General features: G+C 71.3%; 44 protein-coding genes and 4 pseudogenes. 27 read left to right on the top strand and 21 right to left on the bottom strand.

Annotated elements, in window-relative coordinates:
- Positions 1–237, bottom strand: a pseudogene (locus ACZ3I3_RS39920) (ABC transporter substrate-binding protein); the annotation flags it as partial.
- Between the two features lie 412 nt (positions 238–649).
- On the opposite strand from ACZ3I3_RS39920, the gene ACZ3I3_RS39915 reads away from it, so the two are divergent.
- The 4 genes and pseudogenes from ACZ3I3_RS39915 to ACZ3I3_RS39900 all read left to right on the top strand — a co-directional run.
- Positions 650–1,948 carry an NAD(P)/FAD-dependent oxidoreductase gene (locus tag ACZ3I3_RS39915; protein ID WP_467372708.1) on the top strand — a complete coding sequence of 433 codons (1,299 nt, stop codon included), beginning with the start codon at positions 650–652 and terminating at the stop codon, positions 1,946–1,948.
- Positions 1,949–2,067: 119 nt separating this feature from the next.
- Positions 2,068–2,781: a GntR family transcriptional regulator gene (locus tag ACZ3I3_RS39910; RefSeq protein WP_467372707.1), complete on the top strand. Its 714-nt coding sequence runs from the start codon at positions 2,068–2,070 to the stop codon at positions 2,779–2,781.
- A gap of 268 nt (positions 2,782–3,049) precedes the next feature.
- Positions 3,050–3,229, top strand: a complete 180-nt coding sequence (locus tag ACZ3I3_RS39905) for a hypothetical protein (protein WP_467372706.1) — start codon at positions 3,050–3,052, stop codon at positions 3,227–3,229.
- A gap of 26 nt (positions 3,230–3,255) precedes the next feature.
- Positions 3,256–3,686 (top strand): annotated as a pseudogene (locus ACZ3I3_RS39900) (DUF475 domain-containing protein); the annotation flags it as partial.
- Positions 3,687–3,694: 8 nt separating this feature from the next.
- Here the strand turns inward: ACZ3I3_RS39900 and ACZ3I3_RS39895 are convergent.
- Positions 3,695–5,995, bottom strand: a complete 2,301-nt coding sequence (locus tag ACZ3I3_RS39895) for an FdhF/YdeP family oxidoreductase (RefSeq protein ID WP_467372705.1) — start codon at positions 5,993–5,995, stop codon at positions 3,695–3,697.
- A gap of 781 nt (positions 5,996–6,776) precedes the next feature.
- Here ACZ3I3_RS39895 and ACZ3I3_RS39890 point away from each other — a divergent pair.
- Positions 6,777–7,385: a hypothetical protein gene (locus tag ACZ3I3_RS39890; protein WP_467372704.1), complete on the top strand. Its 609-nt coding sequence runs from the start codon at positions 6,777–6,779 to the stop codon at positions 7,383–7,385.
- Between the two features lie 81 nt (positions 7,386–7,466).
- Here the strand turns inward: ACZ3I3_RS39890 and ACZ3I3_RS39885 are convergent, their stop codons facing one another.
- From ACZ3I3_RS39885 to ACZ3I3_RS39865, 5 genes and pseudogenes are all read right to left on the bottom strand, one after another.
- Positions 7,467–7,898, bottom strand: a complete 432-nt coding sequence (locus ACZ3I3_RS39885; protein ID WP_467372702.1) for a hypothetical protein — start codon at positions 7,896–7,898, stop codon at positions 7,467–7,469.
- Positions 7,899–8,070: 172 nt separating this feature from the next.
- A pseudogene (locus tag ACZ3I3_RS39880) lies at positions 8,071–8,283 on the bottom strand (IS110 family transposase); the annotation flags it as partial.
- 44 nt (positions 8,284–8,327) lie between these two features.
- On the bottom strand, positions 8,328–9,062 hold the full coding sequence (locus tag ACZ3I3_RS39875) for an SDR family NAD(P)-dependent oxidoreductase (RefSeq protein ID WP_467372701.1): 735 nt from the start codon (positions 9,060–9,062) through the stop codon (positions 8,328–8,330).
- A 59-nt stretch (positions 9,063–9,121) separates the two neighbouring features.
- Positions 9,122–10,228 (bottom strand): alanine racemase, encoded by a 1,107-nt coding sequence (locus tag ACZ3I3_RS39870; protein WP_467372700.1) that lies wholly within the window; start codon positions 10,226–10,228, stop codon positions 9,122–9,124.
- A 15-nt stretch (positions 10,229–10,243) separates the two neighbouring features.
- On the bottom strand, positions 10,244–10,774 hold the full coding sequence (locus ACZ3I3_RS39865; protein ID WP_467372699.1) for a RidA family protein: 531 nt from the start codon (positions 10,772–10,774) through the stop codon (positions 10,244–10,246).
- A gap of 163 nt (positions 10,775–10,937) precedes the next feature.
- On the opposite strand from ACZ3I3_RS39865, the gene ACZ3I3_RS39860 reads away from it, so the two are divergent.
- Positions 10,938–11,618: a haloacid dehalogenase type II gene (locus ACZ3I3_RS39860; protein ID WP_467372698.1), complete on the top strand. Its 681-nt coding sequence runs from the start codon at positions 10,938–10,940 to the stop codon at positions 11,616–11,618.
- A gap of 66 nt (positions 11,619–11,684) precedes the next feature.
- Here the strand turns inward: ACZ3I3_RS39860 and ACZ3I3_RS39855 are convergent, their stop codons facing one another.
- Positions 11,685–12,362, bottom strand: a complete 678-nt coding sequence (locus ACZ3I3_RS39855; protein WP_467372696.1) for a response regulator — start codon at positions 12,360–12,362, stop codon at positions 11,685–11,687.
- Positions 12,363–13,544, bottom strand: a complete 1,182-nt coding sequence (locus tag ACZ3I3_RS39850) for a sensor histidine kinase (protein WP_467372710.1) — start codon at positions 13,542–13,544, stop codon at positions 12,363–12,365.
- A gap of 291 nt (positions 13,545–13,835) precedes the next feature.
- Here ACZ3I3_RS39850 and ACZ3I3_RS39845 point away from each other — a divergent pair, with 291 nt between their 5' ends.
- Both ACZ3I3_RS39845 and ACZ3I3_RS39840 read left to right on the top strand, forming a co-directional pair.
- Complete coding sequence (locus ACZ3I3_RS39845; RefSeq protein ID WP_467372694.1) at positions 13,836–15,323, top strand: alpha/beta hydrolase; 1,488 nt, start codon at positions 13,836–13,838, stop codon at positions 15,321–15,323.
- A gap of 13 nt (positions 15,324–15,336) precedes the next feature.
- Positions 15,337–15,990 (top strand): hypothetical protein, encoded by a 654-nt coding sequence (locus ACZ3I3_RS39840; RefSeq protein WP_467372693.1) that lies wholly within the window; start codon positions 15,337–15,339, stop codon positions 15,988–15,990.
- An 18-nt stretch (positions 15,991–16,008) separates the two neighbouring features.
- Here ACZ3I3_RS39840 and ACZ3I3_RS39835 read toward each other — a convergent pair whose 3' ends face one another.
- Positions 16,009–17,913, bottom strand: coding sequence for a TerD family protein (locus tag ACZ3I3_RS39835; protein WP_467372692.1), 1,905 nt, complete (start codon positions 17,911–17,913; stop codon positions 16,009–16,011).
- A 207-nt stretch (positions 17,914–18,120) separates the two neighbouring features.
- On the opposite strand from ACZ3I3_RS39835, the gene ACZ3I3_RS39830 reads away from it, so the two are divergent.
- Positions 18,121–19,035 (top strand): HipA family kinase, encoded by a 915-nt coding sequence (locus ACZ3I3_RS39830; RefSeq protein WP_467372691.1) that lies wholly within the window; start codon positions 18,121–18,123, stop codon positions 19,033–19,035.
- A complete protein-coding gene (locus ACZ3I3_RS39825; protein WP_020271934.1) occupies positions 19,032–19,325 on the top strand; it encodes an Rdx family protein in 294 nt (97 codons plus the stop codon). Before ACZ3I3_RS39830 ends, ACZ3I3_RS39825 begins: the two co-directional genes overlap by 4 nt.
- A 4-nt stretch (positions 19,326–19,329) precedes the next feature.
- Here the strand turns inward: ACZ3I3_RS39825 and aceB are convergent, their stop codons facing one another.
- Positions 19,330–20,955 carry a malate synthase A gene (gene aceB / locus ACZ3I3_RS39820; RefSeq protein ID WP_467372689.1) on the bottom strand — a complete coding sequence of 542 codons (1,626 nt, stop codon included), beginning with the start codon at positions 20,953–20,955 and terminating at the stop codon, positions 19,330–19,332.
- 208 nt (positions 20,956–21,163) lie between these two features.
- Positions 21,164–21,778, bottom strand: a complete 615-nt coding sequence (locus ACZ3I3_RS39815) for a nucleotidyltransferase family protein (protein WP_467372688.1) — start codon at positions 21,776–21,778, stop codon at positions 21,164–21,166.
- Positions 21,779–22,009: 231 nt separating this feature from the next.
- Between ACZ3I3_RS39815 and ACZ3I3_RS39810 the strand changes: the two genes are divergently transcribed.
- Both ACZ3I3_RS39810 and ACZ3I3_RS39805 read left to right on the top strand, forming a co-directional pair.
- Entirely contained in the window at positions 22,010–22,303 is a 294-nt protein-coding gene (locus ACZ3I3_RS39810) for a DUF5955 family protein (RefSeq protein WP_467372709.1), read from the top strand.
- 134 nt (positions 22,304–22,437) lie between these two features.
- Positions 22,438–23,400: an IS481 family transposase gene (locus tag ACZ3I3_RS39805; RefSeq protein ID WP_467372687.1), complete on the top strand. Its 963-nt coding sequence runs from the start codon at positions 22,438–22,440 to the stop codon at positions 23,398–23,400.
- Between the two features lie 142 nt (positions 23,401–23,542).
- Here ACZ3I3_RS39805 and ACZ3I3_RS39800 read toward each other — a convergent pair whose 3' ends face one another.
- Positions 23,543–24,340, bottom strand: coding sequence for an IclR family transcriptional regulator (locus ACZ3I3_RS39800; RefSeq protein WP_086564176.1), 798 nt, complete (start codon positions 24,338–24,340; stop codon positions 23,543–23,545).
- A 266-nt stretch (positions 24,341–24,606) separates the two neighbouring features.
- Here ACZ3I3_RS39800 and allB point away from each other — a divergent pair, with 266 nt between their 5' ends.
- Positions 24,607–25,947: an allantoinase AllB gene (allB, locus tag ACZ3I3_RS39795; RefSeq protein ID WP_467372686.1), complete on the top strand. Its 1,341-nt coding sequence runs from the start codon at positions 24,607–24,609 to the stop codon at positions 25,945–25,947.
- Between the two features lie 36 nt (positions 25,948–25,983).
- Positions 25,984–27,099, top strand: coding sequence for an allantoicase (alc, locus tag ACZ3I3_RS39790; protein WP_467372685.1), 1,116 nt, complete (start codon positions 25,984–25,986; stop codon positions 27,097–27,099).
- A gap of 282 nt (positions 27,100–27,381) precedes the next feature.
- Here alc and ACZ3I3_RS39785 read toward each other — a convergent pair whose 3' ends face one another.
- Positions 27,382–28,146 carry an SDR family oxidoreductase gene (locus tag ACZ3I3_RS39785; RefSeq protein WP_467372683.1) on the bottom strand — a complete coding sequence of 255 codons (765 nt, stop codon included), beginning with the start codon at positions 28,144–28,146 and terminating at the stop codon, positions 27,382–27,384.
- A 172-nt stretch (positions 28,147–28,318) separates the two neighbouring features.
- On the opposite strand from ACZ3I3_RS39785, the gene ACZ3I3_RS39780 reads away from it, so the two are divergent.
- Both ACZ3I3_RS39780 and ACZ3I3_RS39775 read left to right on the top strand, forming a co-directional pair.
- Entirely contained in the window at positions 28,319–28,945 is a 627-nt protein-coding gene (locus ACZ3I3_RS39780; RefSeq protein WP_467372681.1) for a dihydrofolate reductase family protein, read from the top strand.
- 705 nt (positions 28,946–29,650) lie between these two features.
- The gene (locus tag ACZ3I3_RS39775; protein ID WP_467372680.1) at positions 29,651–30,544 is read left to right on the top strand and encodes an alpha/beta hydrolase; all 894 of its coding nucleotides are present in this window, start codon (positions 29,651–29,653) and stop codon (positions 30,542–30,544) included.
- Between the two features lie 562 nt (positions 30,545–31,106).
- On the opposite strand, the gene ACZ3I3_RS39770 is transcribed toward ACZ3I3_RS39775, so the two are convergent.
- Together ACZ3I3_RS39770 and ACZ3I3_RS39765 are read right to left on the bottom strand one after the other, a co-directional pair.
- On the bottom strand, positions 31,107–31,493 hold the full coding sequence (locus ACZ3I3_RS39770; RefSeq protein ID WP_467372678.1) for a guanyl-specific ribonuclease: 387 nt from the start codon (positions 31,491–31,493) through the stop codon (positions 31,107–31,109).
- Between the two features lie 158 nt (positions 31,494–31,651).
- On the bottom strand, positions 31,652–31,852 hold the full coding sequence (locus ACZ3I3_RS39765) for a hypothetical protein (protein WP_467372676.1): 201 nt from the start codon (positions 31,850–31,852) through the stop codon (positions 31,652–31,654).
- Positions 31,853–32,031: 179 nt separating this feature from the next.
- Between ACZ3I3_RS39765 and ACZ3I3_RS39760 the strand changes: the two genes are divergently transcribed.
- The 3 genes from ACZ3I3_RS39760 (at position 32,032) to ACZ3I3_RS39750 (ending at position 35,280) form a co-directional block, all read left to right on the top strand.
- Positions 32,032–33,306, top strand: coding sequence for a histidine kinase (locus ACZ3I3_RS39760; RefSeq protein ID WP_467372675.1), 1,275 nt, complete (start codon positions 32,032–32,034; stop codon positions 33,304–33,306).
- Between the two features lie 362 nt (positions 33,307–33,668).
- Positions 33,669–34,502, top strand: a complete 834-nt coding sequence (locus tag ACZ3I3_RS39755; RefSeq protein ID WP_467372674.1) for a hypothetical protein — start codon at positions 33,669–33,671, stop codon at positions 34,500–34,502.
- Positions 34,503–34,602: 100 nt separating this feature from the next.
- Positions 34,603–35,280 carry a response regulator gene (locus tag ACZ3I3_RS39750; protein WP_467372673.1) on the top strand — a complete coding sequence of 226 codons (678 nt, stop codon included), beginning with the start codon at positions 34,603–34,605 and terminating at the stop codon, positions 35,278–35,280.
- Between the two features lie 43 nt (positions 35,281–35,323).
- Here the strand turns inward: ACZ3I3_RS39750 and ACZ3I3_RS39745 are convergent, their stop codons facing one another.
- Positions 35,324–36,346 carry a Gfo/Idh/MocA family protein gene (locus ACZ3I3_RS39745; RefSeq protein ID WP_467372672.1) on the bottom strand — a complete coding sequence of 341 codons (1,023 nt, stop codon included), beginning with the start codon at positions 36,344–36,346 and terminating at the stop codon, positions 35,324–35,326.
- A gap of 128 nt (positions 36,347–36,474) precedes the next feature.
- On the opposite strand from ACZ3I3_RS39745, the gene ACZ3I3_RS39740 reads away from it, so the two are divergent.
- From ACZ3I3_RS39740 to ACZ3I3_RS39720, 5 genes are all read left to right on the top strand, one after another.
- Positions 36,475–37,212 carry a GntR family transcriptional regulator gene (locus tag ACZ3I3_RS39740; RefSeq protein WP_399406595.1) on the top strand — a complete coding sequence of 246 codons (738 nt, stop codon included), beginning with the start codon at positions 36,475–36,477 and terminating at the stop codon, positions 37,210–37,212.
- Between the two features lie 123 nt (positions 37,213–37,335).
- A complete protein-coding gene (locus ACZ3I3_RS39735; RefSeq protein ID WP_086562791.1) occupies positions 37,336–38,484 on the top strand; it encodes an ROK family glucokinase in 1,149 nt (382 codons plus the stop codon).
- Positions 38,481–39,068, top strand: coding sequence for a sugar kinase (locus ACZ3I3_RS39730; RefSeq protein WP_467372670.1), 588 nt, complete (start codon positions 38,481–38,483; stop codon positions 39,066–39,068). The genes ACZ3I3_RS39735 and ACZ3I3_RS39730 overlap by 4 nt, the downstream gene beginning before the upstream one ends.
- Positions 39,069–39,174: 106 nt before the next feature.
- A complete protein-coding gene (locus tag ACZ3I3_RS39725; protein WP_467372668.1) occupies positions 39,175–42,003 on the top strand; it encodes an SNF2-related protein in 2,829 nt (942 codons plus the stop codon).
- The gene (locus ACZ3I3_RS39720) at positions 42,000–44,120 is read left to right on the top strand and encodes an SWIM zinc finger family protein (protein ID WP_467372667.1); all 2,121 of its coding nucleotides are present in this window, start codon (positions 42,000–42,002) and stop codon (positions 44,118–44,120) included. The genes ACZ3I3_RS39725 and ACZ3I3_RS39720 overlap by 4 nt, the downstream gene beginning before the upstream one ends.
- Positions 44,121–44,316: 196 nt before the next feature.
- Here the strand turns inward: ACZ3I3_RS39720 and ACZ3I3_RS39715 are convergent, their stop codons facing one another.
- The gene (locus ACZ3I3_RS39715; RefSeq protein ID WP_356925472.1) at positions 44,317–44,577 is read right to left on the bottom strand and encodes a GlsB/YeaQ/YmgE family stress response membrane protein; all 261 of its coding nucleotides are present in this window, start codon (positions 44,575–44,577) and stop codon (positions 44,317–44,319) included.
- Between the two features lie 258 nt (positions 44,578–44,835).
- Here ACZ3I3_RS39715 and ACZ3I3_RS39710 point away from each other — a divergent pair, with 258 nt between their 5' ends.
- Positions 44,836–45,399, top strand: a complete 564-nt coding sequence (locus tag ACZ3I3_RS39710) for a hemerythrin domain-containing protein (protein ID WP_467372665.1) — start codon at positions 44,836–44,838, stop codon at positions 45,397–45,399.
- Positions 45,400–45,638: 239 nt separating this feature from the next.
- Positions 45,639–46,673 carry a DNA topoisomerase IB gene (locus tag ACZ3I3_RS39705; protein ID WP_467372663.1) on the top strand — a complete coding sequence of 345 codons (1,035 nt, stop codon included), beginning with the start codon at positions 45,639–45,641 and terminating at the stop codon, positions 46,671–46,673.
- Positions 46,674–46,690: 17 nt separating this feature from the next.
- Here the strand turns inward: ACZ3I3_RS39705 and ACZ3I3_RS39700 are convergent, their stop codons facing one another.
- Positions 46,691–48,040 (bottom strand): cytochrome P450, encoded by a 1,350-nt coding sequence (locus tag ACZ3I3_RS39700; RefSeq protein WP_467372662.1) that lies wholly within the window; start codon positions 48,038–48,040, stop codon positions 46,691–46,693.
- A gap of 129 nt (positions 48,041–48,169) precedes the next feature.
- Between ACZ3I3_RS39700 and ACZ3I3_RS39695 the strand changes: the two genes are divergently transcribed.
- Positions 48,170–48,715 carry a phosphatase PAP2 family protein gene (locus ACZ3I3_RS39695; RefSeq protein WP_467372660.1) on the top strand — a complete coding sequence of 182 codons (546 nt, stop codon included), beginning with the start codon at positions 48,170–48,172 and terminating at the stop codon, positions 48,713–48,715.
- A 14-nt stretch (positions 48,716–48,729) separates the two neighbouring features.
- Here ACZ3I3_RS39695 and ACZ3I3_RS39690 read toward each other — a convergent pair.
- Together ACZ3I3_RS39690 and ACZ3I3_RS39685 are read right to left on the bottom strand one after the other, a co-directional pair.
- Positions 48,730–48,885: pseudogene (locus ACZ3I3_RS39690) on the bottom strand (ZIP family zinc transporter); the annotation flags it as partial.
- Between the two features lie 29 nt (positions 48,886–48,914).
- Positions 48,915–49,325: DNA-directed RNA polymerase subunit alpha C-terminal domain-containing protein (locus ACZ3I3_RS39685; RefSeq protein WP_467372658.1), on the bottom strand; the 411-nt coding region annotated here is incomplete at its 5' end.

The following is a 49,325-nucleotide window of genomic DNA, read 5'->3' as shown; positions in this document are numbered from 1 at the left end:
CTTGACCTGGATGCCGGTCTCCTGCGTGAACGGCGTGTAGATCGCCTTCTGAAGCGCCGCACCGTAGGAACCGCCGCTGTCGCGGACGACCACCGACTTGCCGCCGCCCTTGGCGCTGCCGGACGAGGTCCGGCTGGTGCCGGTGCCGCAAGCCGCGAGGGAGGGCACGGCGGTGAGGGCGGCCAGGCCGCCGACTCCGCGCAGGAGCGCTCTCCGGCCGATCTGGGGATCACTCATGGCAAAACTCCTCGTCTAGGGACGCGTGGGACTGACTGAGCGGGGATGGGCTGAGAGGGATGCCCTGCGGCTGCGCAAGGGCGACGGGCCCCGTGCCGGGGGTGACGGTGAGCCCGTGTGTATCCGGGGAGATCGCCCGGCGGTGTTGGTGTGACCTCGAACCCGAGGGACGGCGATCACTGTCCGGAGGGGGACTTCGGACCGCGTTCAGCGCTATTTCGGGAAACGTCGCGCTAAAAGTGGCAAGAGAATGACACCGGGACTTGGGGGAGTCAAGGGGTGCATGCCGCCGTCGTGATCAGCCTCCGGCACATCAAGAAAGGTCACCCTAACCCCCCTTCTGCTAACTGTTGACAGCTGACAGAGTGCCATCTACGGTCGTGTCGAACAACCCCCGAGAAGGGACCCATCGATGAGCGACCTGAGATTCAGGCCGGCCGACGTCTCCTACTGGCTGGACACCGCCCCGCAAGGGCCTGACCGTTCCGGGACCGAGGTGAGCGGGCACGTCGACGTGGCGGTGGTCGGGGCAGGCCTGACCGGGCTCTCCGCGGCCCTCCATCTCGCCCGCAAGGGAGCGAAGGTCGCGGTCCTGGAGAAGGACACCGTGGCCTTCGGTGCGTCGGGCCGCAACGGCGGCATGGCCACCACGGGGCTGTCGATCGGCACCCGCGACGCGATCGCCCGCTACGGTTTCGAGACCGCGCGCCGGTACCTCGAGACCTACCACGACGCGGTCGACACCATCGAGAAGCTGGTCACCGACGAGAGCATCGACTGCGACTTCGCCCGTTCGGGCAAGCTGGTCCTGGCCTCCAAGCCGGCTCACTTCGAGGGCCTGCGCAAGACCCACGAGCTGTCCGACCGGATCGGGCTCGACAAGACCCGCCTGGTACCCAGGAGCGAGATCCACTCGGAGATCGGCTCCGACCTCTACCACGGCGCGATGGTCGACACCAAGAGCGCCGGACTGCACGTCGGCAAGTACACCCGTGGCCTGGGCGAGGCCGCGGCCCGGGCGGGCGCTCAGATCCACGAGCAGGCACCGGTCGAGCAGGTCCGACGGCTGGGCGGCACCCAGCACGAGGTGGTCACCGCGCGCGGGACCGTCCGGGCCGACCAGGTCCTCGTCGCGACCAGCGGCTACACCGGCCGTCCGTTCCGCTGGCTGCAGCGGAGGATCGCACCCGTCGGCAGCTTCATCATCGTGACCGAGCCGCTGGGCCAGGACCTCTGCGACCAGATCATGCCGACCCGGCGGATGGCGTCGACGTCCATGAACCTCCTGAACTACTTCCGGATCACCCCGGACCAGCGGTTGCTGTTCGGCGGCCGCGCCCGGTTCGCCATGTCCGGCCCGCAGTCGGACGCGAAGAGCGGCCGCATCCTGCACAAGGCGATGACCGAGGTCTTCCCGCAGCTCTCGCGCACCCGCGTCGACTACTGCTGGGGCGGCCTCGTCGACATGACCATGGACCGGATGGTGCACGCCGGCGAGCAGGACGGGCTGTTCTACTCGGTCGGCTACTCCGGCCACGGCGTCCAGATGGCCACGTACATGGGCAAGCAGATGGCGCAGTACATGGACGGGACGACGGACGCCAACCCCTGGCGCGACCTGTCCTTCCCGCGGATACCCGGCCACTTCGGCCCGCCGTGGTTCCTGCCCTTCGCAGGTGCCTACTACAAGTTCAAGGACCTCATCGCATAAGGACCCCATCCCCGGCATTACCATGATCGGACAGGGCCTGGATGTGAAGAAGAGCGGACGCAAGCGCGCAGCGTTCAGGGCGCTGCGCAGCGGACCGTGACCGACGAGAGGGAAGCCCTGTGAGTGAAGAGCCTGCACGGCCCGTCCGCCTGCCTCGCGAGACGTTCGCCTCGATGGTGCTCGAACGCCTCCGGGAGGACATCATCGACGGCACCCTCGCCGCCGGCACACAGCTGAGCGAGGTGGAGCTGGCCAAGAGCTTCGGGGTCAGCCGTGGGCCGATCCGTGAGGCGCTGCAGCGGCTGATCCAGGAGGGGCTGCTCCGCGGCGAGCCGCACCGGAGGGTCTCCGTCCCGGTCCTCACCAAGGAAGACATCACCGACATCTACCTGGCTCGTACGGCCCTGGAGTCCGCCGCGGTCCAGTCCATCATCGCCTCCGGCAAGGCGGAGGAGACGTACAAGGAACTGGACAGGAACGTCAGGGCGGAGGCCGCCGCCGAGGCGGCCGGCGACTGGCAAACGGCGGAGAAGTACGACCTGGAGTTCCACACCATCTTGGTCGCCGCCTCCGGCAGCCAGCGACTCCAGCGCATGTTCAGCACGCTGATCTCCGAGACCCGCCTGTGCATGGGCGCCCTCACCGCGGAGGGCGCCCGGCACGATCCGAAGGCCCCCAACCCGGGCGAGGTCACTCACCGCCACATCAGCGAGCTGATCCGCGACGGCGACAGCGCGGGCGCCCTGGCAGCGCTGAAGAAGCACTTCGACGACTCGGTGGTAACCCTCGCCGGCCGGGGCGGCGAGGCCGAGCAGGCGCCGCCTGCGAAGTAGGAATGCGGGGAGCCCGCGCGCACCGGGAGCAGGTGCGCGAGCGGGATGTCCCAGTTGTGCTCGGATATGCATCGGATCCGCTTGGGGATCTCCGCCTCGTTCGGCATCGAGTCCGCAGAGTAGAGGTATGAACGGTTCGCCATGGATGGCGACGCTAGCACCGGGGGCCGACAACGCCGGCGCCCTCGGAATCCTCCATTCCGGTCAGAGCGCGCGGGAGGATCGCGGCCCGGGTCCGCCCCGGGTCCGGGCGTAGTTCAACAGGTAATTGGAGCAGTCCAAGCTGTTCTGCTGCATCCGGGTGGACCCTCGCGCCGGCCCCAACCGGCTGATCTGGCGGATGACGGTGCGCACGCCGAAGCTGCGGGAGTTCGTGAGCCTGGGCTATACGGTCGTCGTGGTCGGGTCGGAGCTGGACGGCGGCGATGGTGCCCCCGACTGGTTGTGACCGGTGTAGCGAGCGGTCAAGCAGAGGGCAGGCAGGTCCCGGCGGTCGCCCTCGCCGACAAGGCGGCGTTCTTCCTCTTCCTCCACCTGGAGGTCCTCGACGCGTCCTTCTCCTTCGACGGCGTGATCGGCGCCTTCGCCTCACCAATCACATCTTCTGGATGGCCCTCGGCCTTGGCATCGGCGCCATGTACGTCCGCTCGCTCACGGTCTACCTGGTCCGTCAGGGCACCCTCGACGACTACGTCTACCTGGGGCACGGCGCCCACTACGCGATCGGCGCGTTGGCCGTGATCCTGCTGATCACCATCCGGCACCAGATCAGCGAGATCATCACCGGCCTGGTCGGGGTGTTCCTGATCGCGGCCTCGTTCCTCTCATCGGTCCGCCGCAACAAGGCGCTCGCGGCCGCCGGGACCGAGGACCCGACCTCACAGCAGGGTGAGTCCCGCCTCTGACCTGACCGTCACACCGAAGCTCCCCCGTCGGAGGGTTCGATGCGGATCACGATGGATTTGGTCACCGGCGTGTTACTGGTCTCGGCCGTGGAGTCCAGGGAGACCAGCACGTTCGTCTCCGGGTAGTAGGCGGCGGCGCAGCCGCGCGGCGTCGGATAGCGGACGGCGCGGAAGCCTGGGGCGCGGCGTTCACCGTCCGGGTTGACGCTGATCAGATCGACCAGGTCGCCGTCGTGGAGGTGGAGGTCGCGGAGGTCCTTCCGGTTGAGGAAGACGACCCGCCGTCCTCCCTTGATGCCGCGGTAACGGTCGTCGAGGCCGTAGACGGTGGTGTTGAACTGGTCGTGCGACCGTACCGTCGTCAGCAGCAGGTGTCCCGGCGGAACTTCGGGCGCGGTCGGTGGGTTGACCGTGAACTGCGCCTTGCCGGTCGACGTGGGGAAGGTGCGGGAGTCGCGCGGTGCCCGGGGGAGCATGAAGCCGCCGGGCTGCCGGACGCGCTCCTCGTATGCGTGGAATCCGGGGCAGACGTGCTCGATGTGGCGGCGGATCACGGCGTAGTCGTCGCGCATGCCGCGCCAGCCGAGGTCGTCGCCGAAGAGAGCGTGCCCGAGGTCGGCGACGATCGCGACCTCGCTGCGCAGGTGCGGTGATCCCGGAAGGAGCCGTCCGTGCGACGAGTGCACCATGGCCATCGTGTCCTCGACCGTCACGAACTGCTCACCGGAGGCCTGCCGGTCGCGCTCGGTGCGGCCGAGGCAGGGCAGCAGCAACGCCTCGGTGCCGTGGCACAGATGGGACCGGTTCAGCTTGGTCGCGACGTGGACGGTGAGGGCGCAGTTGGCCAGCGCGGTCTCCGTGACCTGCGTGTCCGGCGTGGCCGCGGCGAAGTTGCCGCCGAGGCCCATGAACACGTCGACCTCACCGTCGCGCATGGCCTTGATCGAGCCGACGGTGTCCAGGCCGTGGGCACGGGGCGGGTCGAACCCGAACTCGTCGCGGAGCCTGTCCAGGAACGGTTGCGGCATCCTCTCCCAGATCCCCATGCTGCGGTCGCCCTGGACGTTGCTGTGCCCGCGGATCGGGGCGGGCCCGGCACCAGGGCGCCCGATATTGCCGCGCAACAGGAGAAAGTTGACGATCTCGCGGATGGTTGCCACGGCGTTGCGGTGCTGGGTGAGGCCCATCGCCCAGCAGACGATGACGCTGTCCGCGGCGAGCACGTCGGCCGCGCAGTCCTCGATCAGGCGGCGGGGCAGGCCGGCCATCGTCTCGATCTGCGACCAGTCCAGGGCACGCCATGCCGTTGCGGCCGCTTCGAAGCCGTCGCAGTACCGGTCGATGAAGTGGTGGTCGAGCACGGAGCCCGGCTGGGAGTCCTCCCGGTCGACCAGGGTGCGGTTCAGGCCCGCGAAAAGGGCCAGATCGCCGTTGATGCGCACCGGGAGCCAGCGGTCGGCGAGCTGCGTGCCCGGGCCGACCAGGCCGCGCGCGGTCTGTGGGTTGTGATAGCGGCCGAACCCGGCTTCGGGGAGCGGGTTGGCTGCGATGATGCGGGCGCCGCGCCGCTTGGCCTGTTCGAGCGCGCTGAGCATGCGGGGGTGGCAGGTGCCGGGGTTCTGGCCCACGATGATGATCAAGTCCGCGTAATCGGTGATGTCGGAGATCGTGATGAGACCTTTTCCGACGCCGATGGTCGCGCTCAGGGCCTCGCCGCTCGACTCGTGGCACATGTTCGAGCAGTCGGGCAGATTGTTCGTGCCGAGCCTGCGCGCCAGCAACTGGTAGAGGAAGGCGGCCTCGTTGCTCGTCCGGCCGCTGGTGTAGAAGACGGCACGGTTCGGATCGGCGAGGCCGAGCAGGCGATCGGCGGTGAGCGCGAGCGCGTTCTCCCACGAGATGGGCGCGTAGTGCGTCGCGCCGGGGGCGAGGTGCATCGGCTGGGCCAGCCGGCCCTGCGACTCCAGCCAGTGACCGTCCCGCTCCCGCAGGTCAGCGACGGAGTGCTCGGCGAAGAACGCCGCGTCGACGCGTTTGCGTGTGGCCTCCCAGGCGACGGCCTTCGCGCCGTTCTCACAGAACTCCGCGATCTTCCGGTGGTCGGGATCGGGGTCGCCCCACGCACAGCTCGGACAGTCGAAGCCGTCGACGTGGTTCACCTTCAACAGCGTCTGCAGACTCCGCTTCGGCCCCATTTCGGCCATGGAATACCGCGCGGATTCGGTGATGCCGTGAATTCCGACGCTGGCCTTCTCGGGTCCTGAGGAGGTCACATCCGATACGGACGGTTTGATCGGTTTCTCAGCCATGACTGCCTCTTTGCCCTATACAGGGACTATCGTATGCGAGAGCAAAGTCGACCGCAGCCGTCGCCTCACTCCGAGCAATTCCCGGCCGTCAGAACAGCCAGTCTTCTGCCGTGGACGGGCGGGCCTGGTCGGAACCGCCGTGGTGCTTCACGTCGTGGACCCGGTCTCCGACGAGACCTCGCCGACACCGTCACCGCCATGACTGGCATGACTCCCCAGCTGCAGCCAGCCGACCTGAGACTCCTGCTCGACGACGTCCCCGACCCCAAGTTGTCCACGTCCTACCTGCTCAACGCGCAGTCCGACGTCCTGCCGCTGGCCGGCATGACGGCCCAGCTCGACGCCCTCGAAGCGTGGTGCCGTACAAGCCGCCCCACCGACGTCACCGGGCCCCGGCCCGGCAACCCCACGGCCCGCGGATGGACCGGCGGTTTCCTCGCCGTCGACTACGCGGAGACCCGCCGCGATCAGGTCGACCAGGTCCTCGAGTCCTCGCCTCTCGCCACACCAGCGCCCCCGTGCGCGTCCTGCTGCCGGCCCGTGGCCGCGACAACTGGTGGCCCTCACTACGCCGTGTCCGGCGGGGCTCCATTCTCGGGTTCTCTGCGGTCTCTGCGACTCGAGCCGCCCCGCAGGCCAACGCCCGGCTCCACGCTCGGGACAATCAGTTTCACAACGCGGTCCCGGCCGTGGCGGCGTATCCCTGGCCCACCGGTTCTACGCGGGACTCCCTCCCGGCCCGCTGTGCTGCAATGAGCATCCGGAGGTCGAGGAGCTGATCATGGACGAGGGCGCACGTTCCCGGGCACTGGTTGACGCGTTCGTCCGGTACTTGGACGCGGCAGGGCCCCAGCAGCTCAATTCGCGTGCCCGTGGTCTGGCGCGCGACCTCGCGCGGGCCTACGGGGTGGCCTCCGGCGATGCCCGTTTCCTTGCCCTCGCCGAAGTCCGCGACACAGCCCGGAGCCTGCGCTCCGATTTTCGACGGGGGCAGAAGCGGCGGGGCAAGGCCCACTCGCGTGCCCGCAGGAGCTCGGGCGGCCATAGTGATGGAGCGGCGTACATCAGCATCTACACCGAAAGGGAGTATGACCTCTATTCGGTCGCCCGTTCCCATATTCACGGGATCATACGCAGCATCACCCGCGACCTGGCACGTGAGGCGGCCGCTGCTCGTGCGCAGGGTGTGTCCCGGGTGACCGCCGTCTCGCGTCGCCTGGTCGAGTTGGCCGTACGGCCAGCCGTCGGGACACCGTCGCAGCGCCGGAGGCGGTTCTGGTCGGACCTCGACGAACTGGCACGAGGTGCCCACCCGCGTAGCGCCCAACTGTCCTACGCCGTCGGGGCGTTGCTTCTGCGACTGAGAGAGTCCGTGCGGCCCGGCTCGTGATCCGGCAGCTGACTGAGATGCCCGCCGCAACGGCTGCAAGGCGTGCCGGTCATCCCCTGTGCGAGCGCGCCGAGCCCTACATCAGTAATCGCTCAGGTCAATGAGAACGTTGGCGTGCGGGTCATCGGACGGGCGATGAAGGTGGGGATTGTTCAGGTACCCCGGAGACTGAATAGCCCCCAGCAAGCGGCCCAGTTCGAAGTTGGTGCGCACCGTGTCTTCCAGCGCCCAGGCATCGGAGAGGCGGTCGACGAGTACCTCGGTGTCCGGCTCGTCCTGGAACGCTGGCGGGCCGAACCCATCGTTCCTCCGTACTGCAGGAAGCCAGTGCGGCACCTGGACGGCGGCAAACGGTGGATGAAAGAACCGGCCGCCATGGCGGCGGCCGCTGAGCGTATCGCCCAGGCCGTCGGCGAGGACCCGGCCCGGGCGGTACGCCTGCTGGCCGAGACCGAGGCCACCGGCCAGTCCTGCACCCTCACCCCTGCCGATCTCGGGCTCGGGCGTCCTCACTTCCCCGAACCCTCCGTCGTGGGCGCCGGCCCCGAGCAAGGGCACGCCACACGACCTGACCTCAACAGGGCTACCGGACACAGGGAGTTCACAACATCCACGTGATCCCCTCTGGCTTGATCAGGATTGAACCTGACTCAAATATGCGTTCGAGTAGCCGTCTTCCAGACCCTCATGGCCTGGTCGGCGCGAGAGGTGCGAAGGCTCGGTTGTCGCGCAGGAGGGCCCACAGGACACTGGTGCGCCAGCGGGCGAGCGCGATAACGGCCCCGCTTCTTGGAGTAGAAGTCAGGTTGCCGGTGCGACGCCCCGAGTCCCTCGGAGCTGGCACCAGCTCCGCTGCGGAGGCCAGATGGCCAGCGTCCGGGTAAGTCGACAGGTCACCGGGCAACGATTCGATGATCAGCACCGCTGCCGAAGCAGGTGTTGTCAGAAGGCGGTGTAGCCGCCGTCCACGGGGAGGACCGCTCCGGTGACGTAGGACGACTCGGGCGAGGCGAGGAACAGGACCGCGTTTGCGATCTCCTCCGGGGTGGCGAGGCGCTGGAGCGGTATCTGGGCCTCGCGCTGACGTCGGTAGGCCTCGGGGTCGGCCCGGCGCTGGAACGACGCCTCGATGACGGGTGTGACGGTCAGGCCCGGAGCGACGACATTGACCCGGATGTTGCGCGGAGCCCATTCGATGGCCGCGCCCTTGGCCAGCATGATGAGGCCTCCCTTGGCGGCCGAGTACAGCACTTCGTCGGGCTTGCCCACCATGCCGAGCCGTGAGCCGACACAGACGAACGAGCCGCCCGCTTCGGGCATGAGCGGCGCGAAGTGCTTCATCACCAGGAACGCGCTGAGCAGGTTGCTGTGGAGCACGTTCTTCGCGTCCTCGTACGCCATGTCGGTGAGCGGGCCGCTGACCTGCAGGCCGTGGTTGAGGACGACGACGTCGACGGTTCCGACGGTGTCGGCGGCCCGCTGGGCCAGGCTCGCGACGAACGCCTCGTCGTTGAGGTCACCGGGGACGTACAGGTCGTCGGGCCGGGCGGTGTCCAGTTGTTCCCTGCGGCCGGTGAGGAGCAGCCGTGCGCCCTCGCCGCGGAAGCGGGAGCTCACCGCCTCCCCGATTCCGCTGCCGGCTCCGGTCACCAGCGCCGTGAGCTTGTCGAGTCTCATCCTCAGTCACTCTTTTCTGTGTCGGGCAACAAGGGGGGAGGGCAGTGCTGTGAGGCCGCTCAGCTGAGGAGCCCCCGGGCCGCGACCGGCCACCTCCGCGGCATCGTGCCCTGCGAGTCGGTCACGAGCAGGTCTTCGAAGTTGTTCACGACCGGGCACACGTGGTTGGGCACCACCGGGAGCACGGTTCCGACGCCGGGCCGCTGCTCCCCGGGGGGCACGGCGAGAAAGCCGTGGTACTCGTTGAGCTTGGACAGCACGGCCTTCGTGCCGGCGATCTGGCCGTACCCGCGCTGCGGGTCGCCGTCCCGGCCGAGGGCCTTGGTGCCGACGTCGAGGATGACCTGGCCCGGAACCCGGTCGCTGACGACCGTGGCCGCGACGAACAACGCGATCTGGTCCTCGTCACAGGCGCCGAGCCGGGTGTTGTCCATGTCGCAGAAGACGTACTCGCCCGGACGGATCTCGGTGATCAGGCTGCTGGTGGAGAACGCGACCGTGGGCGTGGAGCCCGCACTCACCACCTCGGCGCTCACCCCGACGCCGGCGAAGCTGCGCACAGCGGTGGCCAGTGCGATCTCCTGGTCCCGCGCGGCGAGCGCGCGAGCGGCCGGGCCGGAGCTTCCGTGACCCGGGTAGGTGTAGACGCCCACGGGTACCAGCCCACGCTTCCGGGCGGCGAGGGCGAGATCCCCCGCGGCCTCGGGCGGCGCACCCGACCGGCCGGCTCCGCAGTCGACCTCGACCACGATCTCGAGCCGTTCCGGCTCGTCGCCCATCGCGTCGGCGAGGGCCTCGATGGCCGCGACGTTGTCGGCCCCCACCCGCAGCCGGGTGGTCGCGGCGAGCGAGCGGATCCGCTCACCCTTGGTTCCCGCAGGCCAGACCGGATAGGCGAGGAAGATGTCGTCGAAGCCCGCGTCGGCGAAGACCTTCGCCTCACCGATGGTGCCCGCGGTGATCCCGACGGCCCCCGCCTCGATCTGGAGCCTCCCGATCTCCACGCACTTGTGCGTCTTGACGTGAGGCCTGACCCGCACGTCGTGCTGGGCGGCGAATCCCTGCATCCGGTCGATGTTCCGCTGCATGACGTCGATCAGCACGATGGGAGCGGGTGTGTCCACGCGCTCGACCAGTGCGTCGAGTGCTCGTTGAAGCCGGTGCACGCTGCGCTCCTGAGATCAAGGGTGGGAAAGGGAAGAGAAGGCGCGCGTCCCGCCGTCCTCGGACGAACGAGTCGCTCCCGTCGTGCAGACCATCTGGATCTCGACAGGACTGTTGCGCGGCAGTCCGGCGACACCGATCGCGGTACGGGCGTGCCGCCCGTTCTCGCCGAGCACCTCGACGAGCAGGTCACTCGCCGCGTCGGCGACCCGTGACTGTTCACCGAACTCCGGCGTACTGGCGACGAAGACCAGCATCTGCACGATCCGGACCCGGTCCAGGCCGCCCACCGCGTCCGCGGCGGTGGCAAGGCAGTTCACCACCGCTTGACGCGCCAGGCCCCGCGCCGTCTCCGTCTCGACGTCCCGGCCGACGATGCCCTGCCCCAGCAGCACACCGTTCTTGTACGGCAGTTGCCCCGACACGTGCACGCTGGAGCCGGCCGAGCGGTGGTTCACATACGTCGTGTCACTGCCGACACGAGGAAGCGTGAAGCCGAGGGACTCTAGGCGCTCCGAAGCCGAACCGGATGGCGTGCTGGTTTCCACTGGTCCTCCTGTGCGTCCAGGCGCCCCACACGAGGCAGCCGGGGAGAGCGACACTAGGACCAGCTTTGATAACTGTCAACAGTTTGCTGTTTACAGTCCCTGGCCGTATGGTCGACCATCGACAGCCGGGTGGCTGCGCCCGTGACCGATCACTGGAGGAACCGTGAGATTCGAGAGCAAGCCGAAGTTCGTCGCGTTCGACATGAACGGGACGCTGATCCACTTCCGCATCAACGAGGTGATCCGCCGGGTCCTGGGCGACCGGCTCCCGGCCGAGATCGCCGACGACTTCCTGAAGACCGGCAACCAGTACCGGATCGACGAGTGCCTGGGCGCGTACCAGCCGTTCCACCAGGTCGTCGCCCACTCGCTGGAGCGGACCATGCGCAGATTCGGCCTGGAGTACCGCGAGGGCGACGGTCAGGCGGTGTACGAGGAGATCCCCACGTGGGGCCCGTACCCCGGTGTCAGCGAGGCGCTGCGGCGCCTGGCCGAGGAGTACCCGCTGGTGATCGTGACGAACTCCGACGACGTGCATGCGAAGCGCCTCGTGGAGAACCTCCAGGCCCCGTTCGAGGTCGTGATCACCGCCGAGGAGATGGGCGTCTACAAGCCACGGCTCCGTGCGTTCGAGTACACGCTGGACAAGCTCGGCGTGGCACCCGACGAGATCGTGTGGGTCTCTGCGAGCCCGAAGTACGACCTCCGCACCGCGGCCACCATAGGCATCAAGAACAAGGTGTACATGGACCGCGGCTTCGAGCACGACGAGCACTGGCTCGACTACAAGCGGATCACCGACATCGCCGACCTGCCCGTCCTTCTCGGCCTGCCCCGCCCTTGACGTAGTTCGATGTGGCACATGGAGTCCGGCGAGCGCGCCGCCTGGCTCGTGCCGGCTGCAGGCTGGTCATTCCTCCGCGTCGCGGACCAGGAGTGCGATCTGTACCCGGTTCTCGACCGCCAGCTTGGCGAACAGGTTGCCTGTGTGTGCCTTGACGGTCGCGATGCTGATGCGCAGCCGCTGGGCGATCTCCGGGTTGCCCAGTCCGTCCGCGATGGCCCGAGCGGTTTCGAGTTCTCGTTCGGTCAGTGTGGACAGCTGTTTCCGTGCGGCTTCGCGGGATGAGCTGCGAGCGTGAGCGGACTGCGGGCCGGTGGCTGCGGCGATCACCCGTGCCGTGGCCGCTGGAGACAGCACGGGGTTGCCGTCCGCGACGGTCCGCACCGCGTCGAGAATCTGCGGCGGTTGGGTGTCTTTGAGGACGAAGCCGAGGGCTCCGGCGCGCAGTGCGCCGAGCACCAGATCATCGGAGTCGAATGTGGTCAGCATGAGCACCCGCGGCGGTGCCGGCCGGGTGAGGAGTTCCCGGGTCGCGCTGAGACCGTCACGGCCGGGCATGCGTACGTCCATCAGTACGACGTCCGGCCGCTGCTCGTCCACCACGGTGATCGCGGCGTCCCCGTCGGCCGCCTCCGCGACCACGGTCAGGTCCGGTTCGCCGTCGATGACGAGCCGCAGCGCCATGCGCACCAGCTGTTCGTCGTCGACGATGACGACGCGCAACGGCTCCTGCTCGCTGTCCACTCAGGTTCTCTTTTCGTGGGTGGGGTCCGGCCAGGGTAGTTGTGCGGTGACGAGGTATCCGTTGTCGGGTGTGGGGTGGTGGTTGAGTTCTCCGCCGGCGAGGTTGATTCGTTCGATGAGGCCGAGCAGACCGAATCCCGATGCCGGTGGTTGTGCGTTCCTTGTGGTCGCCGGGGAGTTGCGGACGCTGACGTTGAGTTTGTCGCCGGCTTTTCCTTCGAGGGTGATGTGTACGTGTGCGCCTGGGGCGTGTTTGGCGGCGTTGGTGAGTCCTTCCTGGACGATCCGGTAGCAGGTGCGTCCGACGACGTCGGACGGTCTTCCCGTCACGGTGGTGGTGAGCGTGACGTCCAGTCCGGATGTGCGGGCGTCGGCCACCAGGTCGGGGATGCAGTTGAGGGAAGGCTGGGGTGGTTCCGGGCGGCCCGGGTCGGCCCGGAGCACACCGAGGACATCCCGTAGTTCTTCCAAGGCCTGGTGGGAGCCATCGGCGATGCCACGGACCAGCACGCGGTTTTCCTCTGCTGCGAGGTCGCTGCGGTGGTTCAGCACTCCGGCCTGCATGGCGACAAGGGAGATCCGGTGCGCGAGCACGTCGTGCATCTCGCGGGCGATCCGGTTCCGTTCCAAGGCCCGTGCCTGCGCCGCTCGTGCGGTCTGTTCCCGCTCCGCGCTCTCCGCCCGGTCTCGCAAGGACCGCACTTCGGCACGCCGCGCGCCGATGGCCATGCCCACGGCCACCGCGATGCCCGCGGTCAGTGCCGGGAACGCGAGCTGGAACCACAACGAGCCGGGCGGCATCTGGACCGGATAGAGCCCGACGGCGATCTGTGACGCGGTCACGTAGGCCAGCCCGACGACCCCGATCTCCACCGGACGGCGACGGGTGGAGATCGAGGCCAGCGCCAGAAGCGCGGCGCCGGTGGCGAGTCCCGACACGGTGGAGGCGATCGCGACCGTCATGGCGGCGGCGAGCGGGAACCGCCGTCTCCACAGCAGCACCGTCAGGCAGCCGAGAGCCACCAGCGGATCACCGATGAGGAACCAGGAGCCCGCTTCGGCCCCCTGCTGGTGCAGCAGCACACCGGTGGAGAGCCAGACCGGTACGCCCAGTGCCGCGGCCGCCGCCAGCCGCCCGGTCTGCTGCCACCCCCCGAGCCGTGGCGCGACGTCTGTATTCACCTGGCCATTGTCGCGACACCGTACGGCCGGTGAGTCAGACCTGGGGCTGATGTGCCCTTGGACCAGAGTCGAATCACCGTCTCGACTCTGGTCGAAGGTGATGCGAGCCGCCGGGCCGATGTGCCGGCGGCGCCGCACGGACAGACTCATCGAGGCGGTCGGGATGGTGATCACAGCCCTGCCCGCCCCAGCGGTGCCCGGCGGGGCCGCCCCAAGCACGCCCGTTTCGGCGCCCCCATGCGTCCCCATGCGTCCCCATGCACCCCCATGCACCCCTCAGGAGGACATCAGATGCACCGAGCTTTGTCCCTCGCCGTCGCCGCCACCGCGGTGGCGGCGACCACGATTCCGGGAGTGCCGGTGGCGGCGACGCCAACGCCGGACACCGTGCGATGGGGCCCGTGCCAGGAGAAGGCCGCCTCAGAGAAGACCGCCTCAGAGAAGGCCGCCTTGCCCCGTCTGGAGTGCTCGACGCTCGAAGTCCCCTTGGACTACCGGGATCCGGACGGCCGGCAGATCGAGATCGCGATCTCCCGGCTGGCGAGCAAGGAACCCTCGCAGCGCCGCGGCGTCCTGCTGACCAGTCCGGGCGGCCCCGGCATCACGGGACTCGGCTACCCGGCCGTCCTCGCCGCAGTCGGGCTGCCGCAGGAGGTGCTGGACTCCTACGACCTGATCGGCTTCGACCCGCGTGGCGTCGGCCGCAGCACGCCGGTGACCTGTGATCTGACGCCGGAGCAGCAGGCACGCGGCAACGTCCCGCCGTACGCACACACCGCGGCCGATGTCGCGCGCGAGGCGCCGAACGCGCGGGCCATCGCCGAGCAGTGCGCCACCTCACGGACGGCGTGGATGCTGCCGCACACCACCACCGCGAACACCGCGCGCGACATGGACCGGATCCGGGCGGCGCTGGGCGAGCCGAAGCTCTCGTACCTCGGTGCCTCCTACGGCAGCTACCTCGGCGCGGTGTACACGACGATGTTCCCGAAGCGCAGCGACCGGGTCGTGCTCGACAGCAACCTGGGCCCCGGCGGTTACGACGTCACGGCCATGCGGTTGCTCGCCCGTGGAATGGAGGACCGGTTCCCGGACTTCGCGGCGTACGCGGCCGCGCACCCCGAGTACGGTCTGGGCACCACGCCGGAGCAGGTGAGGGCGAAGTTCTTCGATCTCGCGGAGCGGCTGGAGGCGGAACCGGTCCAGGGCTTCGACGCGACGTCGTTCCGCGGGGTGACGTTCGACCGCCTCTACAGCGATGCGGACATGCCCCTGGTGGCCAAGACCTGGCAGGCCCTCGACACGGACCAGCCGCCGCCGACGACCCCGTCGTTTCCGAACATGGAGAACTTCATGTCCGCGCGCTTTTCGGTGATATGCGGCGATACACGCTGGCCGGAGACGGTCCGGGAGTATCAGCGCAACGTCGCGGTCGACCGGCTGAAATACCCGATGCTGGGCGGGTCCACGGCCAGCATCGGACCGTGCGCGTTCTGGCCGGACGAGCGGGTCGAGCCGCCGGTGCGCATCGGTGACCGGGGCCCGTCGAACGTACTCATGGCGCAGAACGAACGCGACCCGGGGACGCCGCTGGTCGGCGCCCAAGAGCTGCGGCGGGCGTTCGGGAAGCGGGCCACGATGGTGACGGCCGACCAGGGCGGGCACGGTGTCTACCCGTTCGGGCCCAACACGTGCGCGAACGACGCGGTGACCGCGTTCCTGACCACCGGGAAGCGCCCGTCACAGGACCTCGCCTGCGCAGCGGAACCCAGCAAGTAACAGGAGGAGAGGCATGCTCAAGGAGTGGCGGCATCGTCGGGCTGTGCAGCGGGTCAAGCCCGGGGACGGGCGACCGTTGAAGCGTTTCCGCTGGTGGCAGATGCTTACCCGCGCACTCTTCCATCTTCGGCTGATGAACGACGACGGCCGGCAGACGGACTACGCCGTCGACGTCAAGCATCAGAATCAGTCGGAGGGCTACGTCAAGGCCCACCTGTACCTCGATGGCAGGCATCACGCCGAGTCCAAAGTGCCTGCCGCCTTCCCCGTTCAGGGCGGCACCATCGAAGTGAGGACGAGCGCCTTCGGGCTCAAGCGCTGCCACTACGTCACCGCCGAGGGGGCCGAGCACCAGCTCATCCCGGACCCCGCCTCCGCCGAAGGGCGCCGCGCGCGCCTCGACCGCGCGCACCCCGCACTGAGCCGCTGGATGGGTTTCCTCTCGTCGGTCGTGCTCGTCATCGGCCTGGTTCTCCTGATCCTTCAGCTCGCCGAACAGGTCACCCGGTCGCCGGAGGGCGTCGCCCAGTACGTCGGGACCTTCACCTCGCCCATCGATCTGTCGGCATGGGGCAACGTCGTGGTCGGGCTCGTAACTGTGGCGGCCAGCACGGAGCGGGCGCTGCGGCTGCGCTACAACTGGCTGCTCGACGGCGGGGCGGGCTGACCTTCTGCGGCACGTCGTTCAGCCGGCGATGTCGACCCCGTATCCGCGTGCGAGGGCGTCGAGACCGTGGTCGTAGCCCTGGCCGACGGCGCGTAGGCGCCACGCCGGGCCTCTGCGGTAGATCTCCGCGAGCAGCATGGTGCGTTCGGTGGTGGCGGCGTCCAGGGTGGCCCGGGCGAGCGGTGCCCCACTGCTGCCGGGGGCGGCACCGATCTGGATCGCACCGACCGTCCCGAAGGTGGCGGTGCCGTCGATGGCGGCAGCGACGACGACCTTGCGCGTCGCGGGCGGCAGGGAGGCCAGGTTGAGGGCGATGGTCTGTTCGGCGGGGCCGCCGGTGAGCAGTCGCACGGTTCCGGCGGGGCTCTCGGGAGCGCCGTAGAAGATGAAGTCCTCGTCGAAGGTGACCTGTTCGTCCTCGTCGAGGAGGAAGGCGACGACGTCGATTTCGTAGTCGGTCTGCGGGGCCCAGCCGGCGGTGACGTACCACTCCGGCGCGGGGCTGCCGTGCGGCATGGGCAGGTCGATGACACCGCCTCTCGGCATCACGTGCGGCTCCTGAGTCCGGGGCGCGGCCGGGGCGGTGGCGGTCGGAGCGGTGAGCCAGTGGAGGTCGCGCACGGGGAGTTCGAGGGCTGTGATGCGGCTCATGCGCCGGTCGCCCTGCCCTCCCTCCAGGAGTACGACGTCGGTGACACTGGCGGACAGGTTGATCGCCGCGGACCCGCCCAGCTCGACGATACGGGTGCGAGCCGCAGCGGCATCGGCATGTACACCACCGAGCACCAGCACGCGACGCCCGGCCAGCGGCTTGTCCAAGGTGCCGACGCAGGAAACCGGTTGGCGCGGAGCGGGTACTGGCACACCGGGGGCGGCCGTGGGGAGGGCTGGGGCTTCCGGGACGGGTGCCACAGAGGTCGTGACGGGCGCCAACTCCACGGGTCCGACGACTGGTTCTGCTTCCGGCTCGGCCTCCGGCGCGACAGTGGCGGCTGTCGCCTCATGTGCTGTCCCCGGCCGTACGTCGGCCAACAGCCGCAGGAAGGCGTGCTCGTCGATAACCGGCACGCCCTCGGCAACCGCGCGTCGGGCCTTTGCCGAACCGGACGCCGGTTCATTGGTGACCAGCACGCTGGTGTGCCGGCTGACGGACGTCATCATGTTCAGCCCGGCGGCGACCGCCCGCCCGACCAGTTCCGCCCGGGCATGGGCGGTCTCACCGGTGATCGCGACCTTCATCCCCTGCTGGAGGGGCCCGCCGGGAGTCAGCCGTCCCGGATTGCGGTAGGCGCAGGGTGTCTTCGGTGGATTCGGCGTGAACTGCGACTCCGCCCGGGGCGGGCAGGTCACCAGCGGTAAGGGCAGATCGAGCCGCGCTGCCTCGCGCAGCGATGCCCGCAGGATCCCGGCCAGCACACGGGTGTCGTCCAGCGCATCGTGCGCACGCTGCTGGGGGACGCCGTAATGGGCGGCGAGGGTGCCGAGCTTCATGTCGTCCGTCGGCGGATCCACCTGGCGATTCAGAGCCAGGGTGCACAGCCGCTGCGACACCGGCAGCCACATCCGCGCACGGGCGAACTCGTAGGCCAGGAAGTCGTAGTCGAACTGGGCGTTGTGGGCGACCAGGACCCGGTCCTGGAGCATCGCCCCGATCCGCCCGGCGACCTGGTCGAACGTCGGCGCACCCCGCAGTCGCTCGACGGTCAGCCCGTGCACCTCCACCGGTCCCGGATCACACCCCGGATTGAGCAGTGTCGAGAACTCCCCGGTCTGCTCGCCGTCCGGGCCGATCGTGATCACCGCGACGGACAGCACGCGATCTCGCCGGGCTATGAGACCCGACGTCTCCACATCGACCAAGGCCCAGTCACAGGCGTAGTCGCCCAGCGCGGGCACATCGAAGGAGGTGGAGACGAGACTCATGGCGGCAAGGATGATCTGATATCCAGCCCTCCTTCAACCGGTATGCCGATTTGCCATGGTTTGGGGCGCTGCAGCGAGGTGGTCCCAGAGAGTCCGTCGTGACCGTGGCGCGGTGGCTCGGACACTCCTCCCCAGCGATCACCCTCGGTTACTATGCTCACTTCATGCCGGAGGCCGGACGGAGTAAGGGGCAGGTGACCTGAGGGCATGCTGAGAGAGGTCACGGCGACCCGCTACGTGGCACCCCTGACGTCCGGCGGCTCCGTGCCCGGCATCGTCGAGGCCGACGACCTGGGCACGTACGTCGTGAAGTTCACCGGCTCCGCGCAGGGCCGCAAGGCGCTGGTCGCCGAGGTGATCGTGGGGGAGCTGGCCCGCGCCCTCGGTCTGCGCTTCCCCGAGCTGGTGCTGGTGCACTTCGACCCGGTGATAGCCGGGGACGAGCCGCATCAGGAGGTGCGGGACCTGCACGCGGCCAGCGCGGGCGTGAACCTCGGCATGGACTACCTCCCGGGCGCCCGGGACTTCACGCCGGAGATCGCGCAGGTCTTCCCCGTCGATCCCCTGGAGGCGGGGCGGATCGTCTGGCTCGACGCCCTGACCGTGAACGTGGACCGCACGGTGCACAGCTCCAACCTGATGGTCTGGCCCACCCTGGGCGTCGCGCCCCCGCGCCTGTGGCTGATCGACCACGGTGCCGCGCTCGTCTTCCACCACCGCTGGGACGGCACCGACCCCGCCAAGGCCTACGACTTCCGGCACCACGCCCTCGGCCACTACGGGCCCGACGTGCGGGCCGCCGACGCCGAGCTCGCTCCCCGGGTGACCGAGGATCTGCTGCGCCGGATCCTCGCGGAGGTCCCGGACGCCTGGCTCGCGGACGAGCCGGGCTTCACCGGCCTGCAGGAGGCACGCGAGGCGTACGTGGCGTACCTCCACGCGCGTGTGCGGGCCTCCGGGGCCTGGCTGCCCACCGACTTCCCCGGCCGCGAGGAGCTCGCCGCCGAGGAGGCGCGCCGGGCGGCGCGCAGCCGGCAAGGACGCCCCGCGTGGCTCCGGCAGGTCCCCGACCTGCACGGCAAGCCCGCGGCCGAACAGGATTGGTCGGTGCACCTCGGATGAGTGGCCGTGTCGAGATCGAGTACTGCACCCAGTGCCGCTGGCTGCCCCGCGCGGCCTGGCTGGCGCAGGAGCTGCTGACGACCTTCGAGTCCGAGCTGACGGAGCTGGCGCTGAAGCCCGGCACGGGCGGGGTGTTCGTCGTCCGCGTCGGCGACGAGGTCGTCTGGGACCGCCGAGAGCAGGGCTTCCCGGAACCGACGGCCGTGAAGCGGGCCGTACGCGACCGAGTGGCCCCGGGGAAACCCCTGGGCCACTCGGACAAGCCGTCCGCCGAGCCGTCCGCGGACTGAGTGGTCAGCCCTTGAGTCGCTCGTACGCCGGCAGCGTCAGGAAGTCGGCGTAGTCCTCGTCGAGGGCGACCGTCAGCAGCAGGTCGTGCGCCTGCTGCCAGTTGCCGGCCGCGAAGGCCTCCTCGCCGATCTCGGCCTTGATGTTCGCCAGTTCCTCGGCGGCGACCTTGCGGGCCAGGTCGGCGGTGACCTGCTCGCCGTTGTCGAGGACGACGCCCGCGTTGATCCACTGCCAGATCTGGGAGCGGGAGATCTCGGCGGTGGCGGCGTCCTCCATCAGGTTGAAGATCGCGACCGCGCCGAGGCCGCGCAGCCAGGCCTCGATGTAGCGGATGCCGACCTGCACGGCGTTCACCAGACCCGCGTACGTGGGCTTGGCGTCCAGCGAGTCGATCGCGATCAGGTCGGCCGCCTTGACGTCGACGTCCTCGCGCAGCCGGTCCTTCTGGTTGGGCTTGTAGCCGAGGACCTTGTCGAAGGACTCCATGGCGATGGGCACCAGGTCGGGGTGGGCGACCCAGGAGCCGTCGAAACCGTCGTTCGCCTCGCGGTCCTTGTCGGCCCGGACCTTCTCGAAGGCGACCTTGTTGACCTCCGCGTCCCGGCGGGACGGAATGAACGCCGCCATGCCGCCGATCGCATGCGCGCCGCGCTTGTGGCAGGTGCGGACGAGGAGTTCGGTGTACGCGCGCATGAACGGGGCCGTCATCGTCACCGCGTTGCGGTCCGGCAGGACGAACCTGGCGCCGCCGTCCCGGAAGTTCTTGACGATGGAGAACAGGTAGTCCCAGCGGCCCGCGTTCAGCCCGGAGGCGTGGTCGCGCAGCTCGTAGAGGATCTCCTCCATCTCGTACGCGGCTGTGATCGTCTCGATCAGCACGGTGGCGCGCACGGTGCCCTGGGGGATGCCGAGGTAGTCCTGCGCGAAGACGAAGACCTCGTTCCAGAGGCGGGCCTCCAGGTGCGACTCCGTCTTGGGCAGGTAGAAGTACGGGCCCTTGCCCAGGCCCAGCAGGCGCTTGGCGTTGTGGAAGAAGTACAGGCCGAAGTCGACGAGCGCGCCGGGCACGGGGGTGCCGTCCGCGTCGACGAGGTGACGCTCGTTCAGGTGCCAGCCGCGCGGGCGCATGACGACCGTGGCGAGTTCCTCGTTCGCCTTCAGGGCGTACGACTTGCCCGACTTCGGGTCCGTGAAGTCGATGTTCCGCGTGTAGGCGTCGATCAGGTTGAGCTGGCCGAGGACCACGTTCTCCCAGGTGGGCGCGGAAGCGTCCTCGAAGTCCGCGAGCCACACCTTCGCGCCCGAGTTGAGGGCGTTGATGGTCATCTTGCGGTCGGTCGGGCCGGTGATCTCCACCCGCCGGTCGTTCAGGGCGTCGGGGGACGGGGCGACCTTCCAGGAGTCGTCGGCGCGGATCGCGGCGGTCTCCGGGAGGAAGTCGAGGGTTGAGGTGCGGGCGATCTCGGCGCGGCGCTCGGCGCGGCGGGCGAGGAGTTCGTCACGCCGGGGCGTGAACCGCCGGTGCAGCTCGGCCACGAAGGCGAGCGCCGCTTCGGTGAGGACCTCCTCCTGCCGGGGCAGGGGTTCGGCGTCGACGATGGCCAGCGGGGACGGCGCTGGTGCGGACATGAACGGTCACTTCCTTCAGCGAGCTGTGAAGACGAGCCGGCGGTTCGGCACCGGGTGCCAGTCTTCCCGGATACGGCGTTCGAACGCCCGCGGGGGCCTCGGGCGCTTCTGAACAGTGGATACTAGTTTCCTCATAGTGGAAGTTCAATCATCTGTTGATGTCGAGATTCTCCGGGTCGAGGAAAGGTGGCGCTCCGTGCCACCCCGCTCACTCAAGGTGGGCCAGGTCGGCCTCGGTGTCGATGTCGAAGGGCCGGGCCACGTCCCCGCACTCGACGAGCGTGATCGCCGGCTCGCGCTCCTTCAGATAGGCGCGTGCCCCCCGGTCCCCGGTCGCAGTCGCCGCGACACCGGTCCAGTGGGCGGCGCCGAACAGCACCGGATGGCCGCGCACCCCGTCGTAGGCGGCCGACACCAGTGACTTCTCGTCCTCGAATGCGGTGAGCACCCGGGTCACCGCCTCCGGGCCGATGCCGGGCTGGTCGACGAGCGAGACCAGGGCGGCCGTCGCGCCCGTGCCCGCGAGCGAGTCCAGCCCGGCCCGCAGGGACGTCCCCATGCCCTGTTCCCAGTCCGGGTTGGCGACCAGTACGCAACCCGGCAGTACGGCCCGGGCCCGGACCTCGTCCTCCCGTGCGCCCAGTACGACGTGGACCCGCTCGCAGCCGCCCTCGCGCAACACCCGTACCGCGTGCTCCACGAGGGGGCGTCCCCGATGGGTGAGCAGCGCCTTGGGGCGTCCGCCGAGCCGCCGCCCGCCCCCGGCGGCCAGCAGCACCCCGGCAACCGCACCCGTCCTATTCCGCGTCTCCCATGTCGTCATGGATCCTGCATACCGCACGACCTCGGGCCGGAAAGTCACGCAGCGAAACAAGTCGATGACGCAATGGACTGGCGCCTGGTGGCCCGCGTCGTTTACTGTCGCCCGCACCGACCGGCCGGGCGGCCGACCGGCGCCCGGTGTGGGGGACTTCGCGTCGGAAGGGCACGCGCACGACGGAGTGCGAGGGGGAGGACTGTGTTGCGGAGCGTTGAGCAGAAGCGGCAGGGGTCTGTGACCGGCGGCGGCGAGGATCCGCGCGTGACGGAGCTGCGCTCCGCCGTCGCCCGGCTGCGCCGCCGGCTCGCCGCGCATCCCGGCGAGTTCGCGGACCGGACCATCGCCGAGGAGGAACTGGCCGCCCTGGACGCGATGGCGGCCGACGGCGCCCCGGAGATCCCGCGGCTGCGCCGCTCCCTCCTGCTGATCGCGGGCGCGATCGGCTCGGTGAGCGCGCTCGCCCCGGAACTGACGGAGGTCCGCCACGCCGTCGACCTCTTCGGAGGGCCGGTGCGGGGGCAGGGCTAGGAGGGCTGGGGCTAGGTGTGTTGTCCGGGGACGTTGGTGACAGGCGACACGCTGTGAGTGGTCCTTGAACGGGGCGAGGGCCTCTGGGTTCGGTGTGGATTGCGAAGTCTGCACCGACGCCCAGGAGGCCCTCGTTGTTCCACCGTAATGCCCCGCTGACCGCGACCGGCAGGCTGCGTCTGGCCCGGTGTGTCGTCAACGACGGATGGCCGCTACGGCGGGCCGCGGAACGCTTCCAGGTCAGCCACACCACCGCAGCCCGCTGGGCAGCCCGATACCGCAAGCACGGGCCCGCCGGAATGCAGGACCGCTCAAGCCGCCCACACCACCAGCCCCGCCGCACCCCAAACACCCTGGAGGAACGGGTCGTGCGCCTGCTCCGCGAGCATCGCATCGGACCGGTACGGCTGGCCGCCCGATGCGGCATCGCGGCCTCCACCGCCCACCGCATTCTGCGCCGTCACTACCTGCCCGCTCTGGCCGCCACCGACCGGGCCACCGGTGAACCCGTCCGCCGCTTTGAGCGCTCCCGGCCCGGCGAACTGCTCCACATCGACGTCAAGAAGCTCGGCCGCATCCCCGACGGCGGCGGCCACAAGGTCCTCGGCCGGGCGGCCGGCCGGGCCAACCAGGACCGCCGCAACGGCACCGGATACGCCTACCTGCATACCGCCCTGGACGACCACTCCCGCCTGGCCTACACCGAAGACCTGCCCGACGAGAAGGCCGCCACCTGCGCGGCCTTCTTACGACGAGCAACCGCCTGGTTCGCCGCCCACGGCGTCACCGTCGAGCGCGTCCTGACCGACAACGCCTGGGCCTACACCAAGAACACCTGGCGCGACGCCTGCCGCGACCTGGGCGTCAGCCCCCGTTTCACCCGGCCCTGGCGTCCGCAGACCAACGGCAAGGTCGAACGCTTCCACCGCACCCTGCTCGACGAATGGGCCTACCACCGGCCCTACACCTCAGACGCCGAACGCCAGGCGGCGTTTCCCGACTGGCTGGACTGGTACAACTACCACCGACCCCACACCGGCATCGGCGGCCACACCCCAGCCAGCCGCGTCACCAACCTGTCCGAACAGCACAGCTAGGGCGCCGGTCCTGGCGTGAGACGCCTCCGTTCCTCCGGTTCGGCGGTGGACGGGTGTCCGTTCGTTCCGGCGGTGGGTGGTTTTCCGTCCGGTCCGGCGCTGGACGTGTGTCCGTCCGGGTGCCCGGACAGGGGCGTCGGCGCTACGCGGGGGACTGGGTGGCCAGGGCCTCGGACAGTTCGCCCGCGACCTGCTGGAGCACCGGCACGATCTTCTCCGTCGCCGCCTCCGTGACCCGGCCCGCCGGGCCGGAGATGGAGATGGCCGCGGCCGTGGGGGAGTCGGGCACCGAGACCGCCAGGCAGCGGACGCCGATCTCCTGCTCGTTGTCGTCGATCGCGTAGCCCTGTCGGCGTACGTCCTCCAGCGCCGCGAGGAACCCGTCGGGCGTCGTGATGGTCTTCTCCGTCGCGGCGGGCATGCCCGTACGGTTCAGCAGGGCGCGCACCTCCTCCGGCGGGAAACCGGCGAGCAGGGCCTTGCCCACGCCCGTGGAATGCGGCAGCACGCGCCGGCCGACCTCCGTGAACATCCGCATCGAGTGCTTCGACGGCACCTGCGCCACGTAGACGATCTCGTCCCCGTCCAGCAGCGCCATGTTCGCCGTCTCGCCGGTCTCCTCGACCAGCCGGGCGAGATAGGGCCGTGCCCAGGTGCCCAGCAGGCGGGATGCGGACTCGCCGAGACGGATCAGGCGCGGGCCGAGCGCGTACCGGCGGTTGGACTGCTGCCGTACGTACCCGCAGGCCACCAGCGTGCGCATCAGGCGGTGGATCGTGGGCAGCGGCAGCCCGCTGCTCGCGGACAGCTCGCTCAGGCCGACCTCGCCGCCCGCGTCCGCCATCCGTTCGAGCAGGTCGAAGGCGCGCTCCAGGGACTGGACCCCGCCGTTGGCGGAGGACCGGGCGGAGTCGGTGGTGCTGGCGCTGGACGTCGGCACGGCGCGTTCCTTTCGGGACTGGCGGAAGAGCAGAAGCCTACCCGGCAGTCGGTTGACTCCCCGCTTGTACGTAGCTACGTTCTGCGTACTGGAATTGTAATTCCGCTTTGTGGAAACGTCCAGAGGTGGCCGCGTGGCGGGTGCAGTGGTCCAGTGTGCCCTTGACGGCGCGGGAGAGGGAGTGAAGACTCCTTCAACAGAAAGTTGAATTCCGTTACGCGGAAGTAAACGGATGCAGTGGACGCAAGTGGAAGTTAGGGGTTCGGGTGTCCGACGCTGAACTGGTGCTTCGCTCGACGCGTGTCATCACTCCCGAGGGGACCCGCGCCGCCTCGGTCGCGGTCGCCGCCGGCACGATCACGGCCGTCCTCCCGTACGACGCGCCCGTACCGGAGACCGCCCGCCTGGAGGACCTGGGCGACCACGTCCTGCTGCCCGGCCTGGTCGACACCCACGTGCACGTCAACGATCCCGGCCGCACCGAGTGGGAGGGCTTCTGGACCGCCACCCGCGCCGCCGCGGCCGGCGGCATCACGACCCTCGTCGACATGCCCCTCAACTCCCTCCCGCCCACCACGACCGTCGCGCACCTGCGGACCAAGCAGCAGGTCGCCGCCGACAAGGCGCACATCGACGTCGGCTTCTGGGGCGGCGCCCTGCCGGACAACGTCAAGGACCTGCGCCCGCTGCACGAGGCCGGCGTCTTCGGCTTCAAGGCGTTCCTGTCGCCGTCCGGAGTCGACGAGTTCCCGCACCTCGAACGGGATCCGCTCGCCCGCACCATGGCCGAGATCGCCGCCTTCGACGGCCTGCTCATCGTGCACGCCGAAGACCCCCACCTCCTCGCCTCCGCCCCGCAGCAGCCCGGCCCCAGGTACGCCGACTTCCTCGCCTCCCGCCCGCGCGACGCCGAGGACACCGCCATCGCCCAGCTCATCCGCGAGGCGAAGGCCCTCCACGCGCGCGTGCACGTGCTCCACCTGTCCTCCAGCGACGCCCTGCCGATGATCGCGGAGGCGCGGGCGGAGGGCGTCCGCGTCACCGTGGAGACCTGCCCCCACTACCTGACCCTCACCGCCGAGGAAGTCCCCGACGGGGCCAGCGAGTTCAAGTGCTGCCCGCCGATCCGCGAGGCCGCCAACCAGGACCTGCTGTGGCAGGCGCTGGCCGACGGCACCATCGACTGCGTCGTCACCGACCACTCCCCGTCCACGGCCGACCTGAAGACCGACGACTTCGCGACCGCCTGGGGCGGCATCTCCGGACTCCAGCTGAGCCTGCCGGCGGTGTGGACGGAGGCCCGCAGGCGCGGGCACGGACTGGAGGACGTCGTCCGCTGGATGTCCACGCGGACGTCCGAACTCGTCGGGCTCGACGACCGCAAGGGTGCCATCGCGGCGGGCCGCGACGCCGACTTCGCCGTCCTCGCCCCCGACGAGACCTTCACCGTCGACCCGGCCTCCCTGCAGCACCGCAACCGCGTCACGGCCTACGCCGGCAAGACCCTGTACGGCGTCGTGAAGTCCACCTGGCTGCGCGGACAGCGCATCGTCGCGGACGGCGAGTTCACCGAACCGAAGGGGCGACTCCTCACCCGAACCAACTGATCCCCATCCCGGACTCGAAAGGCAGACCTGATCACCGTGACGGCGATTCCCAGCTTCACCGGCGACGCGAACCCCTACGGAGGCGGCGACCCGTACGCGGACTACCGCACCGCCGACTTCCCCTTCACCCAGTACGCCAACCTCGCCGACCGGCGTCTCGGTGCCGGTGTCATCGCCGCCAACGACGAGTTCTTCGCCCAGCGCGAGAACCTGCTGGTGCCCGAGCGCGCCGAGTTCGACCCCGAGCACTTCGGGCACAAGGGCAAGGTCATGGACGGCTGGGAGACGCGCCGCCGCCGGGGCGCGTCGGGGGAGCACCCCTGGCCGACCGCCGAGGACCACGACTGGGCGCTGGTCCGCCTCGGCGCCCCGGGCGTGGTCCGGGGGATCGTCGTCGACACCGCGCACTTCCGCGGCAACTATCCGCAGGCCGTGTCCGTCGAGGGCACGTGCGTACCGGGCTCCCCGTCGCCCGAGGAACTCCTCGGGGACGACGTGAAGTGGACGACCCTGGTCCCGCGCACCCCGGTCGGCGGCCACGCGGCGAACGGTTTCCCCGTCGCCGTCGAGCAGCGCTTCACCCACCTGCGGGTCAACCAGCACCCCGACGGCGGCATCGCACGCCTGCGCGTCCACGGCGAGGTCGTCCCGGACCCCGCGTGGCTCGAGGTGCTGGGCACCTTCGACGTCGTCGCCCTGGAGAACGGCGGCCAGGTCGAGGACGCCTCCGACCGCTTCTACTCGCCCGCCACCAACACCATCCAGCCGGGCCGCTCCCGCAAGATGGACGACGGCTGGGAGACCCGGCGGCGCCGCGACCAGGGCCACGACTGGATCCGCTACCGGCTGACCGCCCAGTCCGAGATCCGCGCCCTGGAGATCGACACCGCGTACCTCAAGGGCAACAGCGCCGGCTGGGCCGCGGTGTCCGTGCGCGACGGTGAGGACGGCGAGTGGCGGGAGATCCTGCCCCGCACGCGCCTCCAGCCCGACACCAACCACCGCTTCGTCCTCCCGGCCCCGGCCGTCGGCACGCACGCACGCGTGGACATCTTCCCGGACGGCGGCATCTCCCGACTGCGGCTGTTCGGCACCCTGACGAACGACGGCACGAGGCGCCTCGCGGCACGACACCAGGAGCTGGGCGGCTGAGCTGGCCCGGCACCGGGGCACGCGGACCGGCGGCACCGGGGCCTGCCCCTGGGGGGGACCGGCCTGACGGCACCGGTGGGCCCGCCCCAGGGGGCACCGGCCCGATAGCGCCGGTGGCTTTGCACTGGGGGCGCGTCGGAACGGCGGCATCGGTGGGCTCTGCACCGGGGCACGCATGACCGACGGCACCGGTGGGCTCGCCCCTGGGGGACCGGCCCGACCGCACCCGTGGCCCCGCCCCAGGGGGCGCACCGGCCCGACCGCGTCGGTGCGCCCCCTCGCTTACGCCGCGTGTCCGCCGTCCACGGCGAACTCCGCGCCGGTGACGTAGGTCGCCCCCGCCAGGTACGCCACCATCGACGCCACCTCGTCCGCCGTCCCGAACCGCCCCAGCGCCGTCATCGCCGCCTGGCCGGCCGCGTACGGGCCGTCCGCCGGGTTCATGTCGGTGTCGATCGGCCCGGGATGGACGAGGTTCGCCGTGATCCCGCGCCCGCCCAACTCCCTGGCCAGGGCCTTGGTCAGACCGGCCAGGGCCGCCTTGCTCGTCGCGTAGAGCGTTCCACCGGGCCCGGGCACGCGCTGGGCCATGCAACTGCCGATCGTGATGATCCGCCCGCCCTCGGGCATGCGCGCGGCGGCGGCCTGGGAGGTCAGGAAGACCCCGCGCACGTTGACGGCGAGGACCCGGTCCACGTCCGCCAGCGACAGGGTCTCCAGCGGCCCGAGCACCCCGACGCCGGCGTTGTTCACCAGGACGTCGAGACGGCCCAGCGCCTCGGCCGCCGCGGTCACGGCACCGGCCGCCTCGGCGGCGTCCGCCGCGTCCGCGCGTACCGCCACCGCCCGGCGCCCCAGGGTCTCCACGGCCCGTACGACCTCCTCGGCCGCCTCCTTGCCGTTCACATAGCCGACCGCCACGTCCGCGCCCTCCCGGGCCAGCCGCAGGGCCGTCGCCGCGCCGATGCCACGGCTCGCCCCGGTCACGAGAGCCACCTTGCCGCCGAGATCCCCTTGAGAAGTGCTGAGAGTTCCTTGAGAAGTCATGGGTCCATCCCAGCGCCGGGACGGACCCGACGCTGGCGGTGAACGGACGTCGAGGTGGCTCCCTCTGGTCCCGCACGGAAAGGGCCGTACGGACGAGCGGTGAGTTGCGGGGGCCCGCGGGGTCTGAACCGATGACAACAGACCCGACCGTTCCAGAAGAAGGGCACCCGCCATGGGCAAGCTCGTCTCCACCCTCTTCGTCACCCTCGACGGCGTCTACCAGGCCCCCGGCGGCCCGCACGAGGACACCCGCGGCGGCTTCACCCACGGCGGCTGGAGCTTCCCGTACGCCGAGGAGGACTTCGGCCGGTTCATCAGCGAGGTCTTCACCCGCCCGCGTGCCTTCCTGCTCGGGCGCCGGACGTACGACATCTTCAGCACGTTCTGGCCGAAGGTGACCGACCCCGCCGATCCGGTCGCCTCACAACTCAACGCACTGCCGAAGTACGTCCCGTCCTCGACGCTCAAGGACCCCGGGTGGGCGGGCACCACCGTGCTCACCGGCGACCTCGCCAAGGAGGTGACGGCGCTGAAGGAGCGCACCGACGGCGAGATCCAGGTGCACGGCAGCGGCGCCCTCGTCCGGTCCCTGCTGACGCACGGCCTCGTCGACTCGCTCCACCTGCTGACCTTCCCCGTCGTACTCGGCACCGGGTTCCGCCTGTTCCCGGAGGGCGCCGTACCGACCGCCTTCCGGCACGCCGGTGGGAGCGTCACCAGCACGGGCGTCTCGATCGCGACGTACGAGGTGGCGGGCCGCCCCGAGTACGGCGAGTACGCGCTGCCGGAGAACGCGTAGCCGTGCCGCCCCGGCGTCCTCGTCGGCTGTCCCCCGAGTACAGCCTCTGACTGCCTCTTGTCGCTCCTCATACGGGTCAGGGGGTCGAAGTGGCTGCCCAGTAAACGGCAATTGTCTGGCGTCGCGTGACTGCTTCCAGACACCGTCGAGGACCTCCAGCGAGGCGGTGAGCCCGTCGCCGTGGCGCAGGTAGTTCCTCTTGTACGGCAGCACCTGGGCCTGGACCGCGGTGACGACTTCGCGGAAGCCCTCGGCCGGACCCGCTGCCCCGGTGGGCCGCAGCTCTGCTCCGCCCGCAGCCACCAGGCGCCTCATGGCTGCGCGTACGCCGGGGGAGCGGGCGTGGCGGGCCGTGCCCTGGCCGGCCCAGGTGCCGGGGCCTATGCGGCGTTGTGGCTGCCGCCGCCGGTGAATCCGCCGCAGATCAGCTCATGGGTCGCCGCCCCCGGCCGCGTAAAGCCCGGGGACAGGGGTGGAGCAGTCGTCGCCGGTGATGCGCATGCCGCCGATGCCGCGCACGGTGCCCTCGGCGAGGAGGGTGACGGCGAAGCGCTTTGCGGCGTACCGGTCGGCCAGGCGGGGTTTGAGGGGTGGCGTGTCTCAGGCCGCAGTGGACGGTGTCGCGCCTGCCTATTGCGCGAAGAAGAGCGAGGATTCATTATCAGGAAACCTGTTATTTTAAAGTTGTAGTGAAGGGGTCGGGGCATGCCATTGAGTCCCAGAATCCAGGCCAGAGGGATCCAGCTGCTGCTCGGTCGGATGATGTCGCGGGTCCACAAGGACCTGCGCTTCGCGGACATCCCGAAGCGCACGGAAGCTCTCCTGGTGGAGACCGGCTCCGGCCCGGTGCCGTGCACGGTCTACCGCCCGCCGGCCGACACCGGAACTCCTGCCCCCGTGTACGTCAACTTCCACGGCGGCGGTTTCGTGGTCGGCCGCCCGGACCAGGACGACCACATCTGCCGTTACATAGCCGCCACGGCCGGCTGTGTCGTGATCAACGTGGACTATGCCGTCGCTCCGCAGCGGCGGTTTCCGGTGGCCGTCACCCAGGCGTACGACGTCACCGCGTGGGTCGCCGAGAACGGTCCCGCGGGCGGCTGGGACGGCTCGCGCCTTGCCGTGGGCGGACACAGTGCCGGGGCCAACCTGACGGCCGCGGTCTGCCGCATGGCCCGGGGCCGCGGAACCTTCTCGCCCCGGCTGCAGATCATCGACTCCGCACCGCTGGATCAGGTCGCCGACCCGGCCACCAAGCAGTCCCTCATCGCCAAGCCGCTGCTCAGCCCGCAGCTCATGCGCATCTTCACGGCCGCCTACGTCCCCGACCCCGCCCACCGCGCCGATCCCCTTGTCTCCCCCGCACTGGCCGATGATCTCGCGGGACTCCCTCCCGCCCTCGTCATCACCGCGGAGAACGACCGCCTGCGCGATGAGGGCGACGCCTACGCCAAGGCTCTGGAGGCCGCCGGCGTTCCGGTCATCCACCGTTGCTTCGAGGGAGTCGATCACTACTTCACCCACACCGGTCCGGTACCGGCGGGGAAGGCCGCCATCGACATGATGGCAACCACCCTGCGCGCCGCACTCAGCTCCTGATGCCGGCCGGCCGAGGCAGGCGCATTCGGTTGCGGAAGGGTGAGGCACGGAGCAGGCGAGTGTCGTGGCGGTCGACGGCCCGCATCACGAGGAAATCCACGGGCGCCGCCCACGACTTTTTGGCCGGGTTCGTCCGAACCCGTTCGCTGCATCTCCGACATCAAGTCAGGTGTCGCTTCCCAGCCGAGCCCGTGCTGAGGCGTCGGACACCAAGACTGCGCGGTGCATCGGCATCGGGCCCACATGGACGGATCGGCGAAACCTGCGTTTTCCCGACCTGACAGCAGCACACTCCATGTAGCGCGCGGTCCAGCGCGCCACCGCTGGTCGCGTGCTGTGCCGTCGCGACGGATGCCGGGCTGCGAAGAGCGGGAGTTTCCGTCGGGTGTGGCTCGCCCCGCGGCCGATGTGGGTGGTCTGCGGGGCGAGCGTATCGATATGAAGAAGTACTTCACAGACTGACGCTGGGGACTCGTGCCTGACTGAACGCGGATCGGGCCTCAGGCTTCGTCTCGCTGTTCCTCGACGCCTCGGCGGGGAAGCCGGCTTGTTCGACTCCGGCTCAGCAGCCGTAGTTGATCAGGTCGAAGGAGGCGTAGTGGTCCGCCGTGTAGTAGTCCTCCTGGTGCTCCTCGCCGGTGACGATGCGGCGCGCGCCGCGCGTGGAGGAGCCCGGCGTGATCACGGTGTACTCGTGATAGTAGCCAGAGGACTGACCGGGCAGGATGCCTTCCCGGTTCTGGAAGACGGTCCCGTCCTGCGAGTAGGGGTAGGGGCCACCCTGCTCGATCAGCTCGAGGGTGTCGTACGCCTGGGAGGGCAGGTCGCTGTAGCAGATGCTGCCGACCGCGGCGGCGGCCGGGGTCGCGGTGACGGTGCCGCCGACGAGGAGGGCGGACAGGACGGCGGCTGCGGCGCCGATGCGGGTGATTCGTGGGGGGAATCTCATGCCCTCATGATGACGCGCGTAGACAGTGGCATGTCAATGACAACTCTGGAGAATTTGCCCTCAAGTCCGATGAGTTTGCGCGGAGTTAACTTGCGACCCAGCGTCACCACGTTGCCCGGCCGCGTCCGTGCACGCCGGCCGGAGGTCCGCCCGGGTGCTCAGGCGGACTTCCGGCTCCCGGCCGCCGCGAACAGGGCGACACCCAGCACGAGCAGGGTGACGCTCGCGTAGACCTCGTAGCCGTCGAGGAACCCCAGTCGTTGTACGAGGCCCCACTTCCAGTCGGTGAACTCGTGCACCAGGCCCGCCACGCCCTGCACGAGGGCGAGGAAGCCGAGAATCTCCAGCACTTGCTTCATGGAAACAGCCTCGCCCCGCGGACCCCCACGCACATCGGCCGTGGGGCGGGCGTCGGTCGGACGGAAGTCCCTCTTCCGGTCCGGCCGGCCGCGCCGAAAGTCTGCGATGCGGTGACTTTGGTCGACGATTCCGTCCGGGGCGAGGTGAACGGGCCCGGGCCTGCGTAGATTTGTCGACCGTGAGTGGTGACGACGCGGGGCAGGCCTCCCCGGTGCTGACGGGCGAGACACCTGTGCTGTTCACCGGGCGCAGATGGTTCATCCCCTCCGCCCTGCTGCACGAACTCGACCCCGACGCCGCGCGGGCCGGGCGACGGCCCCGCCGTACCGCCCGCGACTGGGTCGTCGACTTCTCCTGCTTCGTGCTGGCCGTACTGGTGGGCGCGGCCGCCATAGAGGCGCTCAACGACAACCCCCATGTCCCGGAAGGGCTGGCCGTCGTCGACCAGTTGATCGGGGCGCTGGCCTGTGCGGCCGTCTGGCTGCGCCGCCGCTGGCCACTGGGGCTGGCCGTGGCGATGACGGTCGTCACCTTCGTCTCGGACACGGCGGGCGGGGCGGGGCTCATCGCCCTGTTCACGCTCGCCGTGCACCGTCCCTTCCGGTACGCGGCCTGGGTGGGCGGCATCAACGCGGCCGTCACCCCGCTCTACTACTGGGTGCGGCCCGACGCGGACGTCCCCTACCCGGTGAGTGTGGTCATCGCCGTACTGCTCACGGTGGCGATCGTCGGCTGGGGCATGTTCGTACGGGCCAAGCGGCAGCTCATGGTGAGCCTCAGGGACCGCGCCCGGCGGGCCGAGACGGAGGCCCGGCTGCGGGCCGAGCAGGCGCAGCGGCTCGCCCGTGAGGACATCGCGCGGGAGATGCACGACGTGCTCGCGCACCGGCTGACCCTGCTGAGCGTGCACGCGGGCGCCCTGGAGTTCCGGCCCGACGCGCCCCCGGCGGAGACGGCGCGGGCGGCGGGAGTGATCCGGGAGAGCGCGCACGAGGCCCTCCAGGACCTGCGCGAGATCATCGGCGTCCTGCGGGCGGGGGAGCCGGACGACACGGGGCGGCCGCAGCCGACGCTGGCGGCGCTGGACACGCTGGTCGCCGAGTCGCGTGAGGCCGGCATGAAGGTGGCCCTCGACCAGCGGGTCGACGACGCCGCCGCCGTTCCGTCGTCCGTCGGCCGCACCGCGTACCGGATCGCCCAGGAGGGCCTGACCAACGCCCGCAAGCACGCGCCCGGCACGGAGGTCACGGTGACCGTCACCGGCGGACCGGGCACCGGGCTCACCGTCTCCGTGCACAACCCGCCCCCCGAGGGCGAGGTACCACCGGTCCCCGGCTCGGGCCAGGGCCTCATCGGCCTGACGGAACGGGCGACCCTGGCGGGCGGCCGCCTGGAGCACGGCCACACGCCGGAGGGCGGGTTCGAGGTACGGGCGTGGCTGCCGTGGGGCTGAGGCGCGGCCTCGCGGATCCTTCCCCATGACCCCCTGCTCTGAACGGAGTTGACTTGGCCGGGGTGATGGCTGATGTTTGTGCGGCCTTCAGCGCCGCGCGTAACGGAAGGAACCTGCACGTGAGTTTCGGGGGACCCACCAATCCGTACCAGCCACCCGGACCGCCGAACGGCGGCCCGTACCCGCCGCCTCCCGCCAACGGCCCCTATGTACCACCGCATTACCTGCCGCCTCAGCCGGGCCCGGCACCGTACGGCTACCCGCACCCCCAGCCGTACCCCCCGCAGCCGTACCCGCACCCGTACGTCCCCCAGCCGCAGCCGGGCACCCGGGGCCCGGGGTGGGGTGGTGAATGGCCGTCCGTGCGCGCGCTGTTGCGGCAAGGGCAGCCGCGGATCTCCGGCTGTATGTGGCTGGTGCTGCTCGCTCCGTGCACCTGGTTCGCGGTCCTGCCGCTCATGCTGTGCTACTCGTTCGCGCGCTCGGCCCGTGTCCGGGCCCACCGGCTGTTCCCGCGCACGCACGGGGCCGTCGACGACCGGCATGTGACGCGCCTGCAGAAGGTGCGGGCCTGGACCGCCGCCGCCATGTCCCTGCTGCTGCTCGCCGTGTACGGCAAACCGGAGGACGTCGCCGAAGCCCAGGAGCAGTACATGATGAGGCTGGTGGTCACCCCGCCCCTGCTGCTCCTGAGCGCCCCGGTCGTGATCGCGGTGCTGTTCCGGTGGGCGTCGGCGGAGACCAGATCGGCCATGCGGGTACGGGTACGGGCGGCCCTGCGGTCGGCCGGCTGGTACGTCGGTGCCGTGACGGCCGTGCCCCTGCTCGGCGGGGCGATCGTCCTGCTCGGCCAGGACCGGACGCCCTCCTCCGCCTCGCCCGGCACCGCCCCGTGGCTGATCCTCGCGGCCGCCCTGCCCCTGGCCTGGCTCCTGTTCTTCGTGGGCTTCGCCACCGGCCCGGCCATCCGCACCGGCTTCAACACCGCGGCCGTGCACGCCGCGCTCCCCGCCCTGCTGACCGGCACGCTGGTGTGGGAGTTCGCCGCCATCAGCCTGCTCGCGGGCGGCCTGCCGCCCGGGCCGCCGGTGATCCAGGCCCTCGCCGTCATCGGCGGTCCCGCCTCGGTGACGGCGGTGGTCTGGTGGGAGATCAGCCGCCTGCGCACCCGGTACGGGGTGGCGCTGCGCGCCTGAGCCCGCGACCCGTCAACCCACCGTTCCCTCCAAGGCGTTGGCGCGGACCACCGCACGTCCGCGCCCCCGCGTCCGCCCCGACCGTGATTACGTGAGGCCCATGACTGCGATCAGACTGCTCCTCGTCGACGACGATCCGCTGGTGCGGGCCGGGCTGTCCTTCATGCTGGGCGGAGCCGACGACATCGAGATCGTCGGCGAGGCGGCCGACGGCGGCGAGGTGGAGGCGCTCGTGGACCGCACCCACCCGGACGTCGTGCTCATGGACATCCGGATGCCGACGGTGGACGGCCTCACGGCCACGGAGCGGCTGCGCGCCCGCAAGGACGCCCCGCAGGTGGTGGTCCTCACCACGTTCCACGCCGACGAACAGGTCCTGCGGGCGCTGCGCGCGGGCGCCGCCGGATTCGTCCTCAAGGACACCCCGCCGACCGAGATCCTCGCGGCGGTGCGCCGCGTCGCGGCCGGCGACCCGGTCCTGTCGCCCACGGTCACCCGCCAGCTGATGCAGCACGCGGTCGGCACCGCCGCCGACACCCGCCGCACGCGGGCACGGGAACGCATGGCCGCCCTCAACGACCGCGAGCGCGAGGTCGCCGTCGCGGTCGGCCGGGGCCTGTCCAACGCGGAGATCGCCACCGGCCTCTTCATGAGCGTCGCCACGGTCAAGACGCACGTCTCCCGCATCCTGGCCAAGCTCGACCTCAACAACCGCGTACAGATCGCGCTGCTGGCGTACGACGCAGGACTCCTGGAGGAGGAACAGGAGGGCCATTGACCGGCCCCGCTGGCCCGCCGTCACGCCGCCCGCCGGTCCGTCGTCACGCGAAGGCCGACGCAGTCCCTCCGGGGATCTCCGCGAGGTGTACCGGCCTGCGCTCCCGGCGGGACAGCTCGCATGCCTCGGCGACGCGCAGCGCCTGCAGGGCCTCGCGCCCGTCGCAGGGGTTGGCCCGCTCGCCCCGCACGACCTCGACGAACGCGTTCAGCTCCGCCTCGTAGGCGGGGCCGAAGCGCTCCAGGAAGCCGGTCCAGGGCTTGTCCGCGGCGGGCGGCCCGGTCGGCTCGGTGGACGCGATCGGCGTACGGTCGTCCAGGCCGACCACGATCTGGTCCTGCTCCCCGGCCAGCTCCATGCGCACGTCGTAGCCCGCCCCGTTCAGCCGGGACCCGGTGACCGTGGCGAGCGTGCCGTCGTCGAGGGTGAGGAGCGCGGCACCGGTGTCGACATCGCCCGCCTCGCGGAACATCGCGGGCCCGGCGTCCGACCCGGCCGCGTACACGTCCGCCACCTCCCGGCCCGTCACCCAGCGCAGCACGTCGAAGTCGTGGATCAGCGTGTCCCGGTACAGCCCGCCGGACACCGGCAGCCACGCGGCGGGCGGCGGCGCCTGGTCGCTGGTCAGCGCCCGCACGGTGTGCAGCCGTCCCAGCCGGCCGGAGCGCACGGCCTCGCGCGCACCGGCGTACCCCGTGTCGAAGCGGCGCTGGAAGCCCATCTGGAGCACCGTCCCGGCCGTCTCGACCTCCGCGATCGCGCTCAGGGTCCCCGGCAGATCCAGCGCGATGGGCTTCTCGCAGAACACCGGCAGACCCGAGCGTGCTGCCCGACCGATCAGTTCGGCGTGGGCCGACGTCGCCGTCGTGATCACCACGGCGTCGACCCCCCAGCGGAAGATCTCCTCCACGCCCGGCGCCGCCGTCTCACCCAGCCGATGCGCCAGGTCCTGGGCCCGCGAGGGGTCCGCGTCCGTGAGGATCAGGGAACCCACGTCGCGGTGCCGGCTGAGCGTGTTCGCGTGGATCGTGCCGATGCGGCCCGTTCCGATGACGCCGATGCGCATGGAAACAAAGTGCGTGCACAGCCCGCCCCTGTCAATCTGAATGTCCGGACAATCTGACTACACAACTTCCCGTCAACAACGCGCGGAGCTACGCTCGGCCCGTGCCGAAACCAGAAGTGGACCCGACCGTGCAGCTCGAGCTGAGCGTGGACCGCAGCTCTCCCGTGCCGTTGTACTTCCAGCTGTCCCAGCAGCTGGAGGCCGCGATCGAGCACGGCACGCTGACGCCAGGCAGCCTGCTGGGCAACGAGATCGAACTCGCCGCCCGGCTCGGCCTGTCCCGGCCGACCGTCCGCCAGGCCATCCAGTCGCTCGTCGACAAGGGTCTCCTGGTGCGCCGCCGCGGCGTGGGCACCCAGGTCGTGCACAGCCAGGTCAAGCGCCCGCTGGAGCTCAGCAGCCTCTACGACGACCTGGAGGCGGCGGGCCAGCGCCCGGCCACCAAGGTCCTCGTCAACACGCTCGTCCCCGCCTCCGCCGAGGTCGCCGCCGCACTGAACGTCGCCGAGGACAGCGACGTCCACCGCGTGGAACGCCTCCGCCTCGCCCACGGCGAGCCCATGGCCTACCTCTGCAACTTCCTGCCCCCCGGCCTCATCGACCTCGACACCGCCCAACTGGAGACCACTGGCCTGTACCGACTGATGCGCGCGGCGGGCATCACCCTGCACAGCGCTCGCCAGTCGATCGGCGCGAGGGCCGCGACGACGGTGGAGGCGGAACGGCTGGCGGAGGAGACGGGGGCTCCGCTGCTCACCATGCAACGCGTCACGTTCGACGACACGGGCCGCGCAGTGGAATACGGCACACACACGTATCGCCCGACGCGCTATTCGTTCGAGTTCCAGCTCCTTGTGAGGACTTGAGGGGAGCGCGGTTTCCGGGGGCGCGGGGAACTGCGCGATCAGCCCCCACGCACCCGCACACGGCAACGGTCGGTTGTTCCCCCGCTCCGCACCCTGCCTCCCCGTGAGGCAGAATCGGCGGCGATGAGCACCTACCGCGACTTCACCGCCCCCATCGGCTCCCGCCGTGCCACCGTGCTCCGCACCGTCGGCACCCGGGAGCGCCGCTCACACCTGACGGCACCCCGCGTGCCGACGGTCGGCATCGACATCGGCGGTACGAAGGTGATGGCGGGCGTCGTGGACGCCGACGGCAACATCCTGGAGAAGGTCCGCACGGAGACGCCGGACAAGTCCAAGAGCCCCAAGGTCGTCGAGGACACCATCGCCGAGCTGGTCCTGGACCTCTCGGACCGGCACGACGTGCACGCCGTCGGCATCGGCGCGGCCGGCTGGGTCGACGCCGACCGCAACCGCGTGCTGTTCGCCCCCCACCTGTCCTGGCGCAACGAACCGCTCCGCGACCGCCTCTCGGGCCGGCTCTCCGTACCGGTCCTCGTGGACAACGACGCCAACACCGCCGCCTGGGCCGAGTGGCGCTTCGGCGCCGGCCGCGGCGAGGACCACCTCGTGATGATCACGCTGGGCACCGGCATCGGCGGCGCGATCCTGGAGGACGGGCAGGTCAAGCGCGGCAAGTACGGGGTGGCCGGCGAGTTCGGCCATATGCAGGTCGTGCCCGGCGGCCACCGCTGCCCGTGCGGCAACCGCGGCTGCTGGGAGCAGTACAGCTCCGGGAACGCCCTGGTCCGCGAGGCGCGCGAGCTGGCCGCGGCCGACTCGCCGGTGGCGTACGGGATCATCGAGCACGTCAAGGGCAACATCGGCGACATCACCGGCCCGATGATCACCGAGCTGGCCCGTGAGGGCGACGCCATGTGCATCGAGCTGCTCCAGGACATCGGCCAGTGGCTCGGCGTCGGCATCGCCAACCTCGCGGCCGCCCTCGACCCCTCCTGCTTCGTCATCGGCGGCGGTGTCTCGGCCGCCGACGACCTGCTGATCGGCCCCGCGCGGGACGCGTTCCGCAGGCACCTGACCGGCCGCGGCTACCGCCCCGAGGCCCGTATCGCCCGGGCCCAGCTCGGCCCCGAGGCCGGCATGGTCGGCGCCGCCGACCTGGCCCGGCTGGTCGCCCGCCGCTTCCGGCGCGCCAAGCGCCGCCGCGTGGAGCGCTACGAGCGCTACGAGCGGTACGCGCAGTCCCTCCGCAGTACCCAGGAGACGCCGTGACCGCCTCCCTGCCGCACCAGGGCTCCTGGCCGGACGGTGAGGAACGCCCGGCCGAGGACCACCGCCACATGATCCGCCGCAGGGCGCTCACCCTGCTGATCATCGTGCTGCTCATCGGCGTTCCGGCCGGCTACCTGGTGATCTCCGCGAACCAGAGCCGCGACAGCGGCAAGGACAAGGAGGCCAAGTACTCGGCGACCGGCCTGACCGCGGGCTGGCCGTCCAAGCTCCAGCGCCGGATCTACCAGGTGCCCGTCCCGCACCCGGCCTGGCACGTGGCGTACTACGAGACCAACAACTGGAAGACCAGCCGCCTGTACGCCCAGTTCGAGACCAACGCGGCCGGCCTGGACGCGTATCTGACGGGCCTGGGCGTGACCCGGAAGGACCTGCAGAAGGACCACATCACCATCGGCGCCCGCGACCGCAAGGTCACCGGCTGGAAGTTCCCCGAGAGCGCGGGCGACTCGTGGTACGGCTTCGTCCACCGCCAGAAGAAGCCCGCGCCCACGCACGACGTGGTCGTCGACCTGTCCAACCCCGCGTATCCCTGGGTGTACGTCGTCTCCCGGACCGTGCCCTGACCCACCGCCCGGCCCGGGCGGCGCGGCCGCCGGGGCCGATTGTCAGACCCCGCCCGTAGAGTCGGAGACAACTGATCCGACACGCGGGCGGGAGGTGACAGGACGTATGGGTGACACGGCTGCGGTGGCCGAGCGGGCGGGGGACGCGACGGTCCCGGTCCGGCTCCCGGCCGTCTTCCTGCCCGCCACCCTCCCGCGCCACGGGCGCATCGCCTTCTGGGACCCGGAAGGTGAGCCCCTGCCCACCGAGGACACCGAGCTCACGGTCGTACGACGGCACGGCGCCGCGGTCCGCCGGCGGACCACCCCGGCGCTGTCCCTCCCGCTGGACGAGGCCCTGCCGCTCCTGGTGCGCGCCCGGCACGACCCCGCGGCCCACCCCGCCACCGCCTGCTGGGGCGCCGCCGCCCTGCACGCCCTGCGGCTCACCGCGCGCGGCCGGCTGCTGCCCGGCCTGACCCCCACGGGCCACGACGCCTGGCGCGCCGGCCCGCTGGACCCGGACGACATCGCGCACCTGCGCGCGGTCGCCGCCGCCCTGCCCTACGAGGGACACGCCGTCCCGCTGCCCGGCCCGGGCCCGATCCGCCTGCCCGAACCGGAAGCGCTGGTCCGCACCTTCCTCGACGCGGTCGCCGACACCCTGCCGCGCACCCCGGCCGCGCCCCACGCCACCGGCAGACCCTTCGCGGCCCGCGACGCCCAGCACCTGCCGAAGGCCCACGACTGGGCCGCCGAGGTCGCCGCCGGCATGGACGCCGGCGTGCGGATCTCGCTCCGGCTGGACCTCTCGGCGTACGACCTGTTCGACGACGCCCTCGACGGCGGCGCTCGCAGTGCCGGCGCCGCGGTCGTCCAGGTGCACAGCCTCGCCGACCCCACCCTCGTCGCCGACGCGGCGGCGCTGTGGGCGGGCGAGGCGGACGACGCCTTCGGCCCGCGCGCCCGGGTGGACGCGGCCCTCGCCGTCCGCCGCGCGGCCCGGGTCTGGCCCCCGCTCGACCGGCTCGGCGACCAGGACGTGCCCGACGTGCTGGCACTGACCGAGGCGGAGCTGAGCGACCTGCTCGGTGTCGCGGCCACCCGGCTCGCCGCGGCCGGCGTCGCCGTGCACTGGCCACGCGACCTGGCCCAGGACCTCTCGGCCGCCGCGGTGGTCCGGCCGGCCCCCGGCTCGGCGACCGACGGGACCGGCTTCTTCGAGAGCGAGGATCTCCTCCAGTTCCGCTGGCAGTTGGCGCTCGGCGGCGACCCGCTCACCGAGAGCGAGATGGACGCCCTGGCCGAGGCCCACCGCCCGGTCGTCCGGCTGCGCGACCAGTGGGTGCTGGTCGACCCGGCCCTCGTCCGCAAGGCCCGCAAGCGGGACCTGGGGCTGCTCGACCCGGTCGACGCGCTGTCCGTCGCCCTCACCGGCACCGCCGACGTGGACGGCGAGACGGTCGAGGCCGTACCCGCCGGCGCGCTGGCCACCCTGCGCGACCGCCTCACCGCGGGAGTACGCCCCGCCGCACCGCCGCCCGGCCTGCACGCCACCCTCCGCGACTACCAACTGCGGGGCCTGGCCTGGCTCGACCTGATGACCTCCCTCGGCCTCGGCGGCTGCCTCGCCGACGACATGGGCCTCGGCAAGACCGTCACTCTCATCGCCCTGCACCTGAAGCGGGCCCGCCGCGAGCCGACGCTGGTGGTCTGCCCGGCCTCGCTACTGGGCAACTGGCAGCGGGAGATCACCCGCTTCGCCCCCGGCGTCCCCGTCCGCCGCTTCCACGGCCCGGACCGCAGCCTCGACGACCTGGACGGCGGCTTCGTCCTCACCACCTACGGCACGATGCGCTCCGCCGCCCCCGCCCTGGCCGGGCAGGCGTGGGGCATGGTCGTCGCCGACGAGGCGCAGCACGTCAAGAACCCCTACTCGGCCACGGCGAAGGCGCTGCGCACGATCCCGTCGCCCGCGCGCGTGGCCCTGACCGGCACACCCGTCGAGAACAACCTCTCGGAGCTGTGGGCGCTGCTCGACTGGACCACCCCGGGCCTCCTCGGCCCGCTGAAGTCCTTTCGCGCCCGGCACGCCCGGGCCGTGGAGAACGGCGAGGACGAGGAGGCGGTGGAGCGCCTGGCCCGCCTGGTCCGGCCGTTCCTGCTGCGCCGGAAGAAGTCCGACCCGGGCATCGTCCCCGAACTGCCGCCCAAGACGGAGACCGACCACCCGGTGCCGCTCACCCGCGAACAGGGCGCGCTGTACGAGGCGGTGGTCCGCGAGTCGATGCTCGCCATCGAGACCGCCGAGGGCATGGCGCGCCGGGGCCTGGTCCTGAAGCTCCTGACGTCGCTGAAGCAGATCTGCAACCACCCGGCGCTCTACCTGAAGGAGGAGCCCCGGACCGGCGGCGACCGGCTCGCCGCCCGCTCCGGCAAACTCGCGCTCCTGGACGAGCTGTTGGACACCCTGCTCGCCGAGGACGGATCCGCGCTGGTCTTTACCCAGTACGTGGGAATGGCCCGCCTGATCACCTCCCACCTGGCCACCCGGGCGGTCCCGGTCGACCTCCTCCACGGCGGCACGCCGGTCCCGGAGCGGGAGCGCATGGTGGACCGCTTCCAGGCCGGCTCGACCCCGGTCCTGGTGCTGTCCCTCAAGGCGGCGGGCACCGGCCTCAACCTCACCCGCGCGGGTCACGTCGTGCACTTCGACCGCTGGTGGAACCCGGCCGTCGAGGAACAGGCCACCGACCGCGCCTACCGCATCGGCCAGACCCAGCCCGTCCAGGTCCACCGCCTGATCACCGAGGGCACGATCGAGGACCGCATCGCCGAGATGCTCCAGGCCAAGCGCGCCCTCGCCGACGCGATCCTCGGCTCCGGCGAGTCGGCCCTCACGGAACTGACGGACCGTGAGCTGTCCGACCTGGTCTCCCTGCGGAGGACACCATGACGCCCAGCCCGGCCGACGAGGCCCGCCGGGCCCTCCGGGAGGCAAGGGAGCGGGCGGCGTCCGATCCGCACCCGGCACCGGCTTCCCGTCCCGCGCCCGCTCCGGCCCCGGCACCCGCAGGGCAGGAGGCCCCCCAACCGGCGGACGTCGCCCGCGAGGCACTGCGAAGGGCGGTGTCCGAACACCGGGGCGGCGCAGGCCCGGCGAGGGACATGGGCGCGCTGCGGGACGCAGATGCCGAGGTACTCGCCGATCAGCCGGGTGACACCCCGCGAGACACGCCGGGACCCACGGAGCCGGACGGCTCCGACCACCGGGGCCAGACCGGGGAGGCCTCCACCCCGACGGACTCGGCCGGCACTCCCGCCGGCGAGGAGGACCAGCCCGCCGCCCCACCCGAGAGCACGGTGACCGCTCCCTCGGACGGCACCGACCAGCCGTCCCGCCGCGCGGCGGACATCGCACGCGAGGCGCTGCGCGCCGCTCGGGAGGACGCGCGGCGGGCACGGGAGGAGACGGAGAGCGAAGGGGCCCGGCGCAGGCGCGGGACCCGGCAGAGCCGTGTGGACGAGCGGGCGGCGGCACTCCGGCGGGCGCGCGGAGACGCCGTCGGCGGGGAAGCGCGTGACGTACGGCAGGTGCTGTCCGACGCCTTCCGGATGCCCGCGACGGACCCCGGCGGGACGCCCGAGGCCCCGGACGAGACCGGCCCCGAGGACTCGCCCTCACCCGGCCCCGGCATCCCCGACGCCGCCGCGAGCACCGCGCCGCCCCATGTCCCCACCCGCTCCGCCACCCCGCCCCCGGCCTCCCGGACCCCTGGCAACCTCCACAGCCCCCTGGCCCCCCACTCCATGGCCGCTCCCGGCCGCGACAACGAACTCCGCCGGACCTTCCCCGCCTTCCCGCCCCGCGACCCGGACGGCAAGGGCTTCGCCGAGAGCTGGTGGGGGAACGCGTGGGTCGCCGCGCTGGAACAGGGCGCGCTGGATGCCAAGCGGCTGGAGCGCGGGCGGGGTTACGCCGGGCAGGGCCATGTCGACGCCATCACCGTGACGCCGGGCCTGGCGCTGGCGTACGTGCGGGGCAGCCGTCCGCGCCCGTACCGCGTGCAGGTGCGGCTGCGCACGCTCGACGACTCCGACTGGGAGCGGTTCCTGGACGCCGCCGCCGACCGGCCCGGTCACATCGCGGCGCTCCTCGACAAGGAGATGCCCCAGTCCCTCGCGGACTGCGGCGTGCCCCTGCTGCCGGGCCCGGGCGATCTGGAACCGCGGTGCAGCTGCCCCGACCGGGGCCACCCCTGCAAGCATGCCGCCGCCCTCTGCTACCAGACCGCACGGCTGCTCGACGCCGACCCCTTCGTCCTGCTCCTGCTGCGCGGCCGGGGCGAACGCGAGCTGCTGGACGCGCTGTCCCGGCTGAGTGCCACCCGTGCCGCTCGCGCCGCCCAGGACAAGGGCCCGGCGCCGCTCCCCGGAGTGCGAGCCGGTGACGTCGTCGCGCCGCGCGCCCTCCCGCCCCTGCCGGTGCCGCTGCCCCCGCCCCCGCACCCCGAGCAGCCCCCGGCCTACCCGGCGGCCCCGGGCGGCCCGGACCCGTTCGCACTGGACCAGTTGGCCACGGACGCCGCCGCGCGGGCCCACGCGCTGCTCACCACGGGCCGTGACCCGGTCGGGCAACTGACGCTCTGGGAGGACGCGGTCCGCCTGGCCGCGGCCCGCCCCGGCTCGGGGCTCACCGCGGGCACCCGGGCGCTCTACTCCTCCCTCGCCGCCGCGGCGGGCCGCACCCCGTCCGAGCTGGCCCGCGCGGTCGCCGCCTGGCGCCAGGGCGGACCGGAGGGCCTCGCCGTGCTGGAGGAGCCGTGGGATCCGCCGGCCGGCCGGTTCGACCGGGCCCGCCCGCTGCTCCTCGCCGCCGACCTGCCCGCCTTCCGCCCCTGGCGCAACCACCTCACCCACCCGCACGGCCACGTCCAGCTCCGCCTGGGCCGCGACGGCCTGTGGTACGCCTACGAGTCCGAGCCGGGCCAGGAGGACTGGTGGCCCCGGGGCACCCCCGACCTGGACCCGGTCGGCGCCCTGACGGGCCTGGGCCTACCGAGCGACCTCTGAGCCGGTGCGGTCCGCTCCGCGACAGGTCACCCGGGGGACCCGCACGTAAAACGATCAGCCGGCCGGGACCAAGCCGCACCCAACCCCCGTCCGGTCGTGCCCGTCCCCGTCCGCGTCCGCCCGGCCCGTGCGGTCGCGGGCGCCCGTCACCAGAGACCCCGGGCGCCCGCGGTAGTCCGCTCCATGAACTGAGCCGTCAGGCGCGTCGCCGGGCCCACAGCGGGGTGACGAATGCGATGAGGACCGCCGCGATGCCGACTTGGAAGACGTGGCGGATCCAGTCGATACCGCCGGTGTCGCGCACCCCGAACGCGGTGGCGAGCGCGTTGCCGGCGACGGCGCCGACGATACCCATGAGGACCGTCAGCCACAGGGGGATGGGCTGACGTCCGGGAACAACGAGCTTGGCCAGCAGGCCGATGATGAGCCCAGCGATGATCGCCCACAGGAACGACACGACAACTCCTTCCGTTCGTTGCCCTTTTCGGGCACGACTCCGTGTTCCCGTCGAAAGCCGCCATAAGCCTTGTCTGTCACACGGCCCTGCACGCCGGTCACGCGCCGCGATGCGAGGAGCCGCGGCCCGATCCTTTCGGCCACCGGAGTGAACTGCTGAAACAGCGTGAGGTCCCGGGCGCGGGGGCGTGGCAGGTATCCGTGCTGGGCGGCGAGCCGGTGGACACCCGGCTCAGAACGACAAAGGACTGGAGAACCCATGGGACACGGCGGAAACGTCATCCAGGAACTGACGGCGGATCACCGGGAGGTGGACGACCTCTTCGCGCGGATCGAAGCACTGCCCGGGGCCGACGAGCAGCGGCGCGAACTGGCGGACCGGCTCACCATGGAGCTGATCCGGCACTCGGTGGCCGAGGAGGAGCACCTGTACCCGGCGGTGCGCCGGTACGTCGACGGGGGAGACGACCTCGCCGACAAGGAGATCGCCGACCACGCCGAAGTCGAGCGCATGCTCAAGGAGCTCGAGGACTGCCAACCCGGGGACGGGCGTTTCGACACGCTGATCCTGCGGCTGAAGAACTCCGTCACGGCACACGTCAGCGACGAGGAGAACCGGCTCTTCCCGATGCTGGCCGACGTCTGCTCCGCCGATGCCCTGGAGGAACTCGGCGGGAAGGTCCGGTTGGCCAAGGAGCACGCCCCGACCCGTCCGCACCCGTCCGCTCCGGACACCCCGCCCGCGAACAAACTCCTCGCGCCCGGTGCCGGCATGGTCGACCGCCTGCGCGACATGCTCACCGGACGCGGAAAGCAGGACTGACAGAAGCGGCTCGGACGGACAGGGCCCGGGGCCGCACTTCCTCGGCCTGACCGGCGCCTGCGGAACGCCGTCGGAGCGGCGCGACGCCGTCACCGCCCAAGTGACGCGCTTCGAGCGGGCCCTGGACGCCGGACAGCGGGGACGAACCCCCTGGCCGTCGGCGCGGAGGCGGCGAGCCCGGTGTGCGGGGGAGGTGGGCGGGTACCGACACGACAGAGCTTGAATGGCTGGAGGTCGGGATGCGTCTTTTCCACAGCCGCCCCACCGACCCCGGGTACCGCCGCCTGCGCCACGGACGCGGCTTCCGCTACGTGGACCCCCGCGGGGAACCGCTGCGCGATCCCGAGGCGCTGGCCCGGATCCGGGAACTGGTCATACCGCCCGCCTGGCGGGACGTGTGGATCTGCACCCGGGCCAACGGGCATCTGCAGGCCGTCGGCACCGACGCCGCCGGCCGCCGCCAGTACCTGTACCACCCGCAGTTCCGCGCCGAACAGGAGCAGGCCAAGCACGACCACGTGCTCGACGTCGCCGAGACCCTGCCCGCGGTGCGCGAGGCCGTCGAAGGGCACCTGAGCGACCGCGGCCTGACCCGGCAGCGGGTCCTGGCCACGGCCGTGCGCCTGCTCGACCTCGGCTTCTTCCGCATCGGCAGCGACCGCTACACCGAACAGAACAACAGCTACGGCCTCACCACGCTGCTGCGCGAGCACTCCCGCTGCCACGCCGGTGCGGTCCTGTTCACCTACACCGGCAAGCACGGCAAGGAGATCATCCAGACCATCGCGGACCCTCCCGCCTGCCGCAGCCTCACCGCGTTGCTGCGGCGCCGGGGCGGCGGTGACCGGCTCCTGGCCTACTGGGAGGGACGCGCCTGGCACGACGTGACCGGCGATGACGTCAACGCGTACCTCAGGGAACTCGCCGGCCTGGAGATCACCGCCAAGGACTTCCGTACCTGGCACGCCACCGTCATGGCGGCCGTGGCACTGGCCGTCTCACAACCCGTGGCTCGCAGCGAGACCGCCCGGCGCCGGGCCATCGCCCGGGCGGCGCGCGAGGTCGCCGGGTACCTCGGCAACACGCCCGCGGTCTGCCGCGCCTCCTACATCAACCCACGGGTGATCGAGTTGTACGAGGAGGGCGTGACGGTCGCCCCCGCGCTGTCTCATCTCGGCGACGAGGGCCCGTACGGCATCCCCGCCACGCACGGACCCGTCGAACGGGCGGTGCTGCGCATGCTCCGCGACGGAGACCCGTCCGGAGGAGAGTGAGAGGAGAGTGAGAGGGCCTACGACCCCTTCTCGGTCACGTCGGCCAGGGGCCGTCGCGCGGAGACACCGGTGCCGGAGGCCGCCTCGGCCGAGGGCGAGCCGCTCGGCACCCGTACGTCGCGTACGGCGAAGCCGCTGTGCACCCGCGCCGGGATGCGCCGCAGCGAGATGCGCAGGTCCTGGTCGGGGACGGTGTACTCGAGGCCGGCCAGGCGGAGCGCGAGGGCTTCGAGCAGCCCGATGGTGAGGCCCTCGCCGGGGCAGCGGTGGCCGGTGCCCGGTTCGGCACCGCCCTGCGGGACGAGTTCATCCCGCTCGACTTCATCCCGCTCGACCGCACGCTCGAGGAACCGCTCGGGGCGGAAGGCGTACGGGTCGCCCCACAGCTCCTCGTCGTGGTTCTGCCCGAAGACGTCGAGCAGCACCATCGCGCCGGCCGGGACCGAGACGTCCCGCCAGGACAGGTCCCGCGTGGCGAGGCCGCCGAGGAAGGGCGCGAACGGGTAGAAGCGCCGTACCTCGTGCACGAACGCGGCCGTGTAGGCGGTGTCTCCGCCGCGCAGGCGTTCGCGCTGGTCCGGCCGCAGATGCAGATGCAGCGCGTGCGCCGTATAGGCGACGAACCAGCAGACGGCGACGGTGGGCCGGATGACGTTCAGCAGTTCGACGGCCGCCGTGCGCGGGTGCAGCAGCTCGCCGGTGGCCTCGCGGTGCCGGCACACAGCCGCGAGCACCGATCCGTCGGGGGCGGCGGCGCCCGAGCGGACCTCCTCGACCAGCCGGGTGAAGCGCTCCTCCAGCCGGTTGCGGGCGCGCCGGGCCCGCCAGTGCCGGGGCCCGGCGGTGGCGAAGCCGTCCACCATGGCGACCAGGTCGCGGGCGAGACCCTCCGCGTCCCCGGTGCCCTCGTCGAGCGGGACGCCCGCCCAGCGGCACACGCCACGGGTCAGCACCACACTCGCCGCGTCGAACAGCACGACCTGATCGGCCCCGCTCCACTCCCGCACAGCGTCGTCCCACGCGGGGAGGACGTGTTCGACGAGACCGGCGATCCGGTCGGCCTGCAGCAACGGCAGGAAGAACTCCTTGCGGGCACGGTGGGCGCCGCCGTCGAGCGTGTGGACCGCGTCGTGGCCGAACAGGGTGCTCAGCACGGGACCCGGGAGGGCGCCGCCGCGGCGCACGTTGTGCTCGTCGTAGAAGAACCGCACCGCGTCCGGTCCCCGCACGGCGAGCGCGGGCTTGCCCATCACACGGGTGCGCGCCACGCCGTCAGGGCGCTCGCTCAGCAGGCCGGGCAACCAGGAGTAACCCTGCACGAGAGCCGGCAGAGAACGATCGATCAGGGGTGAACTCCATCCGTCCATGGCCACTGGGTGCCCAGGCTCGGGACCCGGACACGTCCGGCCCGGCCGGTCGTTCACACCCACCGGCGAAGGCGACCCGCTCCGCCCCGCAGGGAGTTAGGTGCCGTTCAGACCGGGAAGTCGCAGGTCATGGGAGTGCTGACGGATCTTCATGAGGGTGATCACCGGCTGACACGGTGGGTGGCGTCGTGGCGGTCGGACTGTGCCCGGCGGGTCCTGCCGGCCGTGGAGGAGACCGCCGAGCACACCAAGCTGTGGTGGGGCGCGGCCGTGGCTCTGTCCGCCACCGGGTGGCGGGGACGCAGGGCCGCGATCGCCGGCCTTTCGAGCATGGCCGTGGCGGAACTGGCCTCGAACTGTGTCCTCAAGCGTGTGTGGAATCGGCGTCGGCCGCCGAAGGAATGGATCTCGCACGAGGAGGTCGACGACCGCCCCGACTCGCCGTCCTTCCCCTCCGGGCACACCGCCGCGGGGGTGGCCTTCAGCGTCGCGGTGGCGTCGGTGTGGCCCTGGGCGGGCGCGGTGTGTGCGGTGCCCGCCGTCGCGGTGGCCGCCGAACGCGTGCACACGGGAGCGCACTACCCGTCCGACGTCGCCGTCGGCGCGGCGGTCGGTGTGACCGCAGCCGCCTTGGTCGGCCGTGCTCCCCGCCTCGCCCTCCGACTGCTGCGCTGACCCAGCCGTGAAGGCACAGCGGTCAGGCGTGAGAGAGGGCGAGGAGACGAGGCGGCGCCGAGCGCGAGCGCCGTCCCGGACCCGCCCTGCTCGGCCTCCGAGGACTGCGCCCGCGCCTGCACGGGACCGGAGCGCTTGCGGTGGCGCGCGCCCCGGCGCGCCAGCCACAGTCTTCTCCCCGGCCGGCGCGGCGCAGCGGTCAGTACTGCTCGGTCTCCACGAACCCCGGGTCCCCGTCGTTGTGCGCGCCGAGGACGTCGGCGGCGGTCGGGTCGAATCCGGGCGGGCTGTCCTTGAGGTGCAGGCCCATACCGGCGAGCTTCTCCTTGACCTCGTCGATGGACTTCGCGCCGAAGTTGCGGATGTCCAGCAGGTCGGCCTCGGAGCGGGCGACGAGTTCACCCACGGAGTGGACGCCCTCGCGCTTGAGGCAGTTGTAGGAGCGGACGGTGAGGTCGAGGTCCTCGATCGGCAGGACCAGGTCGGCGGCGAGGGCGGCGTCCGTCGGGGACGGGCCCATGTCGATGCCCTCGGCGTCGATGTTGAGCTCGCGGGCCAGACCGAACAGCTCGACCAGGGTCTTGCCGGCCGACGCCATGGCGTCACGCGG

Source organism: Streptomyces sp. NPDC016851 (assembly GCF_055562795.1).
This window is presented reverse-complemented; position numbering and strand designations above follow the sequence as displayed.

What these genes read in the sequence shown, in the direction of transcription:
- ACZ3I3_RS39915 (WP_467372708.1), top strand. Translation starts at nt 650, where the DNA reads ATGAGCGACCTGAGATTCAGGCCGGCCGACGTCTCCTACTGGCTGGAC.
- ACZ3I3_RS39895 (WP_467372705.1), bottom strand. Translation starts at nt 5,995, where the DNA reads ATGGCTGAGAAACCGATCAAACCGTCCGTATCGGATGTGACCTCCTCA.
- ACZ3I3_RS39890 (WP_467372704.1), top strand. Translation starts at nt 6,777, where the DNA reads ATGGACGAGGGCGCACGTTCCCGGGCACTGGTTGACGCGTTCGTCCGG.
- ACZ3I3_RS39875 (WP_467372701.1), bottom strand. Translation starts at nt 9,062, where the DNA reads ATGAGACTCGACAAGCTCACGGCGCTGGTGACCGGAGCCGGCAGCGGA.
- ACZ3I3_RS39845 (WP_467372694.1), top strand. Translation starts at nt 13,836, where the DNA reads ATGCACCGAGCTTTGTCCCTCGCCGTCGCCGCCACCGCGGTGGCGGCG.
- ACZ3I3_RS39840 (WP_467372693.1), top strand. Translation starts at nt 15,337, where the DNA reads ATGCTCAAGGAGTGGCGGCATCGTCGGGCTGTGCAGCGGGTCAAGCCC.
- ACZ3I3_RS39835 (WP_467372692.1), bottom strand. Translation starts at nt 17,913, where the DNA reads ATGAGTCTCGTCTCCACCTCCTTCGATGTGCCCGCGCTGGGCGACTAC.
- ACZ3I3_RS39830 (WP_467372691.1), top strand. Translation starts at nt 18,121, where the DNA reads ATGCTGAGAGAGGTCACGGCGACCCGCTACGTGGCACCCCTGACGTCC.
- ACZ3I3_RS39825 (WP_020271934.1), top strand. Translation starts at nt 19,032, where the DNA reads ATGAGTGGCCGTGTCGAGATCGAGTACTGCACCCAGTGCCGCTGGCTG.
- aceB (WP_467372689.1), bottom strand. Translation starts at nt 20,955, where the DNA reads ATGTCCGCACCAGCGCCGTCCCCGCTGGCCATCGTCGACGCCGAACCC.
- ACZ3I3_RS39815 (WP_467372688.1), bottom strand. Translation starts at nt 21,778, where the DNA reads ATGACGACATGGGAGACGCGGAATAGGACGGGTGCGGTTGCCGGGGTG.
- ACZ3I3_RS39785 (WP_467372683.1), bottom strand. Translation starts at nt 28,146, where the DNA reads ATGACTTCTCAAGGAACTCTCAGCACTTCTCAAGGGGATCTCGGCGGC.
- ACZ3I3_RS39780 (WP_467372681.1), top strand. Translation starts at nt 28,319, where the DNA reads ATGGGCAAGCTCGTCTCCACCCTCTTCGTCACCCTCGACGGCGTCTAC.
- ACZ3I3_RS39775 (WP_467372680.1), top strand. Translation starts at nt 29,651, where the DNA reads ATGCCATTGAGTCCCAGAATCCAGGCCAGAGGGATCCAGCTGCTGCTC.
- ACZ3I3_RS39770 (WP_467372678.1), bottom strand. Translation starts at nt 31,493, where the DNA reads ATGAGATTCCCCCCACGAATCACCCGCATCGGCGCCGCAGCCGCCGTC.
- ACZ3I3_RS39765 (WP_467372676.1), bottom strand. Translation starts at nt 31,852, where the DNA reads ATGAAGCAAGTGCTGGAGATTCTCGGCTTCCTCGCCCTCGTGCAGGGC.
- ACZ3I3_RS39750 (WP_467372673.1), top strand. Translation starts at nt 34,603, where the DNA reads ATGACTGCGATCAGACTGCTCCTCGTCGACGACGATCCGCTGGTGCGG.
- ACZ3I3_RS39745 (WP_467372672.1), bottom strand. Translation starts at nt 36,346, where the DNA reads ATGCGCATCGGCGTCATCGGAACGGGCCGCATCGGCACGATCCACGCG.
- ACZ3I3_RS39735 (WP_086562791.1), top strand. Translation starts at nt 37,336, where the DNA reads ATGAGCACCTACCGCGACTTCACCGCCCCCATCGGCTCCCGCCGTGCC.
- ACZ3I3_RS39725 (WP_467372668.1), top strand. Translation starts at nt 39,175, where the DNA reads ATGGGTGACACGGCTGCGGTGGCCGAGCGGGCGGGGGACGCGACGGTC.
- ACZ3I3_RS39720 (WP_467372667.1), top strand. Translation starts at nt 42,000, where the DNA reads ATGACGCCCAGCCCGGCCGACGAGGCCCGCCGGGCCCTCCGGGAGGCA.
- ACZ3I3_RS39710 (WP_467372665.1), top strand. Translation starts at nt 44,836, where the DNA reads ATGGGACACGGCGGAAACGTCATCCAGGAACTGACGGCGGATCACCGG.
- ACZ3I3_RS39705 (WP_467372663.1), top strand. Translation starts at nt 45,639, where the DNA reads ATGCGTCTTTTCCACAGCCGCCCCACCGACCCCGGGTACCGCCGCCTG.
- ACZ3I3_RS39700 (WP_467372662.1), bottom strand. Translation starts at nt 48,040, where the DNA reads ATGGACGGATGGAGTTCACCCCTGATCGATCGTTCTCTGCCGGCTCTC.
- ACZ3I3_RS39695 (WP_467372660.1), top strand. Translation starts at nt 48,170, where the DNA reads ATGGGAGTGCTGACGGATCTTCATGAGGGTGATCACCGGCTGACACGG.